Here is a 57671-nt window from a genome sequence, read left to right on the forward strand (position 1 = left end):
GCTTGGGTTCTGTCCGTATAGCCCGAATCGGTCTCATGCGCAAGGTTTAGCCCCCCTTCTGTATCTTCCCCCCAAAATCTTCGATTTTAGGGGGAAGAGCGATCTAATCCTTCCGCATCTGCGGGCGCGGAGGGTCTACCATCATGCGCGAACGGGAATCTTCGAAAATGTAGCACAAAATTGAGTACGAATCGAACCCTGTACAGGCGAACGGGGCCGGCGTGGACGCCAGCGGTACTTGGGGAGGCCGGCGTGGACGCCGGCGGTACTTGGGGGGGCCGGCAAGCCGGCGGTACTTGGGGGGGCCGGCGGGGACGCCGGCGGTACTTGGGGAGGCCGGCGGGGACGCCGGCGGTACTTTTCGAGACGGAGCCAGGCGGGGACGCCGGCGGTACTTGGGGAGGCCGGCGGGGAGGCCAGGCGGGGACGCCGGCGGTACTTTTCGAGACGGGGCCGGCGGGGACGCCGGCGGTACTTTTCGAGACGGGGCTGGCGGGGACGCCGGCGGTACTTTTCGAGACGGGGCTGGCGGGGACGCCGGCGGTACTTGGGGAGGCCGGCGGGGACGCCGGCGGTACTTTTCGAGACGGGGCCAGGCGGGAGGTTCCAACGGTGCACTTTCGCGCAAAGGGCGCAAAGAGCATAGGACGACCGGCTAACAGGGCGAACGAAATAGCGATGGATAAGGCGCGGTTGGGGATTGTCGGGTCGGGGTTTGTGGCGAGCATTCATGCAGAGAGCATCCGAAAGCACGCGCCAGAGATCGAGATCGTCGCGGTCGCCTCGCCGACCAAGGCCGAGCGGTTTGCAAAAGAGCACAGCATCCCCCATGCCTTTACCGATTATCGCAGTCTGATCGAACTGCCGCAGGTCGAGATCGTGCTCTTGGCTGTGCCCAACGATCTGCATTGCCAGATGGCCGTCGATGCGTTCGCTGCGGGCAAGCACGTCGTATGCGAGAAGCCGCTGGCGCTGAACCTGTCGCAGGCCGATCAGATGATCGAAGCCGGGAAGAATGCGAAGAAACACCTTTTCTATGCCGAGGAACTCCTGTTCGCGCCCAAGTACGTCCGTGCAAAGCAGCTGGCCGATTCGGGGGCGTTGGGGGACGTCTTTTTGGTCAAGCAGTGGGAGGAGCACGATGGCCCGCACGAGCCTTGGTTTTGGGACGTCTCGCGTTCGGGCGGAGGGGTTTTGATGGACATGGGCTGCCATTCGATCGAATATGGCCGGTGGGCGTTGGGGCGGCCAAGGGTCAAATCGGTCAGCGCAACGCTGGGTATTTATGTCCATCGAGAAAAGACTCGGGGCGACGACCATTCGATCGTGGTCATCGAGTATGAGAACGGCGCGGTGTCGGTGGCCGAAAACAGTTGGGCGAAACCGGGCGGCGTGGACGACCGGGTCGAGATTTATGGCTCGAAAGGCAACTTGCGAGCCGATCTGTTGCGAGGCAGTTCGATCTTGACCTTTAGCGAGGTTGGGTACGACTATGCGGTCGAGAAGGCTGGACGGACGCAAGGCTGGACGTTCGCTATCTATGAGGAGGCCTGGAACTACGGTTTTCCTCAGGAGATGAGCCACTTTGCGAGGTGCGTCCGGGGTCTGGAAGAGCCGATCGTTACCGGCGAAGATGGCCGCGAGGTGTTGAAGATCATTGTGGCGGCGTATCAGTCGGCACGAGAGGGCCGACGAATCGAATGGCCTTACGATCCGCCGGCCTTTGAACGGCCCATAGATCTGTGGCTTGGCTAAGGCTACTTGTTGATGCAGTAGCCGACTGCCAACGGACCGCCGACCAGGCTCACCGCGGGCGAGTTGAAGCCTTGCCAACTCCAGAAGTTATTTTGCCAACGCTTTTTGCGCTTTAGGAACCCGCATTTACTGCCGCTCTTGATGAAGCAGCAGGTTTCTGCGAAAACATAGAAGTGTCCGCCGAGGCTGCCCAAGTCTTGATAGGTCGTGTCCCAGGTCGCTCTGGCGCAGCAAGCGGCAAAGGTCGTGCAGCCGCAGGTCGCGCCGGGGACAATCTCTAAAGCCGCTGTGCTTTCGACGCGATTTTTGAGGATGTCTACGTTGCCGCCCGCGCCCGCGCTGATCGAACAGACGAAGGCGAAGGCCACCGCGACCGAGATGCTGGCCGAAACATGGCTATCGGCCCGCAACGTGGCCGAAACGCGCAGGTTCGGCGAACTCTGATAAGCCAAGATCAGGCTTGGCGAGAGATTGGCGTTCAGGTTGATGATGACTTGGATCGGAACGATCCCCACCATGAATTTGTACTTGAACTGTTTTGCCCAGTTCAAGTTGCTGAAGGGAATGGTGTGGGATCCGGCGCCCGATGCTGAGTAGGTTACAGGGCTGAACAGGTTGAAGCCAAGCGCTTTGCCCGTTAACGTCGCATTGATGCCGCTTCCGTTCCATACGGCGTTGCCTTGGATGTCGAGCGCGCTGAACTGTTGGTTCAGCACATAGCCGTCAACCTTGACGGCCGCATTGAGGTTGATTTCGCTGCCGAACGGTCCGCATCTGAATATCCAGTTGAAGGCTCCCCTTGGATCGAAGGCCAAGAGGCTGGGAATTCCGAACATGCGGCTGGGCGTGGCAAACCCGCCTTGCAGACTGCGCGCGCCCGCCATGATGCCCGCGTCATCGTCCCACGGTGTTTCCCACAGGTTCGGGCCGGCGTATTCTCTCGGCTCGCCGCCCGCCAGTGGCAAGGCGCTCAGTTCGGCCTGTTGCTTTTCGAGAATCTCCTGTACAGTGGGCCCTTCAAATCGCTTGACGGGAGGCGCCATTTCGGGTTCGAACGCGCTGCAGATGTCGCCGAAGGCAGTCAGAACGATGGCGAGGTCCACATCGTCCACGATTCGGTCAAAGTTAATGTCGCCGAACAGCCAACCGACGTCGAACTGGTTTTGTCCGAACTGTTCGAGCAAAAGAGCGAGATCGAGGTCGTCAACGATGTTATCGCCGTTTATGTTGCCAAATGGAGAGCAGCAGATCTTGGCGACGAAGATGTCGGTCGAATCGTTCCAGTCGCCTTCCACTAAGTTGACAGCATCGGACTGGAAGGCGACGAAGCCGCCGTTGCGAGAGATGCTGGGCATATCGGACTGGCCTTCGCCCGTGTGGCCTTGGGCGTTTGCCGAGGCCAGGAAGATGTTGCCGGTGTTCCGATCTTTGACAAAGACCTGGATAGAGCCTCCTGCAAAAAGACCGTGCACCCAGTTGTCGGCGTTGGCGGAGAAGGCGACATAGCGCCCGTTGTTGCTGATGGAGGGGTTGCCGCTCTCGCCGGTCGGTACCCTCGTGCCATCAATGTTGACCACAGGGCCGATAGAAGGCTTGGCTCCGAGCTGGTTAATGGAGATCAGCGTCGTTGTGTTAAGCGTTCGATCGCGAACGAAGATATCCTGAATGTTGTCGTTATCGTTGACGGTCAAGTTCGAGGCTTCGCTCTCGAACGCCACATAGCGCCCGTCTCCGCTGATCGATGGGTTGTAACTGTGGAGGTTGGCAATTCCGCCGCCGTTCGTCCGAGAAGCGAGGGTAACGGTGCCGCCGCCGCCGTGCACGTAGACATAGATGTCCGTCATGTTGTTGTTGTCGTCGACCGCTATGGGCGCATCGGAGGCGAATGCAATGGTGTTGCCGTCGTTCGAGGCGCTGGGCGAGAAAGAATCGCCTACTCTGGGAGCAGCCCGAGAGCTGATCATCTCGATGACGTTTGCCGTTCGGTTGAATCGAAAGATGTCGGAGAAAGCGTTCGTATCGCCGGCGGTTAGGTTGCTGGCGGCGGATGCAAAGGCAACGAACTGTGAGTTTCCGCTCATCGACGGGTTGGAGGAGTCGCCGTTGCCTTGTACTCCGCCCGATGTGCGAGAGCACCATTGGACTTGGCCAGAGACGCGATCCTTTATGAAGACGTCAGTGGCATTGTTGGTGTCTCCGAAGGTGGTTAGATTGGTAGCGCTGGACGTAAAAGCGATGTATCGTCCTGCGTCGTCGATCGAAGGCTCGAAAGAGTGGCCGTTGCCGACGACCCCTGCCTGGCTTTTGGATACGAGTTCGAGGCCGAATGGACCACGGATGTAGACATCGGCAAATTGGTTGGTGTCCTCGGGCAGCAGTTGGTCGTAGCTGACAAAGGCCACGACGGCGCCGTCCAGGTTGGCCGATGGCTGGGTGGAACCGACAGTTCCTTGGTTGCGCGGGCGCACCGTAACGGAGAAGGTCTGCGGTCTGCGCTCGTTCGATTCGTCTCGAAGAAAAAGGTCGGCGACGTTATTGGTATCGCCTGCCACAAGGTTGTTGGCAAGGCTGGAGAAGGCCGTATATCGGCCGTCTTCAGAGATGCCAATGAGCTCCTGTCCAGGCATTTGAGAAGAGTCGTTGTTGGCTAGGGCGCCTGCGCTCGAGCGGCTGACGACGCGAGTTGCATCCGGATTCTCGTCGCCCATGAGGTCGGTACGGAAGATGTCGCGCTTGCCGTTGAGGTCGTTTGCGATGAGGTCGCTGGCGGTTGAGGCAAAGGAGACGAACCGACCGTCGCCGCTGATGGTTCCATATTGACTGACATTGTTGCCGGCGACGCCCGAAGTGTTGCCGGAAACAAGGCGAGTCATGTTGGCCAACCGGTCTCGCACGTAGACATCGCTATGGCCGTTGCCGTCGTTCTGACTCATTTGGGCGACGGTGTCAAAGACGATCATGCGGGCATCGCGCGACATGGCGCGCCGGAACATGCGGCAGGGTTGGACTGCATTGGTTCCGACCCACGATTTGGAAACATGGGTCGTCAGAAAGCCCGGAGAACTGAAGTTGCTATCTTCGTCGCTGTCTCGGTCGATGATAAAGACGTCTGCAGACCCGTCGGCCGCCGCAGGATCGAAGTTGTTCGCAAAGGAGACGAAGGCGATGTAGCGGCCGTCGGAGGAGATGCTGGGGTAGGCGCCCATCGTGCCGTCGCCGTTGGGCGCGTCGCCGGGCATTCCAAAGGTGCCCACAGAGACTTTGGAGACGGATACGATCGATCCGTTAGCGATCATCTGGGTGACGAAGACGTCTCGGAAGCCGTCGCCGTCTCCAGGGATCATATTCTCTGCTTCGGTAACGAAAGAGACATAGATGAACTGGTCGGTTACCGCGATGTCGGGCATACGAGACAGACCGTTGGGAACGCCGCCGGTCATGGGTTTGGAGACGGTGAAGGTTTGTGCGGTTTGTCGGTCTCTTAGGAAGACGCCCTCAAACGGCCAGGTGCTGCTGTTGTTGATGTTCGCGGCTTTAGAGGTGAATGCGACGAATCGCCCGTCGGGGCTGATGACGACGCCGCCCTCTCCCGAGGCATCTATGCCAGCGATGCCGCTTGTGCCGACAGAGATCAGTTCGTACTGGTCGGTCTGCCGATCGTAAACATAGACGTCCATGTGGGAGTTTGTGTCGTTCGGTAGGAGATTGTTGGCCATTGTCGCAAAGGCGACGTAACGACCGTCCTCGCTGACGCTTGGGAAGATGCTGTCCTGGTTGGCGATCGGTCGGTTGGCATAAGACAACAGATCGACCGTTCGGCATTGTGAGAAGAGGATTGTCGGAAGCAAGACGGCAAGTGCAACGGATAGCAATTTCATGCGCCCTCCCATGGGCTGTCCTTGTCAGTTTCTTAACTGAATTATAACCTGAAAAATGCTCGATCAACGGATTTGTTCCACGGATTTGCGAATTGAAACGGAATCTGTACTTAAGCGTCGATTCAAGGCAAAGCGGGCGCATGCCGATAGTTGTAACAGGCGCGATGGTTTACGCCTAGCCGGTGCGTGTGCTATTCTTAAGGGGTTGGCGCAAGGAAAGCGCACAAATACTTTCAGGCGGTGAGACTGTGAGAAACTTTATCGGATTGCTATCTTTGACGGCATTAGTCGGTTTGGTCGGATGCGGAGGCGGAGGCGGGACGACGCCGCCCGCTACTACGACGGTTAACTTCAGCATAACATGGCCAGAACGGAGCCGTGCGATAACGGGCTTGTCGTCGGCGCTGTCGGCTCGATTTGTGCTGGCAGGCGCCAAGCCGGACGGCACAGACCTTTCGTTCATCGTCAATCGAGATACGAGCAATTTGGCCGAACACACGGTCGCTTACACGACTCCCGATCAGGCACGAGTGGGCACGTGGAACATGACCGTTACGTTTTTCTCTCAGGCGACCGGCGGCGGCAACGAAGTCGGCACAGCGGCTGCGCAGGCGACGATTGCCTCTGACGGTTCGGGCGTGCCGAACGTCGCCGCGACCGGAAGGATCGCTTCGGTAAGCGTCGTTGCCGACCAGATGATCGATGTGGGCCAGCAGATCAGCCCGCTGGTGTCTTGTCGGGATTCGGGCAACAACGTGGTGGCCGTTAGCGAAGGATCGATTTTTTACAGCGAGGCGGGCGGATTTGACAATGTGGATATCGTTCAAGGACAGGTGCGAGGCACGAACGCCGGCATGACGATGATCAACGCGCGAGTGGACGGAATCACAAGTCCTAACGCGCCATTGCACGTGTTCAGGCCGTTGCCCAACGCCTACTCGCTGACCGATTTGGGCGCGTTCGAAACCGTCTCAGCGGCGCACGATGTCAATTCGTCCGGAGTGGTCGTCGGCGAATCGAACGTCGGTCCGTTTCCGAAGGCCTTTCGTCACGATGGGACGATGACGGATTTGGGCACGCTGGGCGGCGACTTTAGCCGCGCGTTTGGCATCAATGACAATGGAGTTATCACAGGCACAGCAGCGGACGTTGGCATTGAGGCAAAGGCGTTTCGCTACCAGAACAACACGATGACCAATTTGGGCACGCTGGGCGGCACCAACTCGTCTGGGTTCGACATCAACGCCTCGGGGCAGATAGTCGGCGATGCCGAGCGCGCGACCGGATTTCGATTCGCCGCAATGTGGATCAATGGCGCCATAACCGACTTAGACGCTTTGCCCGGCGACACGAAGAGCGAGGCGCGGGCGATCAATGATGGCGGGCAGGTGGTTGGAAGTTCTACGAATCCGGCCAACGTTCAACGCGCCTATTTATGGACTCCCAGCACGCCGAACGGGACGACGGGGACGATGACGAATCTAGGCGCGTTGGGCGGGATCGCCTCCTCTGCGCGCGGCATTAACAATGTCGGACAGGTGGTCGGTCAGGCGCAGAACGCGGACGGCCAGTTTCGCGCCTTTCTCTGGTCAAGCGGAACTATGCACAACCTTGGCGCTTTGGGAACCGGCACGTTTAGCGTCGCCAACAGTCTCAACAGCAAAGGCGAGATCGTCGGTTCTTCCACGACCGTCGGCCCCGATCAACTGCGGGCCTTTGTTGGCAATCGCAAGGTTGGCATTGTGAATCTGAACAATCTGGTCATCAATCTGGGCGGCTGGACGCTTCAACAGGCGACGGCGATCAACGAGAACGGTCAGATTGTGGGCGTCGGCTCTGTGGGCGGCGTTACGAAGGCCTATCTGTTGACGCCAGTGCCGTAGGATTGGGACGGGAGGCGCGTATAGCGCCTCCCATTGTTTTTAGACAGGTTTGGTCGCCCGCACGAAGGCGCTAACGATCTTGCCGTCGATCTGGGCGGCTTCCTCTGGCGAGAGTTTGGACTGGATCAGCTCTTCCAAGCCGCACGACCCTGCATCTTCGATCGTGTACCGTTTGACAGGCACGATCTCGACATTGGCAAAGCCGACTTTCTCAAGCAGCTGCTTGAAGGTTGGGATGGGGAGAGCCCCGGCAACGCAGCCGATGTAGGCCAATAGGTCTTGGCTGACTGCTTGGGGAAGTTCGCCGTCCAACACGATGTCGGACACGGCGAAGCGACCGCCGGGCTTGAGCACGCGGAAGGCCTCTCGAAGCGCCAGTTCCTTGTCGACCGACAGGTTGATCACGCAGTTAGAGATCACCACGTCGACTGTGTCGTCGCGCAGAGGAACTTCCTCGATGCGTCCCTTGAGGAACTTCACATTGTCAAGGCCGGCCTCTTGTCGATTTCGCTCGGCCAGTTCCAGCATCTCGTCGGTCATGTCGAGGCCGTAAGCATAGCCGGTCGGGCCGACTCGCTTGGCCGATAGAAGCACGTCTATGCCGCCGCCACTGCCCAGGTCGAGCACGGTCTCGCCGGGCTTCAGTTCGGCCAGGGCGGTCGGGTTGCCACAACCCAGCGAGGCCAAGGCCGCGCCTACGGGCAGTTCGCCGCGCTGTGCTTCGTCATAGAGCGCGATGTCGGACACGGTCTCGCCCGTGCCGCAACAGGCGCGCCCGCCTTCGGCGGCGCGTTTTGCCTGGGCGCCGTACTCTTTTTGGATCGCTTCTACCAACTGGTCTGCATTCACTTGCATTCTCCTTCGTTGCATTCAACGAGTTTAAGGGCTGCCGACAGCTCGGCTATCGCGTCTCGGTTTAAGCAGTAGATTGATCGGCGTCCCTCTTTGCGGACGGTAACCAGGCCAGCGTTCTTCAGTTCCTTAAGGTGAAAGCTGACCTTGGACGGGATCTGCTCGGTTCCATACAGGAAGCAACAGATGTCGGTAACCGATGTCCCGTCCTCGATTTCAAGGTCGCAACATCCCAGGCAGCCAATGATCTTGAGGCGCGTCGGATCGCCTAAGGCTTTGAACCGTTCGGCCAGTCTGTTTTCGTCCATGGGGCTATTATACCACACAATTCGAGAATTGTCGAAATGTCAAGCCTCCGACAGGATTGGAGGATGTGTAGGTCGAAATTGGCGAAATGATTGTCAAGCGTCAACCGGGCAGCGCCGAGCCCAGACAAGTCCGAATTGCTTTTGGAGACGATCCAAAGACAAAGATGAGCATTGTCTGGCAGACCGTAGACGATACGGAAACGCATCTCGTGCTGTATGGGACGACGCGGCGCTTGGGCAATCGGGCGTTTGGTCGCCGGGTGCGGTACGCGCAGGAGACGGGCGTTATCCATGAAGTTCGGCTGATCGGCTTGAAGCCCGGAACGACCTACTACTATCAGGTTGGCGATCGGATCGGCGGAATGAGCCAGACGTTCTCTTTTCGCACAGCGCCGGATCGGACGGATCGGTTTACTTTTACGGCGTTTGGCGACCATGGAATCAAGGCGGAATCTCGACGCAATGTAGAGAACGTGATTCGAGAGGCGCCTGCGTTTCATCTGATGTTGGGCGATCTATCGTATGCGAACGGCAATCAGCCGATATGGGATCGCTATTACGAGATGCTTGAGCCGATGGCGGCCAACATCCCAGTGATGGTCGCTTTGGGCAATCATGAGAACGAGCGCATCGGCGAGGAGCGGATCGGCTATGTCGCCAGTTTGGCGCGTTTGGCCATGCCGGGAGACGAGACGCGGTATGCGTTCGACTATGGGACGGCGCGATTTGTGGCGTTCAATTCGGACGATTATCGCAACGAGGAGCAGCTAAAGTGGTTGGACGAGACGTTGGATAGGGCAAAGCGCGATCGGAGAGTCCGTTGGATCATTGTGTTCGATCATCATCCGCCGTATGGATCGACAGAGCGGCGAGGCAACAACGCCGGTTTGATCGAGCGGGTCGTGCCGTTGATCGACAAGCATCGAGTCGACCTGTTCTTAAGCGGGCACGATCATGTTTACGAACGAATGTACCCGCTAAGAGGGGGCGAGATAACGCAGAAGGGTCCGGAGCGGTTTCGGTCCGGGAATGGCACGGTCTACGTTATTCAGGGCGGCGGCGGACAATCGCTTTACAACTTTGTGCCCGAACAGCCGGCCGTTTCCGCAGTTCGCCACAGGGGATACGGCTATCTAAGGTGCGAGGTAACGCCGAGCCGGATCAGTGTGGAAGCGAAAGGACTGGCGGGCGAGCCGATCGACCGGTTCTTCATCGATCGTTAGCGGGGTATTCTACATTCTATGGCACGAGAGATTGCAACGTTTGCGGCGGGTTGTTTTTGGGGAGTCGAGCACGCTTTCCGACAGATCGAGGGCGTGGTCGATGCGGCGTGCGGCTATACGGGCGGGCATACGGACAATCCAAGCTACAGAGAGGTTTGTAGCGGCGCCACCGGACATGCCGAGGCTGTAAAAGTCGAGTTTGATCCAGAAGTTGTGAGCTATGACGATCTTCTGAACGCTTTTTGGCAGATTCACGATCCGACGCAAGTCAACAGGCAAGGCGCAGACGTCGGCACGCAGTATCGAAGCGCGATTTTCTATCACAGCGATCAGCAGAGAGGATTGGCGGAAGCGTCGAAAGAACGCTGGGCAGAGAAGTTCTCTCGCCCGATCGTTACGCAAATTGTGGAAGCGAGCGAGTTTTGGCCCGCCGAAGAGTATCACCAGCGCTATTTTGAGAAAAACGGCGTTACGGGCTGCCACGTTCAACTGTGAATTCCGAGATCGAGCAACGGATCGCCTCGCTACAGGCGATTGCGGACGATGTTAAGATGGAGTTTGGCGACTTGTCGGACCAGCAGCTGAATTGGAAGCGCGACCCAGAGGCCTGGTCGATCAATCAATGTTTCAATCACTTGAACAAGGTCTCGGCGCTGGTTTGTCCCATGTTAAGCGAAGCGGCGGAGACGGGGCGTCGAGAGGGCAAGCTGAGCGACAAGCCAACGAAACTGGGCTTCAGCGACTGGCTATTCGCTCGCATTACCAGCCCCAAGCCAATCTTCAAGGTCTCCGTGCCCAAACTCTATATACCGGACGAAGGCGAACTGCCCAATCAGGTTGAGAGGTTCCTACAGCTTCAGACATTGATCGTCGAGACGGCGAAAGGAGCGGACGGCGTTGATTTGAACAGGATCAACTGTCCATCGCCTGTGTCCAAACTTGTCAAGATTAAATTGGGCGCCTGGTTTCTTTCGATCATTGGGCACGAGCAGTATCACATCCAGCAGGCCAGGGAGATTCTCAAGTTGTCCGACTTCCCGAGCGCTTAGGGCTTTCGTGCAACGTAGAAGACTCGGTCCGATCGTTTGTTCGGTCGTCTGAGCGAGTAGGCGTCGTAACTGGCGATCTCGTGGAAACCAGCGTCGTTTAGGAATCGGTTGATTTCATCGTCAGAGTAGGCGCGCTGGATGTGGGTTTCCTCAAAGTCGACGTCCTCGTTTCGCTCGTTCTTCACGGTGAATTTCATCTGAATACGGCAAAGGCGCGTTTTACGGTCGTAGGCGCTTCTCCAGTCGTATCGGACCTTGGCCTCCTTGCGGCGATATCGCTGGTCGAACATCTTTCGCGCAAAGGCCAGTTCTGTGTTCAGGTCAAAGATAAAGAGACCGTTGCTCGAGAGGTGTTGGGCGACTCTTGCAAAGCATTGTGCCATGCGGTCCGGCTCAGTGATGTTGTTCAGGCTATCGAACACGCTGAATACCAGGTCGAACTTAGCGTCGAGGCACAGTTCGGCAGCGTCTTGAGCATAGTAGTCGATCGCCAGCCCGCCGGCTCTGGCTTTGTTCTTGGCGATCTCGATCATCTCAGAGGAGATGTCCACGCCCGTAACATCGTATTCGTTAAGGCAGAAATACTCGGTCAGATTCCCGGTGCCACAACCAAGCTCCAGCACTCGTTCGGGCGCTGCGTCGTGGCAATCGAGCAGGGTAACCAGGTAGGTATACCACCACAGGTAGGGAATGCCGTCCATCAGTTGGTCGTAGTAGGGCGCGATGGCTTTAAAGGGCGCGTCGTCCATTATTCTGACGTTTCGAGGGTTTTCAGTTCTGCGATCAGGTCTGGGAGCTGGTCGGCGTTCTCTTCTTGACAGATGAGAGAGATCGGGCCGGCGTAGCCGCGTTCGCGCAGTCGCCGCGCCGTTTCGATAGTATCGCGAGATTCAAGGCCAAGGCGCACGTGGAACAGGCGTTCGAAGCTTCGGTCCCAGTCGATCGCATCGGCAAAGGCGATGCCGAGGAGCTGGGGGTTGGCCGGATCGATAAGGCTCAGGAGTTCGTCGCAGTTGGACGGATCGACCTCTATGGCGATTCTTACGCCAGTCGCTTTGGACGCGGCATAGAGCGATCGCAGGCACTCTTTGTAATCAACAAGCGAAATCTGGCTCCCAGGACCTACGATGCGCGCTACAGAGAAGGGCGCCAGGCTGTAAATCTCAATTCTTCGAGCAGCGTCGTTTGCGCGCTGGGTGCGAATGGCTTCGTCGGCGATGTCGAAATCCTGAGTTACTTCCATCGCGCTCATGTGCAGTTCGTTGCGGAAGAGCGCCATGCGAAGCGCCTCGATTTCATCGTGAGACGATGTTCGGAGGTAGGCGTCGCTCATTTCGAGGCCTTGCGCGCCGATCTCTCGCAAATGTTCGACGAGGCGATCAAGGTTGAATTCTCCTCGGTGGATGCGATTGCCAAAGCAGTGGGCGGAGGTCAGGATTTCGCTGCGCAGTATTCTCGGCGTCGCGGGCTCGGTTACCGACTTAAAGGCGTTTTCGAGCCGTTCGGCGAAGCCTCCAAAGCCTGCCCGCGCGAGAGAACGGAAGCCTTGGGTCAGGAACTGGCGCCTGCTGGTCGGATCGTGCTTAGAACTCATTCAGGTCAGTCGATAGATTCTTGATAGGATTTCCAGTAGGTTAGCACACGCGCGCCTTGGCCCGGTTCGGTCTCGATGTCTAGAACGCCGCCGGACTGAAGCAGGATGCCTTCGCAGGTGGAGAGACCCAGCCCTGTGCCAATGCCCGGTTCTTTGGTGGTGAAAAACGGCTCGGTCGCGCGGCGCAGGTTGTCTTGCGACATGCCAGGGCCATTGTCGCTAAAGGTCAAGAGCGCATACGAGCCGGGCCTCAGTTCGTGAAACCCTATCAGCGTGGTCGATGCTACTTCGAACGGCTTGGTCTCAATGGTTACTCGTCCGCCATTGGGCATAGCGTCGCGGGAATTAGAGGCGAGGTTGAGCAGCACCTGTTGAATTTGCGATTCGTCGGCTCGGATGTTCTGTAAGGACGGGTGCAGGTTGGTATCCAGTTCGATATTCTTTCCCAGCGCGCCTCGAAGGAGCGGCTCGGCTCGTCGAATAGTCTCGTTGAGGTCGATCGATTCGTAGCGAATGGGTTGACGCCTAGCATAGGCGAGCATCTGCTTGATCAAGGCTGTCGCACGGTCGGAAGCGGTGAGAACGTTTTCGAGATAGGCGCGCGCGTCGGCCTCCTTGGGCAGTTTTTCGAGCGCCATTTCGACATATCCGATCACTGCGGTGAGGAGGTTGTTGAAGTCGTGTGCGACTCCGCCCGCCAATCGACCCAGGCTTTCCAATCGCTGAATGTCGGCGGTGCGGGATTGCAATAGAGTCTGTTCGGTTACATCCTCGGCAATGCCCGCCCGCCGGTATTGTTTTCCGTCGGCGTCAAATACAGGCGCGCTTCGGGCCGAAATCCAGCGGATATCGCCGTCCGGTCTCCGAATGCGGTACCGAGCCGAAGTGGGCACGCCCTCTCCGTGTTTCTTTCTGACTTGATCCAGGTAGCGGCGATCTTCAGGCAGGATTGCATCGATGAACGAGTCGGGTTCTTTATACAGGCTTTCTCTCGATCGGCCCCAAATCTTCTCGTAGGCCCGGTTGATGAAGAGCACCTCGTTCGTCTCAAAGTCTCGCAGCCACACCATGATAGGGAGGTTCTCGGCGATTTCAAGCATGATCTCTGCGGCTATTCGGCCAGGGTCTTTGGGCAGGAAGACTCGCGCGACCTTGATCTCGTCGTTCTCAAAGACGATTGAACGCTGCTGATCGTGCGGGACGTTTATGCTTCGATAGGCGGCGTTGGCATAGAGTTCCTCGCCGTTGGAAGCAAGAATGAGTATTGGGCTATCGTTGGCGTCGGCCAAGGCTACAAGCGGGGCATACCGGTCTAACATAGAGGAGAAGGGCGAGTCGGCTGTCGCCATCATAGCCATTATACCTATGCAAGGAGCGACCATGCGAGCGTCGAAATTGAACTGAGATGCGGATTCTGATCACCAACGACGACGGCATTCAATCGCCGGGTATTTTTTGCTTGCAGCAGGCTCTTCGGCAGGTCGGCGAGGTTACGGTCGTGGCTCCAGACAGACCCCGGAGCGCTAGCGGTCATTCGATAACGCTTCACAAACCGTTGAGGGCGACTCGATACCAGTTTAGCGACGGCAGCTGGGGCTATGCGACCAATGGCACGCCGACCGATTGCGTTACGCTCGGATTGGACGTTCTGTGTCGCGAAGGCGTGGATTTAGTCGTGTCGGGCATCAACGATGGGGCGAACTTGGGGTGGGACTTGACTTATTCGGGAACGGTGTCGGCAGCGATCGAAGGCGCCGTTCATGGCAAGCGGTCGTTTGCGATTTCGCTGGCGTACGAGGAGGAGGGGGAGGAGCTTCGGTACGAGACAGCGGCCGCCGCCGCCGTTCGCGTCGCCGAGCTCTTGAGAGAGCATCCGTTGCCGCCGCATTCCTTCTTGAACGTCAACGCGCCGAATCTGCCGCTTAGCGAGGTGCGCGGGTATAGCGTTGTCGCACAGGGTCGGCGTCAATACTCGGATCGTATCGAGGAGCGCACAGATCCGCGCGGCAGTCCTTACTATTGGATGCAGGGGAACGTGATCGAAGACTACGACCAGCCGGGCACGGATGTTCATGCGGTCAGGCATGGGTATGTGGCGATCACCCCGGCGCATCTCGATCTGACGTTCTACGAACTGATCGAGCCGATCTCTGAGCGATTGAAGCAGCCATAACGTGGCCATTGGAAGCACAAAAGCCGACAATAGACTATAGCCATGTCGGAAAGTCAGATCAAGTGGCAGCGGTTGGGCGTCTGCGCGTTCAACGACAAGTCGATCTATTTGGCCGAGATCGTTGAATCTTGGGGCGTTCCCGCTCATGTCTTTATACCGGAGCAGTTGACCGCTCAGCTGAGGAATCTGGACTTGCTGATTACGGCGGGTTATAGGGCATTGGCCGATTTCGAGCGCGCGGCGATTGCGGAGTTTATGAGGCGAGGGGGTTACTGGATTTCGGTCGGGTCGGCATGCGGCTGCGAGGGCCTGTTCGGAGTGGAGGGCAGCGGTTCTGGGTTGGGGGACGGCTATGTCTCGGCGGGCGCCTTTGGCGACTCCGCGTTGAAGTTCTTTGGCGGCGAGGCGGTGCGTGCGACCGATGCAACCGAATTAGCGACCGTGCTGGATCGTCATCAGTCGGCGACGGGCGTCTCTGGGATTACGTTTCGAGAATGGGACAAGGGCGGGGCGGTTCTCTTTGCAGTCGATGTGTGCCGGAGCGTTCAGCGCATTCAGCAAGGCGCCTGGACGATCGAGGACGGGACAAATCCTGGCGATGGCTCGGCGAATGTCGAGGACGGCGTGGTGCGAATGGACGATGGCATCGTGCTCGATTGGGTTTTTGATCGGGATGGCGGCGATCCCCCTATGTTCGGCTTGCCAGTAGCGGATTTGTGGAAGGACGCGCTTCTAAAGGCTGTGCTCCATGTGGTTGACAAGCGCGGCGGCGCGTTGCCTATGATATGGCGGTATCCAAGGAATCTGGATGCTGTCGGATCGCTCTCGCTGGATTGCCAGGGCGAAGGGCCAGAGGCGGTTTTGCTTTGTCTGCATCTATTAAGTTTGGTGGGGGCACGGGCTTCGTGGTGCATTGCTCCGCCGGGGATGTCGCTAAACATCTACCGCGATCTGATTCGGCGCGATCACGACGTATCTTTGCTGTACGATTTAGACCATCCGGGAGGCATCGGCGAGCCCGGGCTGCACGTGCAGCGCGAGCACTTGCGGCGGTCGGCGGGGCAGCCCGAACTGTTGGGAGCGCGCACGGTCGGCCTGCGCTCTCTCGGTCATCTGGATCAGACGGCGCTGTTCGATAAGATGCGATTTAGATTGGATTTGGGAAGGGGCGGCTACTATGGAGGGACTTCGGGCTTCGCTTTCGGGTCATGTCGGCTGTCGCGGTCGACAACTCGCAACGGTCGAATGACGAAGGTTTATGCTTTGCCCTTGACCGCCTCTAACATTGGCGATAGCGTGCCGTTCTCCATCGCATACAGGACGATCGATGCTTGTTTGGAGCACGAAGGCATTGCGCACATTTCGGCGCGTCCCTCCATCTGCGCTCATTCGAAGAGCGCCGAAGAGATTCGCCGAATTGTCAATCACGGGCGATTGAAGGGGATGGAGTGGATGACTCCGGCGGATTTGTTGCGTTGGGAAGAGGCACGGAGAGGGATCGAGTTCGGGTTAGAAAAGTCGGAACTGACGGTCGGCTCAGAAGTCGAGGCGGACGATGTTGCGGTCATGATCTTTGCGCCAACGCCGGTGCAGGGGCAAATGGGACACCGAACGCTAACGGCCCAGCAACAGAAACGGTTTGGACGAGAATTTTCGGTCTTTCAGTTCGATCTAAAGGCGGGTCAACCGTTGCGGATATCGCTGCAATCCGTTGCGGCGAGTCAGTCTGCGGCCTGATTTTGAAGCTCGAGGACGCGCTTGAGACGCTCGTCTTTGCGTTCAGGCTCTACGGTCGCGAGTCTCTGTAACGTCTCGATGTGGGCTGCCAAGATCTCTCGATCTCTCTCTGGGCTGTTGCCGGGCACAACCTGCCGAATGGGGTGCGTGGTCGTTCGGTATCGCTCGAAAGTAGCCAAGGCTTTTTCAAGTCGAGCCTTGGCTTGGTCAGGGTCGGCTTTGGCCAATTCCAAATTGGCGAAGGCGTAGGCGGTTTCGACAATCTCGGGCGTGGCGAGGATTTGAGCGTAGGGAGAGTTCTCGATCTCGGCGATGCGCCGATAGTAGGTCGGGTCGCTCTTTGCGAGTTTAAGCATCGCTGGCAGGTTGCGGGGATCGTATTCGAGCGCTTTCTTCCAAGCCTCTTCGGCGGGCTTTCCCATGCGTTCATAGAGGTTGCCCAGACGGTACCACGCTTTGGTGGAGGGTTCGATTTGGATGGCGGACTTCAGCGCTCGTTCGGCGTCTTCGTAGCGGCCTATTGCGCCGAGGGCAGTGGCGTACAGCAGAAGGCTCGAAGGCGAGGATTCGGTCGCGTTGAAACTCCCTTCGAGCGCGTTAACGGATGCGTAGGGATCGACTCGCATCCAGCGTTCGGCCTCGCGAGTCATGCGTTCGGCGTAAGAGGCCTGCAGGAGCCAGACGGCCGAGCCTAGGAGCAACAAAGTTGGGGCCGCTATGCGCGGCAACAACGGGGCGGGCACAGGCACAACGCCATCGATCGCAATGGATAGGCCCAGACCCAAGAGTGCGGCCAAAGTGATCAGGTTGGCGGGCGCGGCGATATCGGAATCGATAAAATTGCGCATAAACGCAGCAAGGACGGCGCAGAAGACCGCAATACGGAGCGGTCTGAGATCGTTATCGGCTGTGGGCGAGGTCTCCGATCTGGCAACTCTCGCGAGCCAAACAAGGGCTGCGATCAGAAGCAGCGCCAAAGCCGGAACTCCAGATTCGGTCGCGATGTCGAGGTAGCTATTGTGAGCTAGTTTGGTGAATCCGGTCTCGGCATATCGCGGGTAAACATGTTCGAACGAAGCCAGGCCGAAGCCCGTGAGGGGCGCGGCTTGCGCCATGCGGATCGCGCCCTTCCACGTAGAGAGTCGAAAAGCGCCGGAGTGAGATTCTTGAGCGATCGTTTGTCCGGTGGCTCGTTGAACGGCCTGTCCAGAAGTGAGCACAATCGGTACCGCCAGCATAACTGTAAACGCGAAGGTGAGAACAGCGCGGCGGTTGAGGAACTTGAAGCTCCACGCCAGCAGAACCAGCAGCGCAAGGGAAGCGATCCAGAGACCTAGGCGCGATTGGGTATAGAGCAGGGACGCGAATTGCAGCGCCAAGGCGACCGCCAGGCCTCCCAACGCCACAGGATGGATGGTCTTTCGAGACCAGTGGAGGATTAGGCCGGCGGTCAGAGGAATAGTCATGCAGAGATACCCGGCCAGGAAGTCGGGGTTGAAGAAACTCCCGAACGAGCGCCAGTCCGGTTGGCCCGTCGCTTTGCGGACGATCTGGTCGGAGACGACATAGAGCGATTCGTACGTGCCTGCGCCTACAATGGCCAAGGCGACCATGATCGCCATCCTTCCACGGCCAGAGATCATGGTTACGGTCATCAGCGCTATGGTCGCAACGACCCAGACGGCAAATCGCAGCGAGCCGGACGCAAAGTAACTTGAAAAGAGAGACGTTGCTCCGAGCCAAAAGAGAGCGGCGGCCCACGTCAGGATGAAGCCTTTAATCGGGAGCCGGGCGACCGGCGCGCTCGCCCATGCAACTAGCCAGGCGCCCAGCGCGAGCATTGCGAGAATCGCGAGTCCGAGAATCGGCAGATCGCCCGACCAGAGCAACGTCAAAAGGCTTGAATCCTCGCTGAACGGTCGGCTGATATTGAAGAGCTGTCCGCCTAGTTTGGGCGCGAAAAAGATCGCGACGCAAAGAAGGACAGCGGCGAGAAGGGGGCCTTGCTTAGAGATGCGATCGTTCGAAGGCATAGTCAAAGAAGCGTTGGAACAGGGGATTCCAGTCGCAGTAGACGGTTGGGAGGTCAGAGCGGTCGATCCACTTTCGGTCGGTCGATTCAGACGACGGAGGAAGATCGACAAGCGTCAGACAGCGAGCGAGAAACGTCGGCATCGCGACGTTGGGCAATGCGAACGCGCCGAGGCGGCGAACTATCTCAATGATCGCGCCGGTTTCTTCGTATGCCTCTCGCTTTGCGGTCTGTTCGGGCGTCTCGCCGGGTTCTATCTTGCCGCTCGGGCAGCACCAGCCCCTGTTTGGGATGTTGGCCAGCAATAGCCTGTCTTGATCGATGATCGCCGCCAAAGCGTGCGTAGGGGTTGATGAGAGCTCGAATTCGAATCGGAGCGGCTGGCCTTCCCAAGTCGCTTCGTTCATTGTTGGGGGCGCGGCCTTGGATAGGGCGTTTTGCCGAGAATCTCTCGAAGCGGGAGAGCGCCGAAACTACGGCTGTCCTCCGAGTTGAAACGATTGTCGCCCGTAACCCAGACATGGCCTTGCGGCACCTCGAAGCCGTGCGCCATATAGTGCGGCAATGCTTCTATAGGCACGATCTCGCCTGGGAGCGCGGCAATGCGCTTCAGCAAGAGTTCGCCGTCGTGCTTGATCATCACCACGTCGTCTCTGCGCAAGGGGCCATACATCCAGTAGGCGTGGGTGATGATGAGCATCTCCTTGTTCCGATAGGTCGGCTCCATTGAGTGCCCATTGACGACGACGATCCGATAGTTGATGGAGAAGAAGACCGCCAGCGTCAGAAAGAGCAGAAACAACAGCGCAGCGCGTCGTGGAAAGGGCTTGGCGGCCATCATCGCGTCGGCTTCCATCAATTTTATTCTACCTTTCATAGGCGGCTGGTAGACTCAGGAAAACAGCATCGGAGGTCGACTCGTTGAGCGAGATACATGAGGTTCTGATCATAGGGTCTGGTCCGGCGGGCTATACAGCGGCGCTATACGCAGGGCGCGCCGGGTTGAAGCCGGTCGTATTGGCCGGACATCAGCCGGGCGGGCAGTTGATGATAACGACAGACGTTGAAAACTATCCGGGCTATCCAGACGGGGTGATGGGACCGGCGATGATGGACGACTTTAGAAAACAGGCCGAGCGGTTTGGAGCGATCGTATTGCAACAGCACGTCAACGAGGTCGATTTCTCTGACGCGCCGTATACAGTTAAGACCGTCTCCGGCGAGACGCATCGTTCGCGCACAGTGATCGTCGCAACCGGAGCATCGGCCAAGTGGATCGGCCTGAAGGCTGAAGAGCTGTTGGGCGGCCGCGGGGTTTCGGCGTGCGCCACTTGCGATGGGTTTTTCTTTCGGGGCAAGAACGTGATCGTGGTGGGCGGCGGCGATACCGCGATGGAGGAGGCGACCTACCTGACTCGCCATGCAGAGAAGGTCTATGTGGTGCATCGACGGGATACGCTGCGCGCTTCCAAGATCATGCAGGAGCGGGCTTTCAAGAATCCCAAGATCGAGTTTATATGGAACACGGCGCTGAGCGACATCAAGGATGTAGAGGCGGGCAAGGTAACCGGGGTTGTTCTGAGAGATGTGAACACGGGCGCGGAGCGCGAGATGGCGATCGACGGCGTCTTTGTCGCTATCGGGCACGAGCCGAACACACAGGTCTTTGCGGACTGGCTCGATCGGGACGATTTGGGCTACATCGTCGTGCACGATGGGACGAAGACGAAGATACCGGGCATATTCGCCTGCGGCGATGCGACCGATCGGATCTATCGACAGGCGGTAACCGCGGCGGGAACCGGCTGCATGGCGGCGATCGATGCGGAGCGGTGGCTGGAGGCCCAAGAGTGAATTTGGATTGGAGACGGGTGATTGCCGCTATCGATACAGAGAGCATAGACGAAGCAAAGGGGATTGTCGGTCGCTATTCGGACAAAGGATGCGGCTTTAAGATCGGCGGCGGGATTGTGCTGACACACGGGTTGGAGGCGATCGCCGCGCTGGGAGCCGGGCGCGTGTTTGTGGACATGAAACTGCACGACATCCCGAACTCGGTAGCCATTGCGGCTCGGGCTATCGATCGTCGCGGCGCTTGGATGACCACGCTTCACGCTTCGGGCGGAAGCGAGATGATGAAAGCGGCCAGAGATGCGGTCGAGAAGGTGTTGCTGGTCGCTGTTACGGTCTTAACCAGCCTTGACGATGCGATGCTCTCGCGCGTCGGCGCAGGGGCTTCGGCGATGGATCAGGCGCTGCGGCTGGCGGAGTTGGCGATCGAGTGCGGGATGGACGGGATTGTAGCCTCTCCCCACGAAGCTAAGGCAATACGGCGGATAGCGCCGGACGGCTTCTTGATCGTAACGCCTGGCATTCGTCCAGCCGGAGCCGCCCGCCACGATCAGCAACGGGCGGCGACGCCGGAAGAAGCGCTCGAGGCTGGCGCGGACTACCTAGTGATAGGCCGCGCATTGGCCTCGTTCGATTAGTCGATCACAAAGATCACTCGGCAAGCTTGCAGGAAGCCCGACGACTGGTCTGCCGCCATCAACAGTCTCGCATCGGTGTTGGAGAGCACGGCGCTGCCTCGGCTCTTGCCGACTGTGCCGACCGCCCTTAGGACGAGCGGGTTTGCGCCTGCCCGAGAGAGAGCCTTGGCTTCAGCCATCGAACGTGCATAGGCGGCGATCCCGTGCGCAATGACGAACTCGGGATCGACGTTCATTGTGCCCCATATCTCATCGCCGTTCGAAGCGAAGATTTTCGGGCTCATCATCGGCTGCAATCCTTGTCCGCGGCAATCGATAATGACCGACGTGTAGCCATTGGGGACCGACTGGCGCGGCGGTTCGGGCGCTTTGACCGCTGCGGGCGAAGACGCGCTTCTGGCTCCGAGGACGATCTCGACGGCGGGCGAGCCCGCAAGGGTAACAACCCGTTCGGAGATCATGGTAACGTTGTCAAGGCGCCCATTGGTCGCGATGGTGGTCGATTTGGACGGGGACCCATAGTCGTTGACGCTCAACTGATGGGAAACCTCGACGCCTTGCACCGAGATGGTTAAGTTGGCGAGCGCCTGAGCGTAAGCCGAGTCGCGGGCCTTTGCGTAAGCGACGGCTCGATCGGCCTCGCGCATGGAGATAGGCCCATAGCCCGCGCCGGTGGTCAGTCCATCGGTCTGAACAGGCATAGCCGGCACGGCCACAAACTGGATCGGAAGCCAGAGCATCGCAGGCTGATAACCGCGAGAAACCTGGGCAATACCGACGGAAACGACAGCGATCGCGAGCAAGCTCAGCGCCCCGCGCGAGAAAACGGCTGATGCACACATCTTGATGCCACCCCTTTATAGAGAATGGCGACCGGTCGCTGAAGGAAAGACGGATCAAACCTGGTAAAGTTACGGCCCTTCGAGCCCCGAAGAAGGAATCTTGAAGGTCGAGGTCGAATATATCGCTCATTGGACATAGGAGGAACGTGAAGAGGACGAGGACAGCGCACACGAACTAAACCGTTGTATCAGCGGCGCCGAAAAGTTTTGGCGTCCCCCCTTGACTTGCATGCCCTTGGCGGGGTATAGTAATCGACTCATACCGCCCGGAGGGAACTATGCGAATTATCCGGCACAGCAAGAAGCGTGTCGAAACCATTCTCGCACCGCCGCATCTGATTGAGATTCAGCTCAACTCCTATCGTTGGTTTCTCGAAGAGGGCCTCAAAGAACTTTTCGTTAACTACTCGCCGATCTACGACATGACTCGCAACTACTCGATCGAGTTTGGCGAGTTCACCCTGGGCGAACCCAAATATTCTGTGGCCGAGTGTCGCGAGCGCGACATGACTTTCGAGGCGCCCATGCGCGCCAAGGTGCGGCTATACGCGAAGGATCGCGACGTCATGGAGACCGAGATTTATCTGGGCGAATTGCCCCTGATGACCGACGGCGGCACTTTCATCATCAACGGTCGAGAGCGCGTGATCGTCAGCCAGATTACTCGCTCGCCGGGCGTTTATTTCTCCACCGATGTCGACTTTACGATGCAGATTTTGGTTTCCTCGCGCATTATTCCGGCAGAGGGTCCGTGGTTGGAGATCGAGAGCGACCAGCACAATGTGATTCGCGGACAGATCCATCAGTCCAAGAAGATTCCGATCACTCAGTTGATCAAGGCGTTTGCCGGATTCGACGAGGCGCGCGTGCCCGTCAAACTCCCTCTGAACCGTGCCGCGAGCCGCATTGCGGTTGAAGACATAGTCGATCCGGACACCGGCGAGCTCTTGCTCAAGGCCGGCACGACCATCGCCCCCGACTTTTTGGCAGGGCTCAGCGAGCAGCAGCGATCGATCAGGGCGCTGGTCGATCTGCCTTACGCCATGGACAATCAGGGGCGCCCGACCATCAACAACGACGTTCTGGTCGATCTGCTTGGCGAGAAAGTCACGCTGATGAGCCCTACCCGCGACGATCTGATCGGCAGGCGGGCCGTCGCCGACATTGTTGATCCGAACAAACCGGACAAACCGATCGTCAAACGCCACCAAAAGATCGAGAAAAAGGCCGCGGACGACATTCTGAAGCTGAGTCTCGAACAGGTCGAAGTGCTTTCGTTGCCCAAGTTTGTCGAATCGACGCTGGAGGCCGACCCGACGCCCAGCACGCGAGAAGCGATCATGGACTTTTATCGTCGCGTGCGCCCGGGCGATCCGGCGGTCGAGGAGAATGCTCGAAACGTCTTTTTCTCTCTGCTCTTGGACCCTCGCCGCTACTCGTTGGCCAAAGTCGGTCGTTATCAGTTGAATCGCAAGTTGGACTTAGAGGCGCCGGCTAACACCAAATGCATAACCGTGTCCGATTTGATCGCCACCTTCCTGTACATGATCGAACTTCACGAAAGCCAGAAGCAGGCCGAGGACGACACTCAGCAGAAGAAAGAGGACGATATCGACCATCTAGCCAACAAGCGCGTGCGCTCGGTCGGCGAGTTGCTTCAGAGCCACCTTCGTACCGGATTCGGCCGCATGGAAAAGGTCGCTCGCGAGCGAATGACCACGGCGCCCGACCCGGAGCAAGTTCTGCCGAGCGTGATTTTGAGCGTCAAGCCGATCAGCGCGGCGATCAAATCCTTCTTTACCACCAGCCAACTTTCGACCTTTATGGACCAGACCAATCCGTTGGCAGAGCTTTCGAACAAGCGCAAGTTGTCGGCGCTGGGCCCTGGAGGATTGACCCGCCAGTCGGCCAAACTGGAAGTGCGCGACGTGCACCGCTCGCACTATGGTCGGATTTGTCCCATCGAAACGCCGGAAGGGCCAAACATTGGACTGATCAACCAATTGACCCTGTATGGCACGGTTGACGAGTATGGTTTCGTTCGCTCTCCTTATAGGAGGATCGTTAACGGCAAGGTTACCGACCAGATCGACTATCTTTCGGCGGCGGACGACGATCTGTTGCACGTGGCTCCGGCCGATGCGCCGGTCGATGCGGACGGCAAGTTCTCCGAAGAGTTTGTGCAAGTGCGACACGCGGGCACCTACCCCACCGTGCATCGGGACAAGGTGCAATACATGGATGTCGCGCCCGCTCAGATTTTCTCAGTATCGACCTGCATGATTCCGTTTGTCGAGAACGACGACGCTAACCGAGCGCTGATGGGCGCCAACATGCAGCGGCAAGGATTGCCTCTGATCGTTTCGGATGCGCCCCTGGTGCATACGGGCGTAGAGCGCAAGGCCGCGCTGGATGCTCCGAGCGTGATCGTAGCGCGAGAGGCGGGCGTCGTTTCCTATGTCTCGGCGACCGAGATTCGCATGACGAACCAAGAGGGCGGCGAGACTGTCTACGCGCTGCCGCACATGCACCAGTCGAACAAAGGCACCTGCTTTACATTCGTGCCCACCGTCGAGCTTGGTCAGCGCGTCTTGGCAGGCCAGCCGATCGCCGATGGTCCGACCACCGAGCGCGGGGAGCTGGCGCTGGGCAAGAACGTGCTGGTGGCGTTCGTGCCTTGGGGCGGATACAACTACGAGGATGCGATTCTCGTCTCCGAGCGATTGTTGCACGAAGACGTCTATACATCGATTCACTTGGAGCGCTATCAAACAGAAGCGACCGATACGCAATTGGGGCCCGAAGAAATCACGTCGGACATCCCCAACATTGCGGAAGAGGCGCGGCGCAATCTGGACGAAGGCGGGATCATCCGCATCGGCGCCGAGGTGAATCCAGACGACATTCTGGTCGGCAAAATAGCGCCAAAGGGCCAGACGGAGAGCTCTGCCGAGCAGCGCTTGATCGTCGCGATCTTTGGAAAGAAGGCCGAAGAGATGCGCGACGTCTCGCTGCGCTTGCCGCACGGCGAGCACGGATACGTCATCCGAGTCGTGCAATTTGCGCGATTTAAGTACGAGTGCAAGCGTTGCGGCGGCATTCACTTTGCCAGCAAGAAACCCGACATAATGGAATGTCCGCGCTGTCGCGGCGATTTGGAACAGTTGCAACCCGATGAACTGACGGCCGGAGTCAACCATCTGGTTCGCGCGCACGTGGCTACTAGGCGGCCGCTGACCGAAGGCGATAAGATGGCCGGACGCCACGGCAACAAGGGCGTCATCTCGAAGATCATGCCCCAAGCCGACATGCCCTTTATGATGGACGGCACGCCGATCGATATTGTGTTGAATCCGTTGGGCGTGCCATCCCGCATGAACATCGGACAGGTGTTGGAGCTGCATTTAGGGCTGGTGGCGAAGAAACTGGGCGTCCGGTTCCAGACTCAGCCGTTCCAGGGCTCGACCGAAGAAGAGATTTTAGACGAGCTTCGCCTGATGGCGGACCGGCTCCAGCGCGACAACTTCATCCAACTGTTTTCGCAAGAGTTGGGAGCCGACGCCGAGGAGAGCGTCGACGAGCGGTTTAGAATAGCCTCTCGCTATCGGTCTACTTACAGCGACGTTTGCGATGCGGCACTCGAAATCTTGAAGAAACTGGGACCTGGCGATCTGAATCGAATTGGCGACAAAATCGTTGCCGAACGAGACAAGAAGGGCAATTGCAGCGCGGACACGGTGTTGGAGAGACTGAGAGCGATGGTCGAGCATCGCACCGGAATCGATCCCAAGACGGGCAAAGTAACCTTGCGCGACGGGAAGACCGGCGATGAGTTCGACAATCCGATCTCGGCCGGCTATCTCTATGTTCTGAAATTAGAGCACCTGGCCGAAGAGAAGATTCACGCTCGTTCGATCGGGCCCTACTCGCTCGTGACTCAACAACCGTTGGGCGGCAAGGCTCAGTTCGGTGGTCAGCGATTTGGAGAGATGGAAGTCTGGGCGCTGGAAGCCTACGGCGCGGCGCACACGCTTCAAGAGATGCTGACGATCAAATCGGACGATGTAACCGGCCGAATCAAGACCTACGAGGCGATCATCAAGGGTCATCCGGTCATCCAGCCTTCCGTGCCCGAGTCGTTCAAGATTCTGGTGAACGAGCTTCGCGCGCTGGCGCTCAAAGTCGGCGTTGTGGACGAACGCGGTCGAGACGTCGAACTGAAGACCTTGGAAGACTTGGACGACGATGGCGATTTTCGCCCAAAGATGAGCGGACTGTTGGGGTCCAACTAGCCTTTATCGTTCCTGGAGGGATAGAGTGGCAGATATAACTGCGATCAAAGCGCTTCGTATCGGCATCGCGTCGCCCATAGACATCAAGTCGTGGTCGCACGGCGAGGTCAAGAAGCCGGAGACGATCAACTATCGAACGTTCAAGCCCGAGCGCGACGGTCTGTTCTGCGAGCGCATCTTTGGGCCGACGAAGGATTGGGAATGCTCTTGCGGGCGCTACAAGAAGGTGAAGTTTAAGGGCGTCAAGTGCGAGCGGTGCGGCGTTGAGGTTACGCGAGCCCGCGTGCGGCGCGAGCGGATGGGGCACATCGAACTGGCCGCGCCCGTCTGCCACCTTTGGTACCTAAAGGGCGTTCCGACTCCATTGGGATTGCTGCTGGATATTTCTCCAAGACTGCTCGAAAAGGTCATCTACTTTACATCTTACATCGTCATCGATGTGGATCGCGAGGCGATACAGCAGGATTTGGAAGCGATTCGTGGGGCGATCGAGGAAGAGGCCAACGCGATTCGAGAAGAAATCGAAGAAACGTACCGCCGACTGGATCAGGAGCTTCAGGCAACGCTCGAGGAGAATAAAGAGGAGTTTACCGAGCAGGCGATCGCCGAGCAGGTCAAAAGGACGGAAGATCGTAAAGAACTGGAGCGCAAAGAGCGATTCGGACATATAGAGGAACTCGAAAAGGCGTTCGAGACGCTTTCTGGAATCTCGCGCCACCAACTGTTGGACGAAACGACCTTCCGAGGCGTGGACAGCCTGCTGAACGTTGCCAGCCGACGGCTTAACAAAGATTTGCGCCAAACATTAAAGGCCGGCCTCGGCGCTGCGGCCATTCGCGAACTGTTGGCCAACATCGATCTGGAGAAATTGAGCCGCCAATTGAAAGAGGAGATTCAGTCGACCCAGGGCACTCGACGAGCAAGGGCGATCAAGCGGCTGGAGATCACCGACGCGTTTCTGCTGAGCAAAACGACGCCCGACTGGATGATCGTCGATGTTCTGCCTGTACTGCCGCCCGAACTGCGGCCGATGGTGCAGTTGGACGGCGGGCGCTTTGCAACCAGCGATCTGAATGATCTTTATCGTCGAATCATTAACCGCAACAACCGACTAAAGCGGATTGTAGAAATCCGCGCGCCCGAGAGCATCGTCAACCACGAAAAGCGATTGCTTCAAGAGTCGGTCGACGCGCTGATCGACAACAACCGGAAGGCCAAGCCGGTGCCGGGCAGCCACAATCGGCCATTGAAATCGCTGTCAGACATGCTCAAAGGCAAGGAAGGCCGATTCCGCAAAAACCTGCTAGGAAAGCGAGTCGACTATTCCGGGCGTTCCGTGATCGTGGTCGGTCCGCACCTAAAACTGCATCAGTGCGGATTGCCCAAAGAGATCGCGCTCGAACTGTTCAAGCCTTTCGTCATGCATCAATTGGTGAAAACCGAGCAAGCGACGAACATCAAGACGGCCAAGCGCTTGATCGACAAACAGGATAAGGAAGTTTGGTCGGCGCTGGAGACCGTGATCAAGGAGCATCCTGTACTGCTCAATCGCGCGCCGACGCTGCACCGGCTCGGAATTCAAGCATTCGAACCCATCCTGGTGGAAGGCAAGGCGATCCAGGTGCACCCGTTGGTGTGCCACGCCTACAATGCGGACTTTGACGGCGACCAAATGGCGGTGCACGTGCCGCTGTCGTATGCCGCACAGGCCGAAGCGCGAGTGCTGATGCTGAGCACGCACAACCTCTTTTCGCCGGCCGACGGACGACCGATCGTGGCGCCCGTGCAGGACATCGTGCTCGGCAACTACTATCTGACCATGGAGGTGCCGGTCGAGCGCGAGAACCAGCCGATGTTCGCTAGCTTCGAGGAAGCCTACCAGGCTTTCGAAGCCAATGCGATAACCCTTCACGAAAGGATTTCCGTTCGCGTCGCAGACGAGCCAGAGGAAGCGGGCGAAGAAACGGAGCCGAAGATCATTGAAACGACGCTTGGGCGGTTGTTCTTGAACAATATTCTGCCGAAACCGTTGAAGAACGATCCAAAGCACCTGGTTACCTTGAACAAGAAGTCGATCTCGAACTTGGTCAAGGATGTCTATCACGCCGTGGGCCATGCGCGGACGGTTCAGTTCTTGGACGATCTGAAGAACCTTGGCTTCACGTGGGCGTCTCGCGGCGGCATCTCGATCAGCGTTACCGACATGGAGCCGAACAAAGAGCGCGACGAGATCATTCATCGCACCGAGCTCCAGGTTCGCGGCTTGAACGATTCTTGGGAGAAGGGCGTCCTGCGCACGGACGAGCGCAAAGAGAAAGTACTAAGGCTTTGGCGCGATGCGGCAGAGGATGTCGCCAAGTCGATCTTAAAGGGCATCGGGCACGAAAACCCGTTGTTCGTAATCACCGATTCGGGCGCAAGAGGCTCTACGAAGCAGTTGACGCAATTGGCGGGCATGCGGGGCTTGATGTCCGACCCGTTTGGCAACCTGATCGAGGACTTGCCGATTCGGAGCAACTTTCACGAAGGGCTGTCGGTCTTTGAGTACTTCGTATCGACGCACGGCGCGCGGAAAGGCCTGGCCGACACAGCTCTAAGAACAGCCGACGCGGGCTATTTGACCCGACGGTTGGTGGACGTTGCACAAGACGTTATCGTTCGCACCGAAGATTGCGAGGCGACCGAAGGCATTGTGGTGTGCCGAATCGACCGCGAAGGCATGAATCTGGAATCGTTGTCGGATCGAATCCGAGGCCGCTATGTTCCGGCGCCGATGTTCGATCCCTATTCGGGCGATCAGATTATCGCCGAGCGCGAGATTCTGACGGACGAGGTTTGCGCCCGGATCGAGAAGCTGATTCTGCCAATGGAGGCGCTGACCCAGACGATCCGTCAACTGCCCGACCGCATTGGAGAGATTACGGACGAGGACTTGAAAGATCCGGAAACGGGGGAAGTCTTGGCCGAAGCTTTTTCGGAGATTACCGAAAAACTCATCCAAACGCTTCGCGCGCGACGAGACGCGTTGAAGCCAAAGTGGGAGGCCGCCGGCTTCCACTGGGTCGAGCACGACCTGGTCGGCGTGCACGTACTGTCGCCCCTGACCTGCACGGAGCGGCGCGGCATTTGCGCTCGATGCTACGGAATGGACATGTCGACGCGAAAACCTGTCGAGATAGGCACCGCGGTCGGCATCATCGCAGCGCAGTCGATCGGCGAGCCGGGCACTCAGCTGACCATGCGGACGTTCCATACGGGCGGCATCGCTAGCGACGACATTGTGGCGGTCAAAGATGTCAAGCGTCAGCGAAGCGCTGCGCTTCGCGAAATCATGTCGGACGAATCGACCGGCGCGCTCTCGTTTACCGGCGAAGAGATGAAAGACCTTCGTTCCGAACAGCAGAGCATCTTGCGCCGGTACATCAAGGAGTTGAAAGGCGATTTGGACGATACCGCGGTAGAGGTTGCACCGGAGCCTGTCAAGAAAAAGCGCGTTTCGAAGAAAAAACTTGCCGAGGAAGCCGCGGCGCTCGAAGCGGGCGAAGTTCCTGCCGACGACGCAGAGGCCGAGACGAAAGAGACGGACGAAAAACTGAGAAAGATCGTCAAGAACTGGACGCAAAAACTGGTCAAACTTCTAGAGACCGAGATCGGCGGCATTCTGCGCGTCGAAGAACTCTTCGAATCGCGAAAGCCTAAGGGCGAGGCGATCATTGCGGAGTTTGAAGGCGAGGTGTTGAGCATCGAGCAACAGCAGCGCGGTCGATGGATCGTGTTGCGCGGCAACTTGCCAGTGGGCGAGCAGCTTTCTGGCCGCATGGCGATGCACGATATCGTGCATCCCCAGACTGGCGACGTGCTTGTCAAGGAAGGCGACGAGATTACCGACAAGATGGTTACTAAGTTGCGCGATGCTGGCGTGGATCGAGCAGACGCTATCGATCTGGTCCTAGTCCCCTTGCGCGGAGAACTAGAGGTTCGGGCTGGCGATCAGGTTCGACCGGGAGACCGGTTGACGCCTGGACCGCTCGATCCGCACAAATTGCTCCAATTGCGCGGCGTTCGGGGCGTACAGGACTATCTGGTGCGCGAGATTCAGGCGGTCTATAAGGCCCAAGGCGTTGACATCAACGACCGGCACATCGAGTGCATTGTGCGCCAGATGTTGAAGAAGCGCAAGATCAAAGAGTCGGGCAGCACTTACTTCTTGCCCGGCCAAAACGTGGATCGCTTCATATTCGAGGATGAGAACTTGCGCGCGATGACCGGCGAAGAGCCTGGAAAGCCCGCGACCGCCGACTGGGTGCTGCTGGGCATCAGCGAGGCGTCGCTTCAGACCGAGTCGTTCCTTTCGGCCGCTTCGTTCCAAAAGACCACGCGCATCCTGACCGAAGCCGCCGTCCGCGGAAAGCAGGACGAACTGATCGGCCTGAAAGAGAACGTGATCATCGGCCGTCTGATTCCTGCAGGTACAGGATTCCCAACGCGCCGTCATGTGGAAGTTGAGCGGGAGAAACGCTATATCCCCACTCTGGAAGAGCAACTAGGCTATGAAGACGCAGGCTCAGAGAAAGACAATACCGACGGCAAGGCGACCGTTGCCGCATTAGTCAATGGCGAATCGGCAGCCGTCGAAGAGGAAAAGACGAAGCCGAAGAAGCGCGCCGCTAAGAAGGCCGAGATCGAAGAGGGCGCAGATGTGCCTGTCACGGCTCTAGTCAGCGGGGAGGCCGTCGCCGTCGAAGAGGAAACGGCAAAACCGAAGAAGCGCGCTTCCAAAAAGGCCGACGACAACGAGATTGTGGCCGAAGAGCCCAAACCCAAAAAGCGCTCAGGCAAGAAGGCTGACGAGGCTCAAGAGCCTCTGGCCGAGTAAGGCCTCCTATCGGTCGCCCAGCTTGGCTTGACAGAGCTCGATTCGGCCAATCATGCCGACCAGGCGCCCGTCCATTGTAACGGGCGCCCGCTTTAACCGATGTTGCGCAAAGGCTCGTTCGGCTTCTTCAATCTCGGCGTCGGCATCGACCGAGATGGCTGGCGCCGTCATGCACTCGGATATCGGCGCGTTGGGCGATTCGCACCGCTTCGCGACATCGGCCTCAGTCACTATGCCTAGAACCCTAAGGTCTTCGTCGACGACCGGCAACGCGGTCAATTGGTAGAGGTCCATCTTGTCGATCGCATCGCGCAACGGCGCGTCGGGGCGAACTGTGGCAATGTGCGCGCTCATATATTCCATCACCTTCATTGGTGGGGCAATTCTACCTAAGAAGGTAAAATAAGCGGCTGTTTCTATAGGAGGGTAACCCATGATCGCATCGTGCCGAAAAGGAGGCGCGTTTCTAATATCCGACTCTAAACCCGAGGAGTGCTTTGCGCCTGAGGATTTTGACGCCGAAGCACGGATGATCGGCCAAGCGGCGGAGGATTTTGTTCGCGAGGAACTTCTGACCCAAATCGACCGGATCGAGAAGGCCGAAGAGGGCCTCATGAAGTCGCTCGACCGAAAGATGGGGGAGTTGGGATTCACGGCTGCCGAGGTGCCTGCAGTCTATAACGGGTTGGACCTGCCTAAGCCGACCATTGCACTGATCGTCGAGAAGCTAGGGCCAGAGCCGGCCACCTGTTTGACCTTGCAGGCCCATGCGGGTCTTGCAATTCTCCCGCTGGTGATGGAAGGCAACGATGCTCAGAAGCGCAACTACTTGCCTAAATTGGCCAGCGGCGAGTGGTGCGGGTCGTTTTGTCTGAGCGAGCCGGGCAGCGGGTCGGACGCGCTGGGCATGAAGACTCGCGCCGTGCCCGCGCCCGATGGAAAGGGCTACATCGTCAAAGGCGAAAAAATGTGGGTTACCAACGCCGGTTTTGCGGACCTTTTCACTGTCTTTGCTCGGATGGACGATCGAATATCGGCTTTCCTAATCGAGCGGAGTTTTCCTGGAGTAACGCTGGGCCGGGAGGAAGAGAAGATCGGCCTGCACGGTTCCAGCACGCGGCGCGTTGCGTTTGAGGATGTGCATGTGCCGGCAGAGAATCTATTGGGCGAGGCTGGCAAGGCGCACTACGCGGCGCTCAACACGCTCAATTTGGGTCGTTACAAGATGGCTGCGAGCGGATTGGGCACGGGCAAGTACGCGCTGGAGTTGGGCGTTCAGTATGCGTTGCAGCGGCATCAGTTTGGGAAGCCGATCGCAGACTTTGGCCTAGTCAAACAGAAGGTCGCTCAGATGACCGCGAGGCTATTTGCTCTAGAGTCGATGCTCTATCGGATAGGCGGCGACATGAACGCGGCGTTTCACGAAGTTCACCATTCCGACGTAACCCAGCCAAGCGCGACATTGCTCTACCGAAAAGCGGCGAGCGAGTTTGCTGCGGAAAATGCTCTGGTCAAGTTCTTTGGCACCGAGGTTCAGCACTTTTGCGCAGACGAGTCGATGCAGATTCATGGCGGCTATGGCTATACGGAGGATTTTCCCATCGCCAAGATCTTTAGGGAGTCCCGCGTGCCGAGGATCTATGAAGGCACAAACGAGATCAACCGGATCAATGTTACACAGGGATTGATCCGTCGGATGAGCGAACTGGGCTTGGACGCGGCGATCAGCGTTTCGCAGGCCTCTTGGCCGACCGGTGTCATGGAGATGGCCTTGGATGCCGCGAGCAGGCTAAAGGCGGTCTGTTTGAGCGTCTTAAAAGAAGCTTGGCGCGAATACGGCGAGGATCTGAAGGAGCAGCGACAAGAGGTCGCGGCCGCAATTGCGGATTTGGCGTGTTATGCGCTGGCGCTAGAGAGTGTTGCGTTGCGATTGCCCAAACTACAGGAGAAGGACGCTGGCGAGATGGCAGCGCTCATCTTTGCGCGCGAGGCGATCTTTGCGGCGCATGAGCGAACCGACTTTGCCTGTCAAGCTATGGGGCTGCGTCCAGCGTTTTTCGACCCGCCGAACATAGACTCGATCGCAATTGGTCGGGCGTTGGCCGACAAGAGCCTGGCGCGAGGCGGATATCCGTTTTAGCAGCCCTGGCCGAAATTGCCCAGGATGATTGCTAAGTCCGAATCGTTGACGCTTCCATCGCCGTTCAGGTCGGCTGGATGCCCTGTCTCTACGACGCCGAAATGGCTGAGCACAAAACTCAGGTCGCGGTCGTCCACGCACCCAGAGCAATCGGTGTCGCCTGCGATGCGGTCGCACGGGTTGTCCGCCACGACGAGCGTGTTATCGCCACGCGAATAGAGGAAGCGAGAACCGTTGGGCGCCCATCGGACGCTGGTTACTCCGCCGCCGACTTCCTTAGTGTAGGCCTGAGAGGCTTGGCCGTCGAACACTCTCCAAATGCGCACAGAGCCGTTAAAGCCGTGGGATTGGGGATAGCGATCGGATGAAAGAAGCCAACGATTGTTGGGAGAAAAGGCAAGGGAAGTAACGCCGCCAAGGTGGCCAAAGAGCGTCCGAACGGGCGAACCGTCCGATGCGTTCCAGATCTTTATCACCCCGTCGGCCGATCCCGAGGCCAGAAATCTTCCGTCATGGCTATAGGCGATCGCTTGCACCGGTTCGTCGTGGCCGGTGATCAGATAAGCGAGTTCGCCATTGCTAACTCTCCAAACACGGACGATTGCGTCGTTGCTGCCAGCGGCGATAAAAGCCGAGTCAGGCGAGAAAGCGACCGATCGAACGGACCCAAAGGGGCCGGAAAGAGTTCGGATAACGGAGTAGTTGCTCGTACGGAAGAGCTTTACGGTGAAGTCGGCGCTGCCTGTGGCAAAAGTCTGGCCGTCGTTGGAGAACGCGACGGAGTTGGTAGGACTAAAGTGGGGTTGCATCGATCGGGCGAGCGTGCCGTTGGAGGTGCGATAAAACCGGAGCAAAGTGTCCTCGGTCGAGGCGACCGCGAGTTGACCGTCGCTTGAAACCTCGACTGTCAATATCCGGCCTCCGCCGGGTGCGATTGAGCGGACTTCGCTAGCAGTAGCCGCGTTCCATTGGCGCATCGTGGCGTCTCGAGCGCCGGACACGATTTGCGCGCTGTCCGGCGTCCAGCGAGCGGCATCGATCACCCCGTTGTGTGCCGTTAAGAAGCGCTGCACATTGAACGCGATGACAGACCAGTGTCGAACGTGCTGGTCGTATCCTCCGGTAGCGAACCAGGCGGCGTCGCGGGTTGCGGCGATGCAGAGCACGGCGCCGTTGTGGTTTCGCAACGAGTTGAGGGGAGCGCCGTCGGGCAGCCTCAACATTCTTGCATAGCCGTCGCCTCCGGCAGTCAAAACGCGGTGGCCGCCGCCAAAGTTAGGCACGGTGGTTAACTGGGCGACCGCGAATCCAGGCGCTGGGGTGAAAGAGCCGGCCAAGACGCCATCCGTTAAGATATAGGCGCGGACGAGGGTCCCGCCAGCCCCAACAATGTATTTGTTGTCGCTGGTTACGGAAATCGAAAGGACGGGTCCGTCGAAGCCGCTAAACAGGAATCTTTGGGTGCCATTGCTGACGCGCCAGACCCGGATCGTGCCGTCCTCGCCACCGGCGCATACTAGTTCGCCATCCGTGGAGAAGACGACCGAATTGACCCAGTCGCCAAAGCCGGACAGCGTACGGACGATCGCTCCCGTGTGCGGATTCCAGAGGATGACCGAATTGTCCCAACTCGCCGAGGCGAGGAGCTGACCGTTGGGCGAGAAGGCGACCGCGCTGACGACGGAGATGTGCCCCAGAAGCTCTTGGGTCATCTCGCCGTCGGACATTCGGAAGACCTTGACGGCGCCCGAATAGTCAAAGCCGTCAAAGTTGGCGTCGCTAACGGCCAACAGGCTGCCATCGGGCGAGAAAGAGAGGCCCGTGATCCAACCAAAATCGGCGCTGAGCGTGCGGTGCACGCCGCCGTCCGACGTGCGCCAGATTCTGACCGTGCGGTCGTCGCCGCCCGATGCTAAGTATTGACCGTTGTGGCTATAGGCGACGGCATAGACGCCTTCGTTGTGGCCAGTCCGCATCCAACGGATAGGGGCTTCGAGCTGTGAGCATGCGATGCTGATGAGACAAACGACAAGGCCGACAACCGCGCTAAAGTGTTTCATATCTAACCTGACCTTTCCCTTCAATACAAATTCGAAAGCAACGGCTTCCTCTTGGCAAATTATACCGCGGGTTTGGGTTCGATTGTAGGATGCGGGAACTTTTCGGCAAGAGAGAGCGTCAAACAGTGATATACTTTTGGTCGAGCGCGCGCTTAGGGAGGCAGTTCGATGAACGCTTCAGCGCTGTTTGCAGTAAACAGGGGGGGGCTCTTAAGCCATTGCTCCTAGTTTTTGCCGTTGTAGGGTTTGTAGTCTCTTCGTTTTCCCAGAATTGCGAGCTGCCTAATGTGGGCTCCATGCCGCATAAGGGGGCGCAATACTTTGATGCGGCTCAGACAGGCGTCGAGCAGGCTCGTGCTATCGCAAGGGACTCGGCTGGCAACATCTATGTAACCGGCACCTCGCCGGGGTCGTCAAATAGCGACATCGTAACGATCAAGTACGACAAGAATCTGAGTCAGCTTTGGTCTCATCGTTGGGACGGCGGTCATGGGAACGATGTTGGGACAGGAATCGCCGTCGATGGCGGGCACAACGTCTATGTCTGCGGTCGCTCGGTCGGGTCTGGCAGCAATGGCGACGACGCTATCGTGCTTCGGTACGAGTACAACGTTCAGACCCAGGACTACTCGCTCAGTCACACCCGCCGTTACCACCACGGACATGGCGCAGACGGATTGAACGCGATCGCGCTGGACGGTCTGAACTCTCTGTACGCCGTGGGGTTTGTAACCGAGGACGATAGCACGAAAGATGCTTTGCTAATGAAACTTGATCGTAGTGACTTGGAGTTCTCGGAAGACTGGCCGCTTTCGGGCACCAATCCCGATGGAATGCGCATCGTTTCTGGACCTGCGAGCGGGCATGACGAGTTGACCGCCTTGGCGGTGGACAACGAACGAAACGTCGCTGCGGTCGGGTATGCCCATGTCTCAGGAGGGTCCAGCGGCCATCGCGACTATTTGACGGTTAGGTACGAGTTGGACGGCGATGAGGGATTTGTCGAGTTTTGGGGCAGTCAGAGCAGCGTGGACGATATCGGGTATGCCGTTACGACGGACAGTTCGAGAAACGTCTATGCCACAGGACACCGCGAAGCGCAGACGATAGCGGGCAAGGTCGGCACGATCAAGTATGAACCGGACGGCGACGTTGTCTGGTCCCATGAGTTGACCCATCAAGACTGGGACGGCGCAGCCGGGCTCAGCATGACGCTCGACCCTGCCGGATACGTCAACATTTCCGGGTGGGTCAAGCAGGAGGGTCGGGAGAAAGAGGACTTGTTAACGGTTCAGTACTGCCTCGCGCCCAATCCGGTGCAAGAACAGTGGTGGCGCATCTACGAGGTCGACTCAGGCGATGGGAGTCTCAAGTCGATTGGGACTCAGATCACAGTAGATTCAGATGGTCACATCTATGTGGCCGGGCATGGTTCCATAGGCAGTTCGTCCGATCGTTCGCTGATCGTCCTCAAGTACTCGCGATGCGGCGACTTTCGCTGGGGTTCGGTCTATAGCGACGAGTCGGAATTGGAGTTTTCTACCGCGACCGTTATGGTGGCTACATCCGATCCTTTTCAGTTCTACGTTGCTGGATACCCCCAGGATGGTTCGAACGAAAAGTATCTTGTTGTGCAGTACTGCCTATGGAAAGGCGACATCGATGCGAGCGGCGAGGTAGACGACACAGACTTATCTACTGTGCTTGGGTGCTTCGGCGAGGATTATGCTTACGCCTGTAGAGGGGAGAACGGTACCCCGGCCAACTGCCACATTGCCGATGTGAACCAAGACGGCGTAGTCGATGACGATGCATAGAATCTTTCTGTCCTGTTTGTGGGCAATAGCGATGGGTTTGGCCTTTGGCCAAGGCGAACCGCGCATCGATTGGATATACACCTATGGCGGCGCCGGCGATCAGATCCCGCAGGCATTGAGCCGCACTCCCGATGGCGCATTGGTGATGGCAGGATCGGTCATTCATCCGACGCCAAGCGGCTCGGCCACGGTGAAGGTCGGGATGGACGGTCGAGTCTGGTTTGAGCGGGTCGATCGGCCCAACGATCGCAATTATCTGAAGGCGAGCAACCAGTGCGTCGACGCGGAGGGATACATTTACGTTGTCGCGGAAACGGGCGGGATCGGCCAGCCGACGTATTCAACCACCTTGAAGATCGCGCCCGACGGTAGCCTGGTCTGGGCGCATCAAATGCATCCTGTGAACGTTGAACACCTGACTCCTCGGTCTGTGGCAGTAGGGTCTGATGGACGCGTTTTTGTCTGCGGGGCGGAGATTCGGGATCGGGACGGCGCCAACTCGTTTGCGCTGTACTGCCTTGACAGTTCGGGCAGACTGCTTTGGCAAGATTTCTTAAACGAGTTTGCTCCCAGCACGGATGCAAGAAGCGTCTTTGTCAACAGAGATGGAACCGCTATCGTAGTTCGTGGATCAATTTCCAACGGGGTCTCCTCGAACTTGGAACCCCTTGGGCGCGACTCGTATATTAGGAAATACTCGTCTACAGGCTCACATGTGTGGACAAGGAGATTTAGTGCGATTCGTCAGGATGGGGAAAGATACCTCTCCTTGTATAGAGGGGAATGGCTTGGGACCGGGACTTTGCTGTTGGTCGGCGCTAATACTGTTCGAGGCGGTGATGGTTGGATGGAGAGCCTTGCTTATGTCCTTGGTCTCGACCACCAAGGTGATATCGCAATGTCTCACTTGCTTGAGCACGAAACGAACGTCAGCCACTATCGGGATATCGCTGTGAGCGATGGATCGGTGTTCTGCGGCGGCGCGACCGGCCGCCGGAGTTCGTATCATCAAGGCTTGATGGTCAAGTTTGATTCCGAATTGCGCCCAATCTGGCAGGCATTGTCGAACCCGAATGCAACGCGGTCTGCCGGGTTTACCAATGTAGCGGTCGATCCTTTCGGGAGTTCTTATGCCGCAGGAATTGTCGACCAGAACTGGGGAGATATTTTCTGTTCAAGATTCAGCTCTGCAGGATCAGTGCAGTGGACTTTCGTGTACGACGGACCGGGAAGCAACTCGGATGGGACAAAGGGCCTAGTGGTCGATGAAGAGGGCGGCGTATACATCGGCGGCCATGCGGCCAATCGCACCAATGCCGACTTTGTGCTGATCAAGCTTCGTCAATGCATGGCGGACGCGAACGGAGACGGCCGAACCGATTCGCTCGACTTAGAGATCGTCCTAGAACGCTTTGGGTTGGAAGGTCCGACAGGCGACTTAAACGGCGACGGGATAGTGGACGATGCGGACCTTGCCTTGGCGCTCTATTTTTACGGCGCCGAGTGCTGAGAGGCTCGCTTGAGCCTTTCGGCCATCTCTGGCAGGACGCGGGCAGTGAGGGCGATGCCGGTCTCGTCGTAATCGGCCTTCTTGACATAGCCATAGGCGTAGCATTCGTCAACAAGCGAACTGTCGGCATAAGTCAGACGGGCATGGACATCGACGAGCATGGCGTCGACCGTATTCATAATGCGATCGAGGAGGTCGTCGAGACCAAGTCCTGTGCGGGCGGAGATGGCGACGGCATTCTCCTGCTCGGCCACCAATTGGCGAAGCGCGAAACTATCTTTGACCTTATCGGCCTTGTTAAAGACGGTGATCGTTGGAGCGTCGTGCACGCCCAATTCTCCCAGCGTCTCCATGACGGCGTCTCGCTGGAGCTCCCAATTGGGGTTGCTGGCGTCGATCACGTGGATGAGGAAGTCGGCTTCTGAAGCCTCTTGGAGGGTCGATTTGAAGGCTTCGATGAGGGTATGGGGCAGGTTGTCGAGGAAGCCGACAGTATCGCTCAGCAGCGCCGACCAGCCGCCGGGCAGGGCGACTTTGCGCGTGGTGGGTTGGAGCGTGGCAAAGAGACGGTCGTCGGCGTAGACTTCGGCCTTGGTTAAAGCGTTGAGGAGGGTCGATTTGCCCGCGTTGGTATAACCGACGATGGCTCCGAACGGGAACGGGAGTTCTCGCCTGGATTTGCGCTGTCTATCGCGCTGATGGGCGGCTTCTTGGATGTCTTCTTCTAATCGGGCGATGCGCGCGCGGATGCGACGGCGATCCGATTCGAGTTTGGTCTCGCCGGGGCCGCGGGTGCCGATTCCTGCGCCAAGACGCGAGAGCGCCGTGCCTTTGCCCATGAGACGGGGAAGAAGGTATTTGAGCTGAGCGAGCTCGACCTGGAGGGCGGCCTCCCGAGTGTGCGCGCGCTGGGCGAAGATGTCGAGGATCAGTTGCGTTCGGTCGATGATCTTGACGTCCAGCGCCTCTTCAAGGTTCTTGGCTTGGACGGCGTTTAGTTCGCCATCGACAATGAGCGCGTCCGGTTGGATTTCTGCGATGTGTCCAGCCAACTCTTCGACCTTGCCTTTGCCGATGAAGGTCGAGACATCGGGCGAGCGGCGGCGCTGTCGAAAGACAGCGGCCGTATCCAATCCGGCCGAATCGACCAAGGCGCGGAGCTCTTCCTCGACGTAGTCGTCCGATTCGGCGTCGGGGTTGATCAGCGCCAGCACGACGCGCTCTTTAGATTGCGTTTCAATTTCGTACTTTGGCATTCTATTCGTCCCACCTCAAGTGGCCGTTGATCGATATGGTATAGCAGGCTTTGCCCGTGATGATGTGATACCAGGCGAGCGGCAGTTCGACCGCGAATTCGCCCAAAATCACGCCGAGGGCAATTGCCCGGAGCTTCTCGTAGCCTGCTAAGCCCTGATAGCGATTGACAAACAGCTTGATCATCAGCACGATCAGCGAGCCAAACCATATATAGTCTATGCCGAAGTTCATCGATAGGGCGTATCCAGCGGGATGAATGGGGAATCCGGGGAACCGCAGACGTATGAAGTCGAGCAGAAGCACAAACGAGAAGGCGCCGGCGAAGAAGGCCATGCCCGTCAAATTGGGCGGGTATCGCTGCTGTGTGAGTTGCGTTACCACCGACGCCATGCTGCCTCCCAGATCGCCCGCGCCATACCGATAGCCGCGATTGACGTAGGCGAACTCGCCGCACAGGGAGCCGACGATCATGGCAAGGGCCAGCAGGATAAAGAGCCATCGCTGGCTGACTCGCGCGATTTCGCCCAGTTTCATGGCTTCGAGTTGGAAGGGAGACGGCAAAGTACGGTGGATGCGGTTCATGTAGTGAAACGTCGTCATCAGCCGGACGATGTTGCCTTCGGACAGATTCTGCGTGCCTGCAAACGAGACCATCAGTTGGTGCGGACCCATGAAAGCCATTTCGTGTATAGGGGCGCCCAGTTGTGCTCGCAATCGGGTTACCACAACGACAAAGGCAAAGTAGAGCGAGGTGTAAACGGTTACAAGCCACCAAGGCAGCCCGACCGCTGTGCCAAACGCGATGACGCCGACGAGGCTGGCGACGAAGCCGAAGAAGGCCCATCGAGATGAAATTGCGCTCGGCTCCGGATTCTGCCCAGATTTAATTTCGCGCCAGATTTCGGCCAAATAGCCTCGGCTGGCATAGACCATCGTTACGAAGAGGCCGATGAAAGCGCCCCAGCTCTGTTCGCTAAAATACGGCGCTGAAGGAACCAGGCCGCCGCCGCCGAAGACGCCCTGTTCGTAACCCATTGCAGCCGCGCCGACCTGCATGAACTTGCGGACAAAGTAAAAGAGAATGCAGGAGAAAAGCAGGTCGTTCGGCACGAAGACGGCGATCGCGCTGAGAAACGGAAAGATGCCGATCGGTATCCATCCAACCTGATTCCAAGGCGGCGATGTTAGATACTCCTCGCCTCGGGCTAGGAACCGTACGTTAAGCGCTGGAATCGAGGGGTAAAAGTAGCTGACGGCGTTATTGACATCGATGAAGACCATAACGCCAAAAGCGATCCAAAGATACTTGCTCTTCCAGAGCGGTGACTTTGGCTGGCAAAGAAGGAGCGGCGCTTGGAGGATTGGGAACGCGAGCCGTTCGCGCTGGGTCCATAGTCGGCGCATAAGCGAGTTCGCGCAGAGCATTCCAAACGCAGTCGTGCAGAGCAGGGCGGTCCAGGCCAGCATGATGGGCAGCCATTTGCCCATCTGCGAGAGAGCGAAAAGCAGGTCGTAACCGCCAACGGTGTAGCTTTCGAGGCCGCTTGGCGTCTTGAAGTAAAGGCGCTCTGAGACGTACGGGAGAATCTTAAGCCGATAGACTTCGTTTCGATCTTGAAAGAAGCCAAAAGAGTGCCAGAGGGGCGCTATCGCGTACTGCCATTCGCAAGCGAGACTGTTGCCCACAAAGATTATAGAGAAGTAGATGGCGAGATCGGCGGATGTGTAGAAGCCTTGTCCCCTCAGCCGCGACCAGATCGCGTTGAGGAATGCGACGACCATTAGAAGAGCGACCGGCGGGATGGTGAGCGAGAACATGATATCGACCACCGAGTCGGCCGACCAATAGGCGCAGACGGGAATTGTGAAAAACGCGGGCAGCACGGCGCGAATGCGGACCGGGTTTGGCTGGGATTCGGCGCCTTCGCGCATAGGCCCTAAAGTTCGGCGAAGCGCTGGGTGTTCCTGGCCTGCTTAGTTCTTGATATAGGCGGGTTCGGCCATCCAGCGGGGATTGTCGCTGAGATAGAGCTTCAGCGCTTCAAGACAATTTTCGTTCAGGGTCTTGGTGATTTGGTTCTTGTCCCAGATTCGAAAGTAGCCCAGCGCGCCGCGCGCCAATGGGGCAGAGGTTGCTACGACGTAAGTCTTTTCGTCCAGTAGCAGATCGCGTCCGACCTTAATGGAGGATATCTTGGCTTTGTCGCCTTCCATCGCGAAGGAGACGGTAGCGCCCGATAGCTGAAGGAAAGAGTTCCACTTTTGCGGATAGAGTTCGAGCGAACGCTCGATCGCTTGTCGAATCTGCGCGCCTGTAAGATTAAGGGTCGCAATTTCGTCCTCGGCAAACGAGAAGCCCTTTGCCAAGTCGTCCAAAGAAGCGCGTCCTGGCTGGATCGTCTCGCTAGAAAAGAAAGCGGCTCCCAGAAAGGCGATGTCGGCCTTTGCGGCGCGGCGGATGGCTTCGACAAGCGTCTGCGCCCATGGGTTAGGCTCTGCGCCCGCATCGTCCAGCACAGTGCGGCGCGGCACATCCAGACTTTGGGACCAGATGGGGACGCACAGGACGACCACCGACAGCAATAGAGCAAGTTTCTTCATCGCGAACCTATATTATAGACGCTTACAACCTTATTATCGTTCCTGCGGATCGATTTCAGTAGGAAGCGCCGAGGCTCAGATAGGTGTGCCCCTTTCGCCCGACGGCAAACTCAAGCTTGATAGGGCCAATAGGGCTGGCAAAGTGGAGCCCAACGCCGACGCCCGTTTTAAGGTTGCTAAAGGTCGGACGGGAGCCTGGATTCCATGCCAAACCTTGGTCGATGAAGAACGAAGCCTGGATATCCTCCCAGACAGGGAACCGAAACTCGGCCGAAACAACGGCCATGCGCTGACCGAAAAACTCATCTTGGGCGTAGCCCCTGAGGGAATCGTATCCCCCAATCCAGAACTGCTCGCTAAGGGGCGCGTTGGCGCCCGCGACTCCGGCCATTGCCCTAAAGGCAAGGGAGGAATTGTCTTTGACCGGCATAAAGTATCGGAAGTCTGCGACAAAGCGATTAAAACGAAAGTCGGACGGGGCGACCGCATTCTCCGCAGTGAACGAAAAGTAGAAGCCTGTGCGTGGAAAGTTTAACTTTTCGCGAGTGTCCCAAATGAGCTCGCCACCGATGGTCTGCACTTTGCCTCGGTTAGCGGCTTTGCCAGACGGACCGATGAGATGGTTCGGGGCGTCGTCAAAATCAACCTGATCGGATCGGAAGAGAGCGCGCAGACCCATCGACTCGGTGAACTCGTAGCCTAGCCAAAAGCCGGCGCCGGATCGATGTTCAAAGCGCCGCAAGTTCGTTTCGATCGTAGAGAAAGTGGGATAGAACTGGCCGGTCCGGTCGTAGCCCTGCACGCCGATGCCGAACGGACTGCCCATAACGCGGTCGGCTTGGTAGGAGGCGAAGTAGGACGAACGGCCTTCAAAGACCTGGCCGGTGGTGATGTCGCGGAAACTGTCTCGTTGCCACGCCAGGCGGGCACGGTGGCCGAGCCCCGCAAAGTTGAGGTCTTGAGCGCTGACGAATCCAACAAGACCCGCTTCTTGAGTGTAGCCAAGGGCGAGCCCGACTTGTTGAGAGCGACCCTCTTCGACTTCGATCCGCGCCGTTACGCTACCCAGTTTCGACTCGTCGTCCGTTACCGGACCGATCTTCACGTCGTTCAAGTATCCCAGGCGTCCCAGACGGCGTCGAGCGGCCTCGACCTTGGGCGCATAATAGACCTCGCCCGGGGTAAGGCCCGCAAGATAGTAGAGCGTGTCTGATCGCGTCCTGCGGTTGCCGACCACTTCTACGAAGTTGATCCGGCCCTCTGCGATTTTCGCTCTTAAGACGCCGTCCTCGCTAAGGTCGTAGTCGGTTACGCGCATGAGGGGATAGCCCAGCCCGTGGAGATGAGCTTCGAAGGCTTGTATGCCTTTGACAATGTCGCCCGCCTTGTTCACCTCGGCCATCAGCCGCTCGTTAGCGGTCTTGGCGCTGATGACGGTCAGCCCCTCAACTTCAGTCCGGGTTATCGGTTGGGCCATCGCGGCAAGGAAAAGTATGAGGCCGGTTGCAACGAATGCGGTTCGCAGGACGTTCATCGGTATTCTCCCCTTTCTTGATCTCTTTGACGATCAAGGTATCACGGTTGGCGCCAATCGGCTCGTTTTTCAACCGGTTTTTGGGTCTCGCTTTTTCCAACGACATAGAGAAGAGCGGCGATCAGTCCGCCGATTCCCCCGACGACCATTCCAGGATAGCCGCCCAGTTCATAGCCGAGCCATGCGAGAAGTATGGCCGGAACGGTGTAGGCAACCAAAAAGAGCAGCGCCAACCCCGCAATGGCGCCGGCAAGTCCGCCGATCACGGTCCCTAACAGGCAACCGGGGATGCCGAAAGGAAGGCCCACAAAGAAGCCGATGAGCATTCCAAGCGGCGCGCCGAAAGCCATAGCCAACCGGGCAGGGTCAGTCTTAACCGTTGTCCGCTTGGTCATATTGCGATACCGAATTAGATAAGCGGCGCGGAGCGCTAAGTAGGGGTCGCGCTCTTGTCGGCGAGTCGGTCTGCCGGGCGGAGGAGCCTTTTGAACCGGTTTCTTCTGCGGCGGAGGCACATTGGCCAAGGCTTCATAGGCGGCATTGATCCGTTTCATTCGTTCTTCGTAGGCCGATTCGGAACCGGCAGGGGCTTGGTCGGGATGAAATCGCCTGGCTAGTTTAAGGTACGCCTGCCGGATATCGACCGGGCTCGAGCCAGGCTCGATTTCTAATTCGCGGTACGGATCGTGGCCCATACAGTGGAGTCTACCTTGGTAGGTAATCGGGGAAGTTTGCCAGTTTTTGCTTATCGGAACAGGAATCGGCACAACCTGCGTCGAACTTAACGCGGGCGAGGCTAGCGCTTCGTCCGAAACCGAAATCCAAGGAGCGGTTTTTCTCATGAGAAAGTGGTTTACCTTTGTTTTGTGCGGCGTCGTCGTGGCGGCCGCATTTGCCGATACGGGCACGGTCCAGCCATTTGTGGCGGATCGCGTATTAGTTAAGTTTCACGACCAGTTCTTGCCGGAAGGTTGGCGCGCGGGCGATTTGACCAAGGTTCATCCTGCAATTGCCAAGTTGCGACCTGTAGGTGCAAGCTACATCGTTGGCATCGATGTACTGGTGATCGACCTGAAGCCAGGGTCCGACGCGCCGGCGGCCGTTCGGGCATTGGCTAAGCATCCAGATGTTGAGTTTGCCGAATTAGACTTGATTTACGAAGCGCTCTGGACTCCGAACGATCCGCTAAGGCCTAACCAATATGGACTGGGCAAGATCTTTGCCTATGACGCCTGGAATATTTGGCGCGGCGATGCGAACTTCTTCACTTGCGTGGCCGACACAGGGATCGATCATGCTCATCAGGACCTTTCGGGCAAGTATGCGGGCGGTCACGACTACGTGAACAACGATACAAACCCGATGGACGATCATGGGCACGGCACGCACTGTTCCGGCATTGCGGCCGCAATGACGAATAACGGCATCGGCATTGCCGGCGTGGACCCATTGGGCCGGTTGAAGGCCACAAAGGTGCTCAGTTCCGGCGGAAGCGGATCGACGACGAACATCTCCAACGGCATTACATGGGCGGCTAACAACGGATGCCACACGGTCAGTTTGAGCCTTGGCGGCGGCGGATTCTCGAATACCATGAACAACGCCGTGAACTACGCTTGGAACGCGGGATGCGTCGTGGTGGCGGCGGCGGGCAATAACGGCAATACCACGGTCGTTTATCCAGCTGGTTATGCAAACGCGCTGGCCGTTGCGTCTACTACCTCTACCGATGCGCGGTCTTCTTTCAGCAGCTATGGTTCGTGGGTTCAGGTCGCTGCCCCCGGTTCGAGCATTCGTTCGACGCTGCGCAACAACACCTATGGCGACCTGAGCGGCACGTCGATGGCTTGCCCGCACGTTGCCGGCATGGCGACATGGCTCTACAGCAAACTGATCGTCAATCCGGCTCAGCGGAATGTCGTTCATGCGGCTCAGATTAGACAGATCATCGAGGATACGGCCGATCCGGTGGGCACCTTTGTTACTAAGGGCCGCGTCAACATGAATCGCGCTATTCGCGCTATTGTCATCAATGGCGATGTCAATGGCGATGGATGCGTGGACGACCGTGACTTGGCGATGGTATTGGACGCATATGGAGACTCTGGGCCGAACCGAGCCGATCTGAACAATACGGGCATTGTGGACGACGCCGACTTGGCCATTGTGCTGAACTATTTTGGCGTTGGTTGCACGTCGAACTGACGGGTCTGGTTGCGCCCTAAGATAGGCCAAAGGGAGGGGACGCAAGACCCCTCCCTTTAATTTATGGTAGCCCCAGCGGGATTCGAACCCGCGGTCTCCTGGCTGAGAACCAGGCGTCCTAGGCCGCTAGACCATGGGGCCTTACACTTTGATTTTACCTTTGACGGTAGCAAGTTGTCAAGTTTCCAGTACCTCTCGGGCGCGGGCGACGGCGTCTTTCAAGGTTGGTACGATGTTCTGATGCCCTATGTGGCGGTCGAACTCTGCCTGGCGCATCAGCTGCGAAGGCTGCTCTCGCGCTCCGCATAGGATGAGGGTCCGGCCGGTTACTTTGAGCTTATCGGCAAGCAGTTCCAGCGCATGCAGTCCAGTGGCGTCGATTGCGTTCATGTTTCGGAGTCGAAGCACAACCACTTTCGGCAGGTTGTGAAGTTCTTTCTCGACAATTTCAAGCTTATCGGTCGCGCCGAAAAGGAACGGTCCATGGATCCGATAAACGACCGCGCCGTCAGGGATTTCGTTAGCCTGCAGCGAATGGGCAAAACCAGCCTGGACGTAGTCTTTGGTAACGCGGGTTACCGAAGTGGTGAGCGTTACCTTTCGGATATAAAGCAGGGCCGCCAGGATCATTCCGGCTTCGACGGCCACGGTCAGGTCTGCAAACACAGTTAGGGCGAAGGTGATGATCCATACGGTAATGTCGGCGCGGCTGAGCTTCAGAATCTCTGGGATCTCTCGCCACTCGCCCATGTTATAGGCGACAACAAAGAGAATGGCGGACAAAACGCACAACGGCGCGTGCTTCACTAGCGGAGCCGCAAAGACGACGACACAGAGGAGAACAACCGCATGGATCATGCCTGCCATAGGGGTTTTTGCGCCTGAACGAACGTTTGTCGCCGTACGAGCGATGGCTCCGGTTGCGGGCAATCCGCCAAATAGCGGCGTGGCAAGGTTTGCTAAGCCTTGCGCTGTCAGCTCGACGTTCGGATTGTGCTTTTCGCCTGTCATTCGATCGGCAACGACGGCAGATAGCAGAGATTCGATGGCGCCCAACATTGCGATGGTGAGCGCGGGCGAAAGGAGCGCAAGGGCGAGATCGGGCCTTAGCGTTGGCAGTTCAAACTTGGGCAATCCGCTTGGGATTCCGCCAAAACGAGTCTCGATAGTCTCGACAGGCAGGCCGACCCCCCATGCAATCGCCGTGCCGGCCACCATGGCGACAATTGCGCCCGGCACAACCTTTGCAAACTTTGCAAGGAGAACGATTCCCGCCAAAGATGAGACGCTCAACACTGTAGCAGTTAGCGATAGAGAATCCCAATGTTTTGCATAGTCGGCGACCCGATGGAGGAACTCGCCCGGCACGGAGTCCATTTGCAGGCCGAAGAAGTCTCGGATCTGTGTGCTTGCGATCAGGACGGCAATGCCGTTGGTAAACCCAATCACAACGGGTCGGGGCACGTATTTGATAGCCGCTCCCATGCCCGTTACGCCCAAAGCAACAAGGATGGCGCCTGCCAGGATCGTGCAGGTGAAGAGCCCATCCATGCCGTGCTTTTCTATGATCCCGGAGACGACCACGACGAAGGCTCCCGTAGGGCCTCCGATCTGCACCGTTGATCCACCGAGCGCTGAGATGATAAAGCCAGCTATGATAGCGCAGTAGATTCCGGACTGGGGAACGGTACCCGAGGCGATCGCGAACGCCATGGCCAAGGGCAGGGCGACCAATCCGACTGTGATTCCGGCGATGAGGTCCGACGCGAATGCCTTTAAGTTGTAGTTTCGTAGTCGATAGAAGGAAGCAGGTAGGAAATCGCCCTGGTTGAGCATAGGATTCTATTCTACCCAGGCGGGATTCGGACAATGGCCGGCGAAATAAGGCTGTGCATTTGTTCGTCATACCGTGAGAGGTGCGGAGTCTATGAGGCTATTAGGATTCTTGGCGGTCTTGGTCGTTCTGTGCTCGGGATGCAACAACGCGAAGAAGTTGGGGTTTATTTCCGGCAGCGTTACGGACGTGAACGGCAATCCGTTTGTCGGCGCTCAGGTGCGAGCGCAAGGGGGCGGCACAATAGCGGCGACGACCACCCAGACGGGCGCCTATGTTCTGACGGACGTGCCAGAGGGCTTCACCCGGATCATCGCCGAGGCGATAGTGGGCGGCGTGCGGTTCTTTGGTCAGCAAGTGGCGCAGGTTTTTCAGAACGAGCAGACAAAGAGCGTGAATATCATGATGGCGCCGGAAAATCAGTTGGGCGACATTGAAGGTCGGGTTTTAGCGCCGAACGGGTCGCCGATCAGGGGCGCGAGGGTCTTTGTCGGCGGGGCTTTAGCATCAGCAATGGACGTTACAGACAACGACGGACGGTTTTCCATTCGCGATTTGCCGGCAGGGTTTAGTTACCCAGTGGTGGCCTCGGCGCCCGATTTTGAAAACGACCGGCGCGACGACGTTCTGGTTACCGCCAATCAAGTTTCTACGCTTTCCTTCTTGCTGAACTTCTCGAGCAATCGCCCCGTATTCATGCCGGAGGGCCTTTTCGCCACCGCCTACACGCTTCCTCAAATTCCAGAAGCAAGGAGCAACCGGCACGTTCGCGCCTATGATGCGATCAAAGGCTGGTTAGACCCGGATCGACCCAAGGCAACGCTGAAGGGTCGAGCCGTTGGCGGCCACTTTGTAGAGGTCGATCTGGGTTGGGACTTTGAGGACAATCGGAGTATGCTGGGTTTTGGGGTATTTCGGGGCACAAACGCCACGGGACCGTTGAACAACGCGATTGCCTTCTTGCGAGATCCGTTGGCAAGCTACTATGCCGATCTAGACGGAGCGCTTCAGCCGGAGACGTCGTACTTCTACGAGATTGTCGCCTTGAACACGGACTATCTAGACGAGCCGACGCCGGACGGCAGCGAATCGCCCCGGAGCGACCGAGTCTCGGCAAGGCCGTTTCTATCGATCGACATTCTGTCGCCGCAACCGAACGCAATCACGTCTACAACGCCGGTCATCAGCTGGCAGTCGGTACCGCGCGCCGACGCCTATCAGATCATCGTCTACAATCGCTTTCCCGATTACGACGTTGATCCCTACTATCCCATCGATCCCGACAGTCCGGGCGAATCGCGGGTGCCGGCGCCACTGACCAGTTTCGTCTATCCGGGCAATCCGCCTTTAATTCCGGGCCGAACCTACTTCGCCGTAGTGATCGCGCTGACGAACGATGGATCGACCCGTTCGTTCAGTCAGATCGTTCCGTTCGAGGTTCGTTAGGTGGGGCCGGTCGACACAAGCAATAGCCCATTTGCTCGCTTAAGGCCGGGCCCGGCGTTGTCGCTGGGCGCCGGTTCGTTCTGGCAGCCCCGCCGCGAAAAAAACGCAACAGCGTCTCTTCCCCAACTGTTAGGCGCAATGGAGCATGCAGGCACCGTTGATAATTTCAGGCGCTTGATCGGCGAGTCGGATGCGCCTCGCCGCGGTCCGCGGTATACCGATTCCGACCTCTTCAAGTGGATGGAAGCGTGCGCGTGGGGCAATCGGGAGTGGCCGATCACCCAGTTTGGGCCAATTGAGGACATCGTTGTGCGGGCTCAGGGCGCCGACGGTTACCTGAACACCTACTTTGTCGACGAATTGGCCGACAAGCGATTTTCGAACATGATCCACGATCACGAGGTTTACTGCGCGGGGCATCTGTTTCAAGCCGCGATTGCGGCGCGCAGGTCGATCGGCGAGACGAAGCTCTTTGATGCCGCGATACGGTATGCCGACTACCTGTGCGAGGAGTTTGGCCCCGGCAAGCGCGAGGAAGCGGACGGTCATCCCGAAGCCGAGATGGCCTTGATCGAACTGTATCGCGAGACGGGCGAGGAGAAGTACCTGAAGTTGGCCAAGTTCTATCTGGATCAGGTCGATTGGCGCGGCGCGAGCGAGCTAGAAGGCCATGCGGTGCGGGCGCTCTACTTCTGTTGCGGGCTGGCCGACTGCGCGATGGAAACGGGCGATTCCGAGGCGATGGGGGCCCTGCAGCGGTATTGGCAGTCGCTGATGGAGACGCGGCTCTATGTTACGGGCGGCGCAGGCGGGCGACATGTCGGCGAATCGTTTGGCCGACCCTACGAACTTCCGAACGAACGCGCCTATGCGGAAACGTGCGCAGCGATCGCGGTGGCGATGTGGGCGCATCGGATGTTGCTGTTGACCGGCGACGGCCAATATGGCGATGCGATGGAACTGGCGCTGTACAACGGCTTCTTGGCGGGGGTCTCTTTGTCGGGCACGGAGTATTTCTATGTCAATCCGCTACGGTCGAACGGCAAAGCCGAAGGCGACCCTTGGTATCCCTGGGCCAGAAAGGGACCGCCTAAACGCATTGGCTATTACGAGTGCGCCTGTTGTCCGCCAAATATCCAAAGGACCTTCGCGTCGTTGCCGCACTGGTTTGTCAGCCGGACGACGAACGGCGTCTGGGCGCACTTGTTCGATAACGGCGTCATCGAATTGGGGGATGGGGGTCGCATTGTATCCGAAACGGACTACCCTTGGAACGGCGAAGTCTTATATCGATTTGAGACCGATAACCCGTTTGAGTTTCGGGTGCGACAGCCGGAATGGTCGGACGCCCGTTATTGGCTAAATGGGGAAGAATGCCCATGCGATGTTGAGAAAGGCTATGCGAAGATGGCCAGACATTGGCGCAAAGGCGACGAGTTGAAAATCGATTTAGGCTTGAGGGCGGAATGGGTCGAGTGCAATCCGCGGGTTGCCGAGAACAGGGGAAGCGTCGCACTAAAGCGAGGGCCATTGGTCTATTGTCTGGAGGCGGCGGACAACGAGAACGTGCTGGATGCAGTCGTCCGCGCAGGCGCGGAAACAAGGCTCGAACGGTTGGAAAATTTGGACGGCGTGCAATCTTTTCGGTTTAGCGGATTTGTGGACGATGCTGAGTGGCCGACTCTTTATCGTCGCGAAGGAAGCGCCCGTTTGAAGCCGATGGAGTTTGTTGCGGTACCCTACTATGCATGGAACAATCGCGGAGCAGGCGCAATGACGGTTTGGATGAGGCGGGTCGATGAGCGCAAGGGTTAGCATCGGCGCTCGCGCGCCGGAGATTGTAAACGCGATCATCGAGATACCCAAGGGATCGACGAACAAGTACGAGATCGATCCTGAGACAGGGCTGGTAAAGTTGGATCGGGTTCTGTATTCGCCGTTGTTCTATCCATGCGATTATGGGTTTGTGCCTCAGACGCACTATTTGGACGGAGACCCAATCGATGTACTGGTGCTGATTACGCATCCGACCGTGCCTGGATGTGTGGTGGAATCGAAACCGATTGCCGTTCTGGAGATGAGGGACGACAAAGGGCCGGACGAGAAGATCTTGTGCGTGGCGACCAAAGACCCACGATTTTCGGATTGGAACAGCCTGGCTGACTTGCACGAACACACTCAGCGAGAGATTTTCCACTTTTTTGAGGTGTACAAGAACTTGGAAGAAAAGTCGGTCGAGGTCGTGGGTTGGTCGGACGTAGACCTCGCCCGCGACCTGATTCAGCGGTATCGGACCGATTTGAGTTGAGCCGCGTTTCCCGCTTCATCACCAGCCCGCTCTGCAGCAATTTGGGTTATCATATGAGCGCTATGAAGGCGATTTGGCTTGCGGTACTGTGCGCGGCATGCGCGCTCGGCTGGTCCCAGTGCAATCCATCTGTGGTTTGGACGCAAGCACAGGGCGGGTTGGTTACGTCGGTGGCGCACTCGCCCGACGGTCAGTGGGTCGCTTCGGGCTCGCTCGGCTGGCGGTTAACCATTTGGCGAGCGAGCGACGGAGCGCTTTTGCGGTCGATGCTCGCGCCCAACGGCATCTATGCGGTCGCGATTTCGCCGGACGGGGCATTGGTGGCGGCCGGCAGCAACAACAACGTCGATAGCGTCTATCAAATCACAATCTGGAATCCTGCGACCGGCGCTCTCGTGCGAACGATCGAGGAGACGCACAACATAACCGCTCTAGCGTTTTCGCCCGATGGGCAGTTTTTGGCATCCTCGACGGGCGGTTTTGTAGGACGCGAGATCAAGATCTATCGAGCAATCGACGGCGCGCTGTTGAGGACGATAGAAGGGCACAACGGACCCATCTCCAAGATGGTCTACAGTCCTGACGGTCAGCACGTGATTTCTGGCTCCATCGATCAGACGGTACGGATTTGGCGAGTTTCAGACGGCGCCCCGGTTCGGACCATCTCGGACAACGACTATGTCGAGACAGTGGCCGTGTCCAGAGACGGCCAGTACGTCGCCGCTGGCGGCTACTTTGATAATCGAGTGAAAGTTTGGCGAATTTCGACAGGCGAACTGGTGCATACGTTTATCGGACACGGGAATCCGATCCACTCGATTGCTTTTGCGCCAGACGGGTTCTCCCTATCGTCCAGCAGCAGCGATTTGTCGATCAAGATTTGGAGCATGATTACGGGCCAACTTCTCCGAACGCTGGAGTGCGGTTCGGGCAGGCGCATCTGGTCGGTCGCTTACTCGCCATCGGGCAACGCCATCATACATGGTCTGGAGCAGAATGTCCGAAAGAGCCTGAATCCCTACTGGGCGCCGGGCGACTTAAACGGCGACCGGTGCGTAGACGACATCGATTTGGCTCTCATGCTGGAGCTTTTTGGAGCATTGTGCCTGGGCTGTCCGGCCGATGTTGATGGTAACGGCCTGGTAGACGACGGCGACTTGGCGACGCTACTGACGAACTTCGGCTTAGGCTGCTAGTGTTCGCTCTTCTCGATCGCTTTGATCCTGGCGCGGGCGCGCTCTAGGCTCAATCGAAGTTCGGCGCGCTCCTCTTCGTTGGGCGCTTTATCGAGCATCTCTTGAACCCGTTGCATGGCTGTACGGGCACGGTCCAAGTCGAGCTCAGCGCCTAATTCCGCCGTATCGGCCAATACTACGACGCGGTCCGGCAACACTTCTGCAAAGCCGCCAGAGATCGAGAGGACGCCTTCCTTTTGATCGGCAGTGCGGTATTCGATAGTGCCGATGGCCAACTCGGTAACCATCGGCACATGGCCGCCGTAGACGCCGTACGAGCCAACCGCCCCAGGCAGCGTTACCGAAATCGCGCGCGTCTCCAGTACCGTGCGCTCGGCGCTAACGACTGAGAACAGAAACTCTCTCATCAGGCGACCTGTCCTTGAAGCTCCTTGGCCTTTTCAAACACATCGTCCACGCCGCCGCACATGTAGAAGGCTTGTTCGGGCAGGTCGTCTAACTCTCCATCGATGATGCGCTTGAAGCCCTTGACGGTGTCTTCGACGCGGACGTAACGTCCGGGGATGCCGGTGAACTGCTCGGCCACGAAGTTAGGCTGGCTGAGGAAACGCTCGATGCGTCGCGCTCGGTTGACGGCAACTTTGTCGTCGTCCGAGAGTTCGTCAATGCCCAGAATGGCAATAATGTCCTGCAGGTCGCGGTATCGCTGAAGAATCTGTTGAACGCTGCGGGCGACGTTGTAATGGTCCTCGCCCACGATGTGCGGGTCAAGGTTCTTGGACGTGCTGGCAAGCGGATCGACGGCCGGGTAAAGGCCCTTGTCGGCGATGCGTCGCTCCAGGTAGATGTAGGCGTCCAAGTGGCTAAAGGTAGTCGCTGGCGCCGGATCGGTCGGGTCGTCCGCTGGCACATAGATAGCCTGCACAGAGGTGATCGATCCGCGCTTGGTAGAGGTGATACGCTCCTGCAGGGCGCCCATCTCGGACGCGAGCGTTGGCTGATAGCCGACTGCGGAAGGCATTCTACCGAGTAGCGCAGAAACTTCGGAGCCTGCCTGCACGAAGCGGAAGATGTTGTCGATAAAGATGAGCACGTCCTGGCCTTCTTCATCGCGGAAATACTCGGCCATGGTGAGGGCGGTCAGGCCAACGCGAAGGCGCGCGCCCGGCGGCTCGTTCATCTGGCCGAAGACCAGAACGGTTTGGTTGATAACGCCCGATTCGGTCATTTCCAGATAGAGATCGTTGCCTTCCCGCGTTCGCTCGCCGACCCCGGCAAAGACCGAGACGCCCTTATGCTCGGTGGCGATGTTGCGAATCAGCTCTTGGATCAATACGGTCTTGCCCAGTCCCGCGCCGCCGAACAGTCCGATCTTGCCGCCCTTGTTAAAGGGGCAAAGAAGATCGACGACCTTGAGCCCGGTTTCAAGGATCTCTGTCTTGACGTTCTGTTCTACGTAGCTGGGCGTCGATTTGTGAATGGGCGACGTTCGCTCTTGGCTGACCGGTCCCTTCTTGTCGATCGGCTCGCCCAAAAGATTGAAGAGACGGCCAAGCGTCTCGCGTCCGACAGGAACGGTGATCGGCGCGCCGGTATCGACGGCATCGATCCCTCGGACTAGACCATCGGTCGAAGCCATCGAAACCGTGCGGACGGTGTCGTCGCCAAGATGCTGGGCGACCTCGCACGTCAGATCGAGGCCCAACTCCTGGCTGGTTATCTTGATCGCATTGTTGATTTCGGGAAGTTCGCTTGCGGGAAAGCGAATATCGACGACGGGGCCCATCACTTGTACGACCTTGCCTATGTTAGCCATGTTTGCGCTCCATGCAGATTGTCTCCTAAAGTCGCCTTGATTTTACCCCATGACTTGCCGGTTCGTCTCGCTCAGCGCCTGGCTAGACTTGGCCAAAAGCGAACGTTCGTTATCGTCCACGCTCGGTTCGTGAATGGCGACGACGCCTTTGCGTCCGACGGTGGTCGGTAAGGAAAGGCAGACGTCGCGAATGCCAAGAGCGCCATTCTGCAGCGCAGAGACAGGCAGGATTGCTTGCGAATCGCTCTCGATCGCTCTGACGACCTGTTGGATGGAGATCCCGACCGCATAGCCCGCGCCGCCTTTCAATCGGATGACCTCGGCGCCGCCCTTCTTAGTGTAGTCGAAGATCGCGTTCAGGTCGTCCATCGATGCGCCCTGAAAACTCTTGATGCTGGCGCCCCCGATGGTGGCGCTGCTCCAGATGGGCACCATGCTGTCGCCGTGCTCGCCCAATATTAGCGCCTCCACATCGGTCGCGCCAACGGCGAACTTCTCCGCCAAGAGGGACCGAAATCGGCAGGTGTCGAGCACAGTGCCCAGCCCGATGACGCGCTGAGAGGGCAAGCCCGACTCTTTGACTGCCAGATAGGTCAGCACGTCCACTGGATTGGAGACGACCAGAATAACGCAGTCGTCGGCCAAGCGGACCGGTTTAAGACTCGCGAGCACGCTTCGAAACAGATCGACGTTGCGGTTGATCAGTTCTAATCGGCTCTCGTCGGGTTTGCGTCTAAGACCAGCGGTAATCACGACGCACTCGGCGCCCTCCAAGTCCGCGTAGTCGCCCGAGCGGATGCGTTGCGACGAGGACATGGCCGAACCATGCCTCAAATCCAACGCTTCTCCGTCCGCCGCCTCTCGGTTGGCATCGAGCAGTACGATCTCGCTGCCGGTGCCCGTGGTCTGCAAGGCGTATGCGGCGTTCGATCCAACTCGGCCGCCCCCGCCTATAATGCCTATCTTCATTGATCTCCTCCTTGATTTCTAAGCAACGACTCGCATTTCATGGATAATCGCGTCGGTCAGTTCGGTCGTGGTCGCCTTGCCGCCAAGATCGCCTGTCAGTGTTTCGCCTCTCTCCAAAACGCTCAAGACCGCACGCTCAATTCTGTCAGCGGCCTCGATCTCGCCCATGTCCACCAGCATCATCGCGCCGCTCAGGATCAGCGCGATCGGGTTGGCCAAATTGCGACCCGCAATGTCGGGCGCCGAGCCATGGACAGCCTCGTAGAGATGAACATTCTCCCCCACGTTTACGCTCGGAGCCAATCCCAGCCCGCCCACCAAACCAGCGCACAGGTCGGAGAGAATATCGCCATACAGGTTTGGCATCACCATCACGTCGAACTGGTGGGGTTTCGTAACCAGCTGCATACAGGCGTTATCAACGATAATCTCCGAGTACTCAAAGTTCGGAAAGTCTCGGGCGACCTTTTGGCAACACTCCAAAAAGAGACCGTCCGACTTCTTCATGATGTTAGCCTTGTGCACCGCAGTCACTTTCTTCCGATTGTGCCGCTGAGCAAACTCGAACGCATACCGAGCAATCCGAAGGCTGGCGGTTTCGGTGATAATCTTAAGGCTCTCGACAACGCCCGGCACGACCACGTGCTCAAGCCCCGAATAAAGGTCCTCGCTGTTCTCGCGCACCACCACAATATCGACGTTCTTGAACGGCGTCGAGATGCCGGGAGAACTCTTTGCGGGACGGACATTGGCGTACAAGTTCAGCGTCTTGCGCATCAAGACGTTGACGCTGGCATAGCCTGCGCCGATGGGCGTGGTGATAGGACCTTTGATCGCCCAGCGATTGCGAACGATCGACTGAAAAACCTCGTTTGGCACTGGTGTGCCGTATTTGTTGAAGACTTCAGTGCCTGCTTCGTACGTCTCCCACTGGATCGGAACAGCTGTCGCCTCGATCACTTTGACGGTGGCTGCGGCGACTTCGGGGCCGATGCCGTCTCCGGGGATCAGGGTAACGGTGCGATTGGACATTGGTCGGCGTAAGTTTACCCGAGCGGTTCGATAGGAGGCCGAGCAGAATCTGCGAAGTTAGAGAGCATGGACGATGAAGGCTTAATCGAGGCGGCCAAAGCGGCTCGACTGCAGGCTTATGCCCCTTATTCGAATTATCTGGTCGGCGCCGCCATCGTGTGCGAGGACGGCTCGATCCATACAGGCGCTAACGTGGAGAACTCTATCTACGGACTTTCGGTCTGCGCAGAGCGAGTCGCTATTTGGAGCGCGGTCGCCGAAGGGCGCCGCCGGATAACTAAACTGGCGCTGGTTACAGCGGACGGCGGGTTTCCGTGCGGCGCGTGCCGGCAGGTGCTGTTCGAATTTGCCGACCCTGCCGGTTGCCCCGTGCTGATAGCCGACCTTCAGGGCAATGTGCGTCGGACCGATGTCAACGCCCTACTGCCGGAAGGCTTTAGACTGTGACTTCTGTTGAACGGGAATTTTTAGGAATGTAGCACAATTTTGAGTACGAATCGTGCCTAAGATTTCGCGCTTCTTAAGAGTTTTGGGCCGTCCGAATGCTGATCTGAGCGGCCACCTGCTGGGCAATGCTTTTGAGCGCTTGGGCGTGATCGGACAAAGGCATTGCCACTACTGCGGGCTTGCCCGCATCGCTGCTTCGGGATACGTCGGGGTCGAGCGGGATCGAGCCCAAAAAGGGAACTTCCAACCGTTCGGCAATTGCCTGGGCGCCGCGCCCAGGGAAAATCTCGCTGATCTCGCCGCAGCACGGGCATTTGAACGACGCCATGTTCTCCACAACGCCCAAGATCGGCGCCTCTAACCGTTGGAATAGAATGGCCGATTTAGCGGCGATCGAGGCGGCCACATCCTGCGGCGTCATCACCACGACCACTCCGGATAAGGGTACGCCTTGCGCTACGGTGAGGGGCGCGTCGCCCGTGCCTGGCGGCAGATCGACGAGCAGGTAGTCCAGTT

The 57671-nt window shown here is 58.0% G+C and carries 43 protein-coding genes and 1 tRNA gene (1 of these 44 running past the window's edge); 20 read left to right on the plus strand and 24 right to left on the minus strand.

Annotated features, from left to right (window positions below; translation table 11 throughout):
• Nucleotides 1-678 precede the first annotated feature (678 nt).
• Complete coding sequence (locus tag HUU60_01365; GenBank protein ID NUL81354.1) at nucleotides 679-1755, plus strand: Gfo/Idh/MocA family oxidoreductase; 1077 nt, start codon at nucleotides 679-681, stop codon at nucleotides 1753-1755.
• 2 nt (nucleotides 1756-1757) lie between these two features.
• On the opposite strand, the gene HUU60_01370 is transcribed toward HUU60_01365, so the two are convergent.
• Nucleotides 1758-5633, minus strand: coding sequence for a PD40 domain-containing protein (locus HUU60_01370; GenBank protein NUL81355.1), 3876 nt, complete (start codon nucleotides 5631-5633; stop codon nucleotides 1758-1760).
• 248 nt (nucleotides 5634-5881) lie between these two features.
• Between HUU60_01370 and HUU60_01375 the strand changes: the two genes are divergently transcribed.
• Nucleotides 5882-7516: a DUF3466 family protein gene (locus HUU60_01375; GenBank protein ID NUL81356.1), complete on the plus strand. Its 1635-nt coding sequence runs from the start codon at nucleotides 5882-5884 to the stop codon at nucleotides 7514-7516.
• A gap of 39 nt (nucleotides 7517-7555) precedes the next feature.
• On the opposite strand, the gene arsM is transcribed toward HUU60_01375, so the two are convergent.
• Together arsM and HUU60_01385 are read right to left on the minus strand one after the other, a co-directional pair.
• Complete coding sequence (gene arsM / locus HUU60_01380; protein NUL81357.1) at nucleotides 7556-8371, minus strand: arsenite methyltransferase; 816 nt, start codon at nucleotides 8369-8371, stop codon at nucleotides 7556-7558.
• The gene (locus tag HUU60_01385) at nucleotides 8362-8676 is read right to left on the minus strand and encodes a helix-turn-helix transcriptional regulator (GenBank protein NUL81358.1); all 315 of its coding nucleotides are present in this window, start codon (nucleotides 8674-8676) and stop codon (nucleotides 8362-8364) included. The genes arsM and HUU60_01385 overlap by 10 nt, the downstream gene beginning before the upstream one ends.
• 86 nt (nucleotides 8677-8762) lie before the next feature.
• Here HUU60_01385 and HUU60_01390 point away from each other — a divergent pair, with 86 nt between their 5' ends.
• Genes HUU60_01390 through HUU60_01400 form a run of 3 tightly spaced genes read left to right on the plus strand, consistent with a single transcriptional unit; the run spans nucleotide 8763 to nucleotide 10948 of the window.
• Entirely contained in the window at nucleotides 8763-9899 is a 1137-nt protein-coding gene (locus HUU60_01390; protein ID NUL81359.1) for a purple acid phosphatase, read from the plus strand.
• 18 nt (nucleotides 9900-9917) lie between these two features.
• The gene (gene msrA, locus HUU60_01395; GenBank protein ID NUL81360.1) at nucleotides 9918-10394 is read left to right on the plus strand and encodes a peptide-methionine (S)-S-oxide reductase MsrA; all 477 of its coding nucleotides are present in this window, start codon (nucleotides 9918-9920) and stop codon (nucleotides 10392-10394) included.
• Nucleotides 10391-10948 (plus strand): DinB family protein, encoded by a 558-nt coding sequence (locus HUU60_01400; GenBank protein NUL81361.1) that lies wholly within the window; start codon nucleotides 10391-10393, stop codon nucleotides 10946-10948. The genes msrA and HUU60_01400 overlap by 4 nt, the downstream gene beginning before the upstream one ends.
• Here HUU60_01400 and HUU60_01405 read toward each other — a convergent pair.
• Genes HUU60_01405 through HUU60_01415 form a run of 3 tightly spaced genes read right to left on the minus strand, consistent with a single transcriptional unit; the run spans nucleotide 10945 to nucleotide 13894 of the window.
• Complete coding sequence (locus HUU60_01405; protein NUL81362.1) at nucleotides 10945-11697, minus strand: class I SAM-dependent methyltransferase; 753 nt, start codon at nucleotides 11695-11697, stop codon at nucleotides 10945-10947. The two genes, HUU60_01400 and HUU60_01405, sit on opposite strands and share 4 nt — an antisense overlap.
• A complete protein-coding gene (locus HUU60_01410) occupies nucleotides 11697-12542 on the minus strand; it encodes a hypothetical protein (protein ID NUL81363.1) in 846 nt (281 codons plus the stop codon). The genes HUU60_01405 and HUU60_01410 overlap by 1 nt, the downstream gene beginning before the upstream one ends.
• A 5-nt stretch (nucleotides 12543-12547) precedes the next feature.
• Entirely contained in the window at nucleotides 12548-13894 is a 1347-nt protein-coding gene (locus tag HUU60_01415; protein NUL81364.1) for a PAS domain-containing protein, read from the minus strand.
• Between the two features lie 53 nt (nucleotides 13895-13947).
• Between HUU60_01415 and surE the strand changes: the two genes are divergently transcribed.
• Together surE and HUU60_01425 are read left to right on the plus strand one after the other, a co-directional pair.
• On the plus strand, nucleotides 13948-14715 hold the full coding sequence (gene surE, locus HUU60_01420) for a 5'/3'-nucleotidase SurE (GenBank protein ID NUL81365.1): 768 nt from the start codon (nucleotides 13948-13950) through the stop codon (nucleotides 14713-14715).
• 42 nt (nucleotides 14716-14757) lie between these two features.
• Nucleotides 14758-16452: a hypothetical protein gene (locus HUU60_01425; GenBank protein NUL81366.1), complete on the plus strand. Its 1695-nt coding sequence runs from the start codon at nucleotides 14758-14760 to the stop codon at nucleotides 16450-16452.
• Here the strand turns inward: HUU60_01425 and HUU60_01430 are convergent.
• The 3 genes from HUU60_01430 to HUU60_01440 form a co-directional block, all read right to left on the minus strand.
• Nucleotides 16437-18347 (minus strand): O-antigen ligase family protein, encoded by a 1911-nt coding sequence (locus tag HUU60_01430; protein ID NUL81367.1) that lies wholly within the window; start codon nucleotides 18345-18347, stop codon nucleotides 16437-16439. The two genes, HUU60_01425 and HUU60_01430, sit on opposite strands and share 16 nt — an antisense overlap.
• 112 nt (nucleotides 18348-18459) lie before the next feature.
• Nucleotides 18460-18891 (minus strand): NUDIX hydrolase, encoded by a 432-nt coding sequence (locus tag HUU60_01435; protein NUL81368.1) that lies wholly within the window; start codon nucleotides 18889-18891, stop codon nucleotides 18460-18462.
• On the minus strand, nucleotides 18888-19361 hold the full coding sequence (locus HUU60_01440) for a hypothetical protein (GenBank protein ID NUL81369.1): 474 nt from the start codon (nucleotides 19359-19361) through the stop codon (nucleotides 18888-18890). Before HUU60_01440 ends, HUU60_01435 begins: the two co-directional genes overlap by 4 nt.
• A 44-nt stretch (nucleotides 19362-19405) precedes the next feature.
• Between HUU60_01440 and trxB the strand changes: the two genes are divergently transcribed.
• Together trxB and pyrF are read left to right on the plus strand one after the other, a co-directional pair.
• Nucleotides 19406-20338, plus strand: a complete 933-nt coding sequence (gene trxB / locus HUU60_01445; GenBank protein ID NUL81370.1) for a thioredoxin-disulfide reductase — start codon at nucleotides 19406-19408, stop codon at nucleotides 20336-20338.
• A complete protein-coding gene (gene pyrF, locus HUU60_01450) occupies nucleotides 20335-20973 on the plus strand; it encodes an orotidine-5'-phosphate decarboxylase (protein ID NUL81371.1) in 639 nt (212 codons plus the stop codon). The genes trxB and pyrF overlap by 4 nt, the downstream gene beginning before the upstream one ends.
• Here pyrF and HUU60_01455 read toward each other — a convergent pair.
• Nucleotides 20970-21776, minus strand: coding sequence for a hypothetical protein (locus tag HUU60_01455; GenBank protein ID NUL81372.1), 807 nt, complete (start codon nucleotides 21774-21776; stop codon nucleotides 20970-20972). The two genes, pyrF and HUU60_01455, sit on opposite strands and share 4 nt — an antisense overlap.
• 317 nt (nucleotides 21777-22093) lie before the next feature.
• On the opposite strand from HUU60_01455, the gene rpoB reads away from it, so the two are divergent.
• Both rpoB and rpoC read left to right on the plus strand, forming a co-directional pair.
• Complete coding sequence (gene rpoB, locus HUU60_01460; GenBank protein ID NUL81373.1) at nucleotides 22094-26107, plus strand: DNA-directed RNA polymerase subunit beta; 4014 nt, start codon at nucleotides 22094-22096, stop codon at nucleotides 26105-26107.
• A 25-nt stretch (nucleotides 26108-26132) separates the two neighbouring features.
• Nucleotides 26133-30983, plus strand: coding sequence for a DNA-directed RNA polymerase subunit beta' (rpoC, locus tag HUU60_01465; protein ID NUL81374.1), 4851 nt, complete (start codon nucleotides 26133-26135; stop codon nucleotides 30981-30983).
• A gap of 6 nt (nucleotides 30984-30989) precedes the next feature.
• Here rpoC and HUU60_01470 read toward each other — a convergent pair whose 3' ends face one another.
• Entirely contained in the window at nucleotides 30990-31355 is a 366-nt protein-coding gene (locus tag HUU60_01470) for a CBS domain-containing protein (GenBank protein ID NUL81375.1), read from the minus strand.
• 61 nt (nucleotides 31356-31416) lie between these two features.
• Here HUU60_01470 and HUU60_01475 point away from each other — a divergent pair, with 61 nt between their 5' ends.
• Complete coding sequence (locus HUU60_01475) at nucleotides 31417-33123, plus strand: acyl-CoA dehydrogenase family protein (protein ID NUL81376.1); 1707 nt, start codon at nucleotides 31417-31419, stop codon at nucleotides 33121-33123.
• Here the strand turns inward: HUU60_01475 and HUU60_01480 are convergent.
• Entirely contained in the window at nucleotides 33120-35183 is a 2064-nt protein-coding gene (locus tag HUU60_01480) for a hypothetical protein (GenBank protein ID NUL81377.1), read from the minus strand. The genes HUU60_01475 and HUU60_01480 overlap by 4 nt on opposite strands.
• A 296-nt stretch (nucleotides 35184-35479) precedes the next feature.
• On the opposite strand from HUU60_01480, the gene HUU60_01485 reads away from it, so the two are divergent.
• Together HUU60_01485 and HUU60_01490 are read left to right on the plus strand one after the other, a co-directional pair.
• Nucleotides 35480-37000, plus strand: a complete 1521-nt coding sequence (locus tag HUU60_01485; protein NUL81378.1) for an SBBP repeat-containing protein — start codon at nucleotides 35480-35482, stop codon at nucleotides 36998-37000.
• Nucleotides 36993-38510, plus strand: a complete 1518-nt coding sequence (locus HUU60_01490; GenBank protein NUL81379.1) for a hypothetical protein — start codon at nucleotides 36993-36995, stop codon at nucleotides 38508-38510. The genes HUU60_01485 and HUU60_01490 overlap by 8 nt, the downstream gene beginning before the upstream one ends.
• Here HUU60_01490 and hflX read toward each other — a convergent pair.
• Genes hflX through HUU60_01515 form a run of 5 tightly spaced genes read right to left on the minus strand, consistent with a single transcriptional unit; the run spans nucleotide 38492 to nucleotide 44597 of the window.
• On the minus strand, nucleotides 38492-39766 hold the full coding sequence (gene hflX, locus HUU60_01495) for a GTPase HflX (protein ID NUL81380.1): 1275 nt from the start codon (nucleotides 39764-39766) through the stop codon (nucleotides 38492-38494). The genes HUU60_01490 and hflX overlap by 19 nt on opposite strands.
• A gap of 1 nt (nucleotide 39767) precedes the next feature.
• On the minus strand, nucleotides 39768-41699 hold the full coding sequence (locus HUU60_01500) for a hypothetical protein (GenBank protein ID NUL81381.1): 1932 nt from the start codon (nucleotides 41697-41699) through the stop codon (nucleotides 39768-39770).
• A gap of 42 nt (nucleotides 41700-41741) precedes the next feature.
• A complete protein-coding gene (locus HUU60_01505) occupies nucleotides 41742-42368 on the minus strand; it encodes a 5'-nucleotidase C-terminal domain-containing protein (GenBank protein NUL81382.1) in 627 nt (208 codons plus the stop codon).
• Between the two features lie 55 nt (nucleotides 42369-42423).
• Nucleotides 42424-43902, minus strand: coding sequence for a BamA/TamA family outer membrane protein (locus HUU60_01510; GenBank protein ID NUL81383.1), 1479 nt, complete (start codon nucleotides 43900-43902; stop codon nucleotides 42424-42426).
• A gap of 41 nt (nucleotides 43903-43943) precedes the next feature.
• The gene (locus tag HUU60_01515; protein ID NUL81384.1) at nucleotides 43944-44597 is read right to left on the minus strand and encodes a DnaJ domain-containing protein; all 654 of its coding nucleotides are present in this window, start codon (nucleotides 44595-44597) and stop codon (nucleotides 43944-43946) included.
• Nucleotides 44598-44742: 145 nt separating this feature from the next.
• Between HUU60_01515 and HUU60_01520 the strand changes: the two genes are divergently transcribed.
• Nucleotides 44743-46107, plus strand: coding sequence for a S8 family serine peptidase (locus HUU60_01520; protein ID NUL81385.1), 1365 nt, complete (start codon nucleotides 44743-44745; stop codon nucleotides 46105-46107).
• 64 nt (nucleotides 46108-46171) lie between these two features.
• On the opposite strand, the gene HUU60_01525 is transcribed toward HUU60_01520, so the two are convergent.
• Together HUU60_01525 and HUU60_01530 are read right to left on the minus strand one after the other, a co-directional pair.
• Nucleotides 46172-46248, minus strand: a tRNA-Glu gene (locus tag HUU60_01525).
• A gap of 36 nt (nucleotides 46249-46284) precedes the next feature.
• The gene (locus HUU60_01530) at nucleotides 46285-47943 is read right to left on the minus strand and encodes an STAS domain-containing protein (GenBank protein NUL81386.1); all 1659 of its coding nucleotides are present in this window, start codon (nucleotides 47941-47943) and stop codon (nucleotides 46285-46287) included.
• Between the two features lie 91 nt (nucleotides 47944-48034).
• On the opposite strand from HUU60_01530, the gene HUU60_01535 reads away from it, so the two are divergent.
• Genes HUU60_01535 through HUU60_01550 form a run of 4 tightly spaced genes read left to right on the plus strand, consistent with a single transcriptional unit; the run spans nucleotide 48035 to nucleotide 52891 of the window.
• Complete coding sequence (locus tag HUU60_01535) at nucleotides 48035-49387, plus strand: carboxypeptidase regulatory-like domain-containing protein (GenBank protein ID NUL81387.1); 1353 nt, start codon at nucleotides 48035-48037, stop codon at nucleotides 49385-49387.
• The gene (locus HUU60_01540) at nucleotides 49388-51202 is read left to right on the plus strand and encodes a glycoside hydrolase family 127 protein (GenBank protein ID NUL81388.1); all 1815 of its coding nucleotides are present in this window, start codon (nucleotides 49388-49390) and stop codon (nucleotides 51200-51202) included. It abuts the gene before it with no gap.
• Complete coding sequence (locus tag HUU60_01545; GenBank protein NUL81389.1) at nucleotides 51186-51695, plus strand: inorganic diphosphatase; 510 nt, start codon at nucleotides 51186-51188, stop codon at nucleotides 51693-51695. The genes HUU60_01540 and HUU60_01545 overlap by 17 nt, the downstream gene beginning before the upstream one ends.
• Nucleotides 51692-52891: a hypothetical protein gene (locus HUU60_01550; protein NUL81390.1), complete on the plus strand. Its 1200-nt coding sequence runs from the start codon at nucleotides 51692-51694 to the stop codon at nucleotides 52889-52891. Before HUU60_01545 ends, HUU60_01550 begins: the two co-directional genes overlap by 4 nt.
• Here HUU60_01550 and atpC read toward each other — a convergent pair.
• Genes atpC through HUU60_01570 form a run of 4 tightly spaced genes read right to left on the minus strand, consistent with a single transcriptional unit; the run spans nucleotide 52888 to nucleotide 56708 of the window.
• Nucleotides 52888-53298: an ATP synthase F1 subunit epsilon gene (atpC, locus tag HUU60_01555; protein ID NUL81391.1), complete on the minus strand. Its 411-nt coding sequence runs from the start codon at nucleotides 53296-53298 to the stop codon at nucleotides 52888-52890. The genes HUU60_01550 and atpC overlap by 4 nt on opposite strands.
• On the minus strand, nucleotides 53298-54707 hold the full coding sequence (gene atpD / locus HUU60_01560) for a F0F1 ATP synthase subunit beta (protein ID NUL81392.1): 1410 nt from the start codon (nucleotides 54705-54707) through the stop codon (nucleotides 53298-53300). The genes atpC and atpD overlap by 1 nt, the downstream gene beginning before the upstream one ends.
• A gap of 42 nt (nucleotides 54708-54749) precedes the next feature.
• Complete coding sequence (locus HUU60_01565; GenBank protein ID NUL81393.1) at nucleotides 54750-55676, minus strand: L-lactate dehydrogenase; 927 nt, start codon at nucleotides 55674-55676, stop codon at nucleotides 54750-54752.
• 18 nt (nucleotides 55677-55694) lie between these two features.
• Nucleotides 55695-56708 (minus strand): isocitrate dehydrogenase (NAD(+)), encoded by a 1014-nt coding sequence (locus HUU60_01570; GenBank protein NUL81394.1) that lies wholly within the window; start codon nucleotides 56706-56708, stop codon nucleotides 55695-55697.
• Between the two features lie 66 nt (nucleotides 56709-56774).
• Between HUU60_01570 and cdd the strand changes: the two genes are divergently transcribed.
• Nucleotides 56775-57155, plus strand: a complete 381-nt coding sequence (cdd, locus tag HUU60_01575) for a cytidine deaminase (protein ID NUL81395.1) — start codon at nucleotides 56775-56777, stop codon at nucleotides 57153-57155.
• A gap of 73 nt (nucleotides 57156-57228) precedes the next feature.
• Here cdd and HUU60_01580 read toward each other — a convergent pair whose 3' ends face one another.
• Nucleotides 57229-57671 carry the final stretch of an Mrp/NBP35 family ATP-binding protein gene (locus tag HUU60_01580; GenBank protein ID NUL81396.1) on the minus strand. The gene runs 613 nt beyond the window's last position, so the window shows 443 of its 1056 coding nt (coding positions 614-1056); its start codon lies beyond the right edge, outside the window; its stop codon occupies nucleotides 57229-57231.

Source organism: Armatimonadota bacterium (assembly GCA_013359125.1).
Classification (GTDB): Bacteria; Armatimonadota; Fimbriimonadia; order Fimbriimonadales; family GBS-DC; genus JABWCR01.

What these genes read in the sequence shown, in the direction of transcription:
- atpC (NUL81391.1), bottom strand. Translation starts at nt 53,298, where the DNA reads ATGAGAGAGTTTCTGTTCTCAGTCGTTAGCGCCGAGCGCACGGTACTG.
- HUU60_01440 (NUL81369.1), bottom strand. Translation starts at nt 19,361, where the DNA reads ATGAAAGGTAGAATAAAATTGATGGAAGCCGACGCGATGATGGCCGCC.
- HUU60_01405 (NUL81362.1), bottom strand. Translation starts at nt 11,697, where the DNA reads ATGGACGACGCGCCCTTTAAAGCCATCGCGCCCTACTACGACCAACTG.
- hflX (NUL81380.1), bottom strand. Translation starts at nt 39,766, where the DNA reads ATGCCAAAGTACGAAATTGAAACGCAATCTAAAGAGCGCGTCGTGCTG.
- atpD (NUL81392.1), bottom strand. Translation starts at nt 54,707, where the DNA reads ATGGCTAACATAGGCAAGGTCGTACAAGTGATGGGCCCCGTCGTCGAT.
- HUU60_01505 (NUL81382.1), bottom strand. Translation starts at nt 42,368, where the DNA reads ATGAAGAAACTTGCTCTATTGCTGTCGGTGGTCGTCCTGTGCGTCCCC.
- HUU60_01390 (NUL81359.1), top strand. Translation starts at nt 8,763, where the DNA reads ATGATTGTCAAGCGTCAACCGGGCAGCGCCGAGCCCAGACAAGTCCGA.
- surE (NUL81365.1), top strand. Translation starts at nt 13,948, where the DNA reads ATGCGGATTCTGATCACCAACGACGACGGCATTCAATCGCCGGGTATT.
- HUU60_01365 (NUL81354.1), top strand. Translation starts at nt 679, where the DNA reads ATGGATAAGGCGCGGTTGGGGATTGTCGGGTCGGGGTTTGTGGCGAGC.
- cdd (NUL81395.1), top strand. Translation starts at nt 56,775, where the DNA reads ATGGACGATGAAGGCTTAATCGAGGCGGCCAAAGCGGCTCGACTGCAG.
- HUU60_01415 (NUL81364.1), bottom strand. Translation starts at nt 13,894, where the DNA reads ATGATGGCGACAGCCGACTCGCCCTTCTCCTCTATGTTAGACCGGTAT.
- arsM (NUL81357.1), bottom strand. Translation starts at nt 8,371, where the DNA reads ATGCAAGTGAATGCAGACCAGTTGGTAGAAGCGATCCAAAAAGAGTAC.
- HUU60_01515 (NUL81384.1), bottom strand. Translation starts at nt 44,597, where the DNA reads ATGGGCCACGATCCGTACCGCGAATTAGAAATCGAGCCTGGCTCGAGC.
- HUU60_01470 (NUL81375.1), bottom strand. Translation starts at nt 31,355, where the DNA reads ATGAAGGTGATGGAATATATGAGCGCGCACATTGCCACAGTTCGCCCC.
- HUU60_01435 (NUL81368.1), bottom strand. Translation starts at nt 18,891, where the DNA reads ATGAACGAAGCGACTTGGGAAGGCCAGCCGCTCCGATTCGAATTCGAG.
- HUU60_01510 (NUL81383.1), bottom strand. Translation starts at nt 43,902, where the DNA reads ATGAACGTCCTGCGAACCGCATTCGTTGCAACCGGCCTCATACTTTTC.
- HUU60_01565 (NUL81393.1), bottom strand. Translation starts at nt 55,676, where the DNA reads ATGAAGATAGGCATTATAGGCGGGGGCGGCCGAGTTGGATCGAACGCC.
- HUU60_01520 (NUL81385.1), top strand. Translation starts at nt 44,743, where the DNA reads ATGAGAAAGTGGTTTACCTTTGTTTTGTGCGGCGTCGTCGTGGCGGCC.
- HUU60_01500 (NUL81381.1), bottom strand. Translation starts at nt 41,699, where the DNA reads ATGCGCGAAGGCGCCGAATCCCAGCCAAACCCGGTCCGCATTCGCGCC.
- HUU60_01475 (NUL81376.1), top strand. Translation starts at nt 31,417, where the DNA reads ATGATCGCATCGTGCCGAAAAGGAGGCGCGTTTCTAATATCCGACTCT.
- HUU60_01530 (NUL81386.1), bottom strand. Translation starts at nt 47,943, where the DNA reads ATGCTCAACCAGGGCGATTTCCTACCTGCTTCCTTCTATCGACTACGA.
- HUU60_01485 (NUL81378.1), top strand. Translation starts at nt 35,480, where the DNA reads ATGCCGCATAAGGGGGCGCAATACTTTGATGCGGCTCAGACAGGCGTC.
- HUU60_01480 (NUL81377.1), bottom strand. Translation starts at nt 35,183, where the DNA reads ATGAAACACTTTAGCGCGGTTGTCGGCCTTGTCGTTTGTCTCATCAGC.
- HUU60_01370 (NUL81355.1), bottom strand. Translation starts at nt 5,633, where the DNA reads ATGAAATTGCTATCCGTTGCACTTGCCGTCTTGCTTCCGACAATCCTC.
- HUU60_01545 (NUL81389.1), top strand. Translation starts at nt 51,186, where the DNA reads ATGAGCGCAAGGGTTAGCATCGGCGCTCGCGCGCCGGAGATTGTAAAC.
- rpoB (NUL81373.1), top strand. Translation starts at nt 22,094, where the DNA reads ATGCGAATTATCCGGCACAGCAAGAAGCGTGTCGAAACCATTCTCGCA.
- msrA (NUL81360.1), top strand. Translation starts at nt 9,918, where the DNA reads ATGGCACGAGAGATTGCAACGTTTGCGGCGGGTTGTTTTTGGGGAGTC.
- HUU60_01425 (NUL81366.1), top strand. Translation starts at nt 14,758, where the DNA reads ATGTCGGAAAGTCAGATCAAGTGGCAGCGGTTGGGCGTCTGCGCGTTC.
- HUU60_01535 (NUL81387.1), top strand. Translation starts at nt 48,035, where the DNA reads ATGAGGCTATTAGGATTCTTGGCGGTCTTGGTCGTTCTGTGCTCGGGA.
- HUU60_01410 (NUL81363.1), bottom strand. Translation starts at nt 12,542, where the DNA reads ATGAGTTCTAAGCACGATCCGACCAGCAGGCGCCAGTTCCTGACCCAA.
- HUU60_01570 (NUL81394.1), bottom strand. Translation starts at nt 56,708, where the DNA reads ATGTCCAATCGCACCGTTACCCTGATCCCCGGAGACGGCATCGGCCCC.
- HUU60_01385 (NUL81358.1), bottom strand. Translation starts at nt 8,676, where the DNA reads ATGGACGAAAACAGACTGGCCGAACGGTTCAAAGCCTTAGGCGATCCG.
- HUU60_01490 (NUL81379.1), top strand. Translation starts at nt 36,993, where the DNA reads ATGCATAGAATCTTTCTGTCCTGTTTGTGGGCAATAGCGATGGGTTTG.